The sequence below is a fragment of the Nocardia sp. NPDC051756 genome (assembly GCF_040681495.1).
Lineage (GTDB): Bacteria > Actinomycetota > Actinomycetes > Mycobacteriales > Mycobacteriaceae > Nocardia.
The window spans coordinates 427,407-485,077 of record NZ_JBFAYV010000005.1; the positions used below are offsets into that span (position 1 = coordinate 427,407).

Annotated in this window: 53 protein-coding genes and 1 pseudogene (2 of these 54 cut by a window edge); 28 read left to right on the forward strand and 26 right to left on the reverse strand. The window is 68.2% G+C overall.

Features of this window, described 5'->3' with window-relative positions; translation table 11 throughout:
- The 5 genes from AB0M22_RS23940 to AB0M22_RS23960 form a co-directional block, all read left to right on the forward strand.
- Nucleotides 1–386: the 3' portion of a GtrA family protein gene (locus tag AB0M22_RS23940; RefSeq protein WP_364730790.1), read on the forward strand. Its footprint begins 145 nt before the window's first position; the window shows 386 of its 531 coding nt (coding positions 146–531); the start codon falls outside the window, past its left edge; its stop codon occupies nt 384–386.
- Between the two features lie 5 nt (nt 387–391).
- On the forward strand, nt 392–1,027 hold the full coding sequence (locus AB0M22_RS23945; protein WP_364731948.1) for an SUMF1/EgtB/PvdO family nonheme iron enzyme: 636 nt from the start codon (nt 392–394) through the stop codon (nt 1,025–1,027).
- A 145-nt stretch (nt 1,028–1,172) separates the two neighbouring features.
- Complete coding sequence (locus AB0M22_RS23950; protein ID WP_364730792.1) at nt 1,173–2,147, forward strand: hypothetical protein; 975 nt, start codon at nt 1,173–1,175, stop codon at nt 2,145–2,147.
- Between the two features lie 146 nt (nt 2,148–2,293).
- Entirely contained in the window at nt 2,294–2,572 is a 279-nt protein-coding gene (locus AB0M22_RS23955) for a hypothetical protein (protein WP_150404621.1), read from the forward strand.
- Nucleotides 2,573–2,638: 66 nt separating this feature from the next.
- Nucleotides 2,639–3,607 (forward strand): YafY family protein, encoded by a 969-nt coding sequence (locus AB0M22_RS23960; RefSeq protein WP_364730795.1) that lies wholly within the window; start codon nt 2,639–2,641, stop codon nt 3,605–3,607.
- A 77-nt stretch (nt 3,608–3,684) separates the two neighbouring features.
- Here the strand turns inward: AB0M22_RS23960 and AB0M22_RS23965 are convergent, their stop codons facing one another.
- The 3 genes from AB0M22_RS23965 to AB0M22_RS23975 all read right to left on the reverse strand — a co-directional run bounded on the left by AB0M22_RS23965 (nt 3,685) and on the right by AB0M22_RS23975 (nt 8,796).
- Complete coding sequence (locus tag AB0M22_RS23965; RefSeq protein WP_364730798.1) at nt 3,685–4,215, reverse strand: hypothetical protein; 531 nt, start codon at nt 4,213–4,215, stop codon at nt 3,685–3,687.
- A 175-nt stretch (nt 4,216–4,390) separates the two neighbouring features.
- On the reverse strand, nt 4,391–8,002 hold the full coding sequence (gene cobN, locus AB0M22_RS23970; RefSeq protein ID WP_364730800.1) for a cobaltochelatase subunit CobN: 3,612 nt from the start codon (nt 8,000–8,002) through the stop codon (nt 4,391–4,393).
- A gap of 200 nt (nt 8,003–8,202) precedes the next feature.
- Nucleotides 8,203–8,796 (reverse strand): TetR/AcrR family transcriptional regulator, encoded by a 594-nt coding sequence (locus AB0M22_RS23975; protein WP_364730802.1) that lies wholly within the window; start codon nt 8,794–8,796, stop codon nt 8,203–8,205.
- A gap of 105 nt (nt 8,797–8,901) precedes the next feature.
- Between AB0M22_RS23975 and AB0M22_RS23980 the strand changes: the two genes are divergently transcribed.
- Entirely contained in the window at nt 8,902–10,458 is a 1,557-nt protein-coding gene (locus AB0M22_RS23980; RefSeq protein WP_364730804.1) for an MFS transporter, read from the forward strand.
- A 148-nt stretch (nt 10,459–10,606) separates the two neighbouring features.
- On the opposite strand, the gene AB0M22_RS23985 is transcribed toward AB0M22_RS23980, so the two are convergent.
- A complete protein-coding gene (locus AB0M22_RS23985; protein ID WP_364730806.1) occupies nt 10,607–11,047 on the reverse strand; it encodes a nuclear transport factor 2 family protein in 441 nt (146 codons plus the stop codon).
- 408 nt (nt 11,048–11,455) lie between these two features.
- Here AB0M22_RS23985 and cobG point away from each other — a divergent pair, with 408 nt between their 5' ends.
- Nucleotides 11,456–12,661, forward strand: a complete 1,206-nt coding sequence (gene cobG / locus AB0M22_RS23990) for a precorrin-3B synthase (protein WP_364730809.1) — start codon at nt 11,456–11,458, stop codon at nt 12,659–12,661.
- A gap of 766 nt (nt 12,662–13,427) precedes the next feature.
- Here the strand turns inward: cobG and ddaH are convergent.
- Nucleotides 13,428–14,270 (reverse strand): dimethylargininase, encoded by an 843-nt coding sequence (gene ddaH / locus AB0M22_RS23995; protein WP_364730812.1) that lies wholly within the window; start codon nt 14,268–14,270, stop codon nt 13,428–13,430.
- Between the two features lie 138 nt (nt 14,271–14,408).
- On the opposite strand from ddaH, the gene AB0M22_RS24000 reads away from it, so the two are divergent.
- The 5 genes from AB0M22_RS24000 (at nt 14,409) to AB0M22_RS24020 (ending at nt 18,241) form a co-directional block, all read left to right on the forward strand.
- Nucleotides 14,409–14,846, forward strand: a complete 438-nt coding sequence (locus AB0M22_RS24000; RefSeq protein ID WP_150404614.1) for an Lrp/AsnC family transcriptional regulator — start codon at nt 14,409–14,411, stop codon at nt 14,844–14,846.
- Between the two features lie 79 nt (nt 14,847–14,925).
- The gene (locus AB0M22_RS24005) at nt 14,926–15,561 is read left to right on the forward strand and encodes a precorrin-8X methylmutase (protein WP_364730814.1); all 636 of its coding nucleotides are present in this window, start codon (nt 14,926–14,928) and stop codon (nt 15,559–15,561) included.
- Nucleotides 15,558–17,339 (forward strand): precorrin-3B C(17)-methyltransferase, encoded by a 1,782-nt coding sequence (cobJ, locus tag AB0M22_RS24010; protein ID WP_364730817.1) that lies wholly within the window; start codon nt 15,558–15,560, stop codon nt 17,337–17,339. Before AB0M22_RS24005 ends, cobJ begins: the two co-directional genes overlap by 4 nt.
- A gap of 32 nt (nt 17,340–17,371) precedes the next feature.
- On the forward strand, nt 17,372–17,638 hold the full coding sequence (locus AB0M22_RS24015) for a hypothetical protein (protein WP_364730819.1): 267 nt from the start codon (nt 17,372–17,374) through the stop codon (nt 17,636–17,638).
- A gap of 72 nt (nt 17,639–17,710) precedes the next feature.
- Nucleotides 17,711–18,241: a PadR family transcriptional regulator gene (locus AB0M22_RS24020; RefSeq protein WP_364730821.1), complete on the forward strand. Its 531-nt coding sequence runs from the start codon at nt 17,711–17,713 to the stop codon at nt 18,239–18,241.
- On the opposite strand, the gene AB0M22_RS24025 is transcribed toward AB0M22_RS24020, so the two are convergent.
- The 4 genes from AB0M22_RS24025 to AB0M22_RS24040 form a co-directional block, all read right to left on the reverse strand.
- Complete coding sequence (locus AB0M22_RS24025) at nt 18,227–18,967, reverse strand: cobalt-precorrin-6A reductase (protein ID WP_364731951.1); 741 nt, start codon at nt 18,965–18,967, stop codon at nt 18,227–18,229. The two genes, AB0M22_RS24020 and AB0M22_RS24025, sit on opposite strands and share 15 nt — an antisense overlap.
- Nucleotides 18,964–19,587 (reverse strand): hypothetical protein, encoded by a 624-nt coding sequence (locus AB0M22_RS24030; protein WP_364730824.1) that lies wholly within the window; start codon nt 19,585–19,587, stop codon nt 18,964–18,966. Before AB0M22_RS24030 ends, AB0M22_RS24025 begins: the two co-directional genes overlap by 4 nt.
- A 78-nt stretch (nt 19,588–19,665) precedes the next feature.
- Nucleotides 19,666–21,006 carry a precorrin-6y C5,15-methyltransferase (decarboxylating) subunit CbiE gene (gene cbiE, locus AB0M22_RS24035; RefSeq protein ID WP_364730827.1) on the reverse strand — a complete coding sequence of 447 codons (1,341 nt, stop codon included), beginning with the start codon at nt 21,004–21,006 and terminating at the stop codon, nt 19,666–19,668.
- Between the two features lie 159 nt (nt 21,007–21,165).
- Nucleotides 21,166–21,921 carry an SDR family NAD(P)-dependent oxidoreductase gene (locus tag AB0M22_RS24040; protein ID WP_364730829.1) on the reverse strand — a complete coding sequence of 252 codons (756 nt, stop codon included), beginning with the start codon at nt 21,919–21,921 and terminating at the stop codon, nt 21,166–21,168.
- A 62-nt stretch (nt 21,922–21,983) separates the two neighbouring features.
- Between AB0M22_RS24040 and AB0M22_RS24045 the strand changes: the two genes are divergently transcribed.
- The gene (locus tag AB0M22_RS24045) at nt 21,984–22,415 is read left to right on the forward strand and encodes a PPOX class F420-dependent oxidoreductase (protein ID WP_364730833.1); all 432 of its coding nucleotides are present in this window, start codon (nt 21,984–21,986) and stop codon (nt 22,413–22,415) included.
- Between the two features lie 47 nt (nt 22,416–22,462).
- On the opposite strand, the gene AB0M22_RS24050 is transcribed toward AB0M22_RS24045, so the two are convergent.
- Nucleotides 22,463–23,590: a Xaa-Pro peptidase family protein gene (locus AB0M22_RS24050; RefSeq protein ID WP_364730836.1), complete on the reverse strand. Its 1,128-nt coding sequence runs from the start codon at nt 23,588–23,590 to the stop codon at nt 22,463–22,465.
- Between the two features lie 136 nt (nt 23,591–23,726).
- Between AB0M22_RS24050 and AB0M22_RS24055 the strand changes: the two genes are divergently transcribed.
- Nucleotides 23,727–24,692 (forward strand): 5'-3' exonuclease, encoded by a 966-nt coding sequence (locus tag AB0M22_RS24055; RefSeq protein WP_364730839.1) that lies wholly within the window; start codon nt 23,727–23,729, stop codon nt 24,690–24,692.
- A gap of 73 nt (nt 24,693–24,765) precedes the next feature.
- Here the strand turns inward: AB0M22_RS24055 and AB0M22_RS24060 are convergent, their stop codons facing one another.
- The 7 genes from AB0M22_RS24060 to AB0M22_RS24090 form a co-directional block, all read right to left on the reverse strand.
- A complete protein-coding gene (locus AB0M22_RS24060; RefSeq protein ID WP_364730841.1) occupies nt 24,766–25,458 on the reverse strand; it encodes a DUF4333 domain-containing protein in 693 nt (230 codons plus the stop codon).
- A 119-nt stretch (nt 25,459–25,577) separates the two neighbouring features.
- A complete protein-coding gene (locus AB0M22_RS24065; protein WP_364730843.1) occupies nt 25,578–28,280 on the reverse strand; it encodes an RNA helicase in 2,703 nt (900 codons plus the stop codon).
- A 2-nt stretch (nt 28,281–28,282) separates the two neighbouring features.
- Nucleotides 28,283–29,236, reverse strand: a complete 954-nt coding sequence (gene tatC, locus AB0M22_RS24070; protein ID WP_364730845.1) for a twin-arginine translocase subunit TatC — start codon at nt 29,234–29,236, stop codon at nt 28,283–28,285.
- Nucleotides 29,237–29,350: 114 nt separating this feature from the next.
- Entirely contained in the window at nt 29,351–29,626 is a 276-nt protein-coding gene (gene tatA / locus AB0M22_RS24075) for a Sec-independent protein translocase subunit TatA (RefSeq protein WP_364730848.1), read from the reverse strand.
- 113 nt (nt 29,627–29,739) lie between these two features.
- Nucleotides 29,740–30,765 carry a 2-dehydropantoate 2-reductase gene (locus AB0M22_RS24080; protein ID WP_364730850.1) on the reverse strand — a complete coding sequence of 342 codons (1,026 nt, stop codon included), beginning with the start codon at nt 30,763–30,765 and terminating at the stop codon, nt 29,740–29,742.
- On the reverse strand, nt 30,762–31,736 hold the full coding sequence (locus AB0M22_RS24085) for a YafY family protein (protein ID WP_364730853.1): 975 nt from the start codon (nt 31,734–31,736) through the stop codon (nt 30,762–30,764). Before AB0M22_RS24085 ends, AB0M22_RS24080 begins: the two co-directional genes overlap by 4 nt.
- A complete protein-coding gene (locus AB0M22_RS24090; RefSeq protein WP_364730856.1) occupies nt 31,733–32,728 on the reverse strand; it encodes a YafY family protein in 996 nt (331 codons plus the stop codon). Before AB0M22_RS24090 ends, AB0M22_RS24085 begins: the two co-directional genes overlap by 4 nt.
- A gap of 113 nt (nt 32,729–32,841) precedes the next feature.
- Between AB0M22_RS24090 and AB0M22_RS24095 the strand changes: the two genes are divergently transcribed.
- Entirely contained in the window at nt 32,842–33,138 is a 297-nt protein-coding gene (locus AB0M22_RS24095) for an MTH1187 family thiamine-binding protein (protein ID WP_364730859.1), read from the forward strand.
- A 102-nt stretch (nt 33,139–33,240) separates the two neighbouring features.
- Here AB0M22_RS24095 and AB0M22_RS24100 read toward each other — a convergent pair.
- From AB0M22_RS24100 to dop, 7 genes and pseudogenes are all read right to left on the reverse strand, one after another.
- Nucleotides 33,241–33,528: pseudogene (locus AB0M22_RS24100) on the reverse strand (nuclear transport factor 2 family protein); the annotation flags it as partial.
- A gap of 203 nt (nt 33,529–33,731) precedes the next feature.
- Nucleotides 33,732–33,872, reverse strand: coding sequence for a hypothetical protein (locus AB0M22_RS24105; protein WP_364730862.1), 141 nt, complete (start codon nt 33,870–33,872; stop codon nt 33,732–33,734).
- A gap of 39 nt (nt 33,873–33,911) precedes the next feature.
- A complete protein-coding gene (gene pafA, locus AB0M22_RS24110; RefSeq protein WP_186818252.1) occupies nt 33,912–35,270 on the reverse strand; it encodes a Pup--protein ligase in 1,359 nt (452 codons plus the stop codon).
- A 199-nt stretch (nt 35,271–35,469) separates the two neighbouring features.
- Nucleotides 35,470–36,243 carry a proteasome subunit alpha gene (gene prcA, locus AB0M22_RS24115; RefSeq protein WP_364730866.1) on the reverse strand — a complete coding sequence of 258 codons (774 nt, stop codon included), beginning with the start codon at nt 36,241–36,243 and terminating at the stop codon, nt 35,470–35,472.
- Nucleotides 36,240–37,100: a proteasome subunit beta gene (gene prcB / locus AB0M22_RS24120; RefSeq protein WP_364730868.1), complete on the reverse strand. Its 861-nt coding sequence runs from the start codon at nt 37,098–37,100 to the stop codon at nt 36,240–36,242. The genes prcA and prcB overlap by 4 nt, the downstream gene beginning before the upstream one ends.
- Entirely contained in the window at nt 37,097–37,291 is a 195-nt protein-coding gene (locus tag AB0M22_RS24125; protein WP_150404595.1) for a ubiquitin-like protein Pup, read from the reverse strand. Before AB0M22_RS24125 ends, prcB begins: the two co-directional genes overlap by 4 nt.
- A 160-nt stretch (nt 37,292–37,451) precedes the next feature.
- On the reverse strand, nt 37,452–38,951 hold the full coding sequence (dop, locus tag AB0M22_RS24130) for a depupylase/deamidase Dop (protein ID WP_364730872.1): 1,500 nt from the start codon (nt 38,949–38,951) through the stop codon (nt 37,452–37,454).
- A gap of 155 nt (nt 38,952–39,106) precedes the next feature.
- On the opposite strand from dop, the gene AB0M22_RS24135 reads away from it, so the two are divergent.
- The gene (locus tag AB0M22_RS24135; RefSeq protein ID WP_364730874.1) at nt 39,107–40,324 is read left to right on the forward strand and encodes a DUF418 domain-containing protein; all 1,218 of its coding nucleotides are present in this window, start codon (nt 39,107–39,109) and stop codon (nt 40,322–40,324) included.
- Between the two features lie 50 nt (nt 40,325–40,374).
- Here AB0M22_RS24135 and AB0M22_RS24140 read toward each other — a convergent pair whose 3' ends face one another.
- Nucleotides 40,375–41,124 (reverse strand): DUF6882 domain-containing protein, encoded by a 750-nt coding sequence (locus AB0M22_RS24140; protein ID WP_364730877.1) that lies wholly within the window; start codon nt 41,122–41,124, stop codon nt 40,375–40,377.
- A gap of 64 nt (nt 41,125–41,188) precedes the next feature.
- On the opposite strand from AB0M22_RS24140, the gene AB0M22_RS24145 reads away from it, so the two are divergent.
- Nucleotides 41,189–41,752, forward strand: a complete 564-nt coding sequence (locus AB0M22_RS24145; RefSeq protein ID WP_364730880.1) for an NUDIX domain-containing protein — start codon at nt 41,189–41,191, stop codon at nt 41,750–41,752.
- Here AB0M22_RS24145 and AB0M22_RS24150 read toward each other — a convergent pair.
- Complete coding sequence (locus tag AB0M22_RS24150; RefSeq protein WP_364730882.1) at nt 41,721–42,431, reverse strand: TetR/AcrR family transcriptional regulator; 711 nt, start codon at nt 42,429–42,431, stop codon at nt 41,721–41,723. The genes AB0M22_RS24145 and AB0M22_RS24150 overlap by 32 nt on opposite strands.
- A gap of 100 nt (nt 42,432–42,531) precedes the next feature.
- On the opposite strand from AB0M22_RS24150, the gene AB0M22_RS24155 reads away from it, so the two are divergent.
- The 11 genes from AB0M22_RS24155 to AB0M22_RS24205 form a co-directional block, all read left to right on the forward strand.
- Nucleotides 42,532–43,431: a diiron oxygenase gene (locus tag AB0M22_RS24155; protein WP_150404590.1), complete on the forward strand. Its 900-nt coding sequence runs from the start codon at nt 42,532–42,534 to the stop codon at nt 43,429–43,431.
- Nucleotides 43,428–45,185 (forward strand): DUF4873 domain-containing protein, encoded by a 1,758-nt coding sequence (locus AB0M22_RS24160; RefSeq protein ID WP_364730886.1) that lies wholly within the window; start codon nt 43,428–43,430, stop codon nt 45,183–45,185. Before AB0M22_RS24155 ends, AB0M22_RS24160 begins: the two co-directional genes overlap by 4 nt.
- Nucleotides 45,186–45,224: 39 nt before the next feature.
- A complete protein-coding gene (locus tag AB0M22_RS24165; protein WP_364730888.1) occupies nt 45,225–45,506 on the forward strand; it encodes a DUF427 domain-containing protein in 282 nt (93 codons plus the stop codon).
- 138 nt (nt 45,507–45,644) lie between these two features.
- Nucleotides 45,645–47,267, forward strand: coding sequence for a hypothetical protein (locus tag AB0M22_RS24170; protein WP_364730890.1), 1,623 nt, complete (start codon nt 45,645–45,647; stop codon nt 47,265–47,267).
- 157 nt (nt 47,268–47,424) lie between these two features.
- Nucleotides 47,425–49,230, forward strand: coding sequence for a long-chain fatty acid--CoA ligase (locus tag AB0M22_RS24175; RefSeq protein ID WP_364730893.1), 1,806 nt, complete (start codon nt 47,425–47,427; stop codon nt 49,228–49,230).
- A 19-nt stretch (nt 49,231–49,249) separates the two neighbouring features.
- Nucleotides 49,250–50,422 (forward strand): helix-turn-helix domain-containing protein, encoded by a 1,173-nt coding sequence (locus AB0M22_RS24180; RefSeq protein WP_364730895.1) that lies wholly within the window; start codon nt 49,250–49,252, stop codon nt 50,420–50,422.
- A gap of 253 nt (nt 50,423–50,675) precedes the next feature.
- A complete protein-coding gene (locus tag AB0M22_RS24185) occupies nt 50,676–52,733 on the forward strand; it encodes a CocE/NonD family hydrolase (RefSeq protein ID WP_364730898.1) in 2,058 nt (685 codons plus the stop codon).
- Nucleotides 52,734–53,317: 584 nt separating this feature from the next.
- Entirely contained in the window at nt 53,318–54,619 is a 1,302-nt protein-coding gene (locus AB0M22_RS24190) for a condensation domain-containing protein (RefSeq protein WP_364730901.1), read from the forward strand.
- Nucleotides 54,613–56,067: a condensation domain-containing protein gene (locus AB0M22_RS24195; protein WP_364730903.1), complete on the forward strand. Its 1,455-nt coding sequence runs from the start codon at nt 54,613–54,615 to the stop codon at nt 56,065–56,067. Before AB0M22_RS24190 ends, AB0M22_RS24195 begins: the two co-directional genes overlap by 7 nt.
- The gene (locus AB0M22_RS24200; protein WP_364730906.1) at nt 56,064–57,446 is read left to right on the forward strand and encodes a condensation domain-containing protein; all 1,383 of its coding nucleotides are present in this window, start codon (nt 56,064–56,066) and stop codon (nt 57,444–57,446) included. The genes AB0M22_RS24195 and AB0M22_RS24200 overlap by 4 nt, the downstream gene beginning before the upstream one ends.
- A gap of 197 nt (nt 57,447–57,643) precedes the next feature.
- Nucleotides 57,644–57,671: the 5' end (the start) of a helix-turn-helix transcriptional regulator gene (locus AB0M22_RS24205; protein WP_364730909.1), read on the forward strand. It continues 764 nt past the right edge of the window; 28 of the gene's 792 nt are visible here — the first part of the coding sequence; the start codon lies at nt 57,644–57,646; its stop codon lies beyond the right edge, outside the window.

The window sequence follows — 57,671 nt, forward strand, 5'->3', positions numbered from 1 at the left end:
CTGTCCTGGAAGGCAAGCCGGTTACCGCGAATGTGGTCGCGGTATTGATCGCCACCGTGGTCTCCTATGTGCTGAACCGCGAGTGGGCGTTCACCGCGCGCGGCGGACGTGAGCGCCGTCACGAAGCGGCGCTGTTCTTCCTGGTGGCGAGCATCGGCATGGTGATCAACCAGCTGCCGCTGGCCGTGTCGAGCTACCTGTTCCAGCTGCGCACCCCGCACGTCTCGGTGGTGGTGGAGAACATCGCCGACTTCGTCAGCGCGACCATCATCGGCACGCTGCTGGCCACGGTCTTCCGCTGGTGGGCGATGCGCAAGTTCGTGTTTCCCGATCCGGTCCAGCCCGCCATGGAACACGACGAGCCGGTCTCCGAGACGCGAGCCTGATCATGCTGGTCACCATCCCGGCGGGAACGGTGACGCTCGCGGATCGGCGCACCCAGCGCAGTTGGACGGTCGACGTCGCGCCCTTCCGGATGGCGGCGGTACCGGTCACGCAGGAGCTGTACGAGCAGGTCACCGGGCAGCAGCCCAGCAGCAGCCGAGGCGACCGGCTGCCGGTCGACAGCGTCTCGTGGTGGGACACGCTGCGGTTCTGCAATGCGCTGTCCGCCCGAGAGGGCCTGACCCCCGCGTATCGCCTCGACGACGAGAACGCCGAGTGGGACGACACCGCCGACGGCTACCGGCTCCCCACCGAGGCCGAATGGGAGCACGGGTGCCGTGCGGGCAGCACCGGACCGCGCTACGGCGAACTCGACGAAATCGCCTGGTACCGAGGTAATTCGGACGAGCACATGCACGAGGTCGGCGGCAAGCGGCCCAATGCCTGGGGCCTCTACGACATGCTCGGCAACACCTGGGACTGGTGCTGGGACATCTACGACGCCGAAATCTACGGCTCCTACCGGGTATTGCGCGGTGGCGGCTGGTTCGACGAGCACTGGAGCTGCCGCGCCTCGGTGCGCCGGCGCAGTCACCCGACGCTGCGACTCGATGACGTCGGATTCCGGGTCGCGCGTTCCTGATTCGCCGCGAAACCCGGACTTCGGTTGCAGCCGAATAGCTTTCACCGACGTGGAGGTCCAGGTAGGGTGACCCCCAGGCCGCACCGTCGCGGCGAGACACTGTCTCGATAGTGGATCAGCCTCTGCCGTAGGACGGTTCCGCACGATGAGCAATACCAGCGACGTCGTTGTCCTGACCGATCACAGTTCCACCGAAGGCAGTGCGGGTCAGCTGGCCCGTGCTGTCGAAGTGGTCACCGGCGCCACACCGCTGATGCTGGACGCGAGACATTTCTACGACGGCGGCGATGGCGCATTGCGACTCGGTAGTCGGCCGACGCTGGTGATTCCCGCCCAAGACCTCGAGGTGGAACCGTCCGCCCTCGTCGTCTACGAAATACCACCCGACGATCGGCACCGATTCACCCGCTTCCAAGCGGCTGTCGCCCGCAGCGGCATTCCCTGCCTCGGCACCGACGCGCAGGCTTGGCGAAATGCCACCGACAAACGGCACACGATCGATCGCTTCCGCGCCGTCGGCCTTCCCCAGGCGGAGTCGATCGTCCTCGATCGCCCGACCCTGGCCACCGCCCTGACCGCCTTCGACCGGCTCGGCCGCAATGTGTGGACCCGCCCGGCCGTCGGCTTCGGCGGACGCGACGTCTTCCACGTCACCACCGCGGCACAACTGCACGCCGCGTGCGAGCACTACCGGCGGACCGGCAGCGGTTGGCTGCTCACCCGCGACGCGCACAACTTCGACGAACACGGCCGACGCCATCAGTACCGCGTCGTCGTGCTCGGCGAACGGGTCTTGCGGGTGTGTGAACACGTCCAGCCCGACCCGGACGCCCCCTGCAACGAATCGCGCGGCGCGATCTCGACCGTGCTCGCACCCGACGCCCTCCCGCAGCACCTCCGCGAACTCGCCGTGCGCGCGACAGCATCGGTCGGGCTACCGTTCGGCGGCGTCGATCTGGTGCCTGAACGCGGCGGCGCGGTGTTCGAGGTGAATGTGCATCCCGTGCTCGACGTTCCGCAGGGCTTCGAAACGGTGGCCGTTCCGTTCGTGCTCGCGCACCTCACCGAGGCCGCTGCCGGAATTCCACCGCGGCTCGAATCCCTGCGCCCACACCGCTGATCGGACATTCCCGACAGGTTCTTCCGTACGCTCCACGAAATCGCCGACGCCGCACATACTGTCCGGTACAAGCATGGCTATCACCCAGACAACGCGCCAGGGCCGGCTCGAGCAGCCGCCACATCAACCCCGAAGCGAGCGTATTCATGGTCATCTTCGCTGTGCACGACGCCCTCCTCGCCCAGATCGGCAATCCGACCCCGGAAGCCCCGCCGGTCTCGGACAAGATCTTGCAGATGGTTCGCTACCTCACCTGGCTGGTGCTGCTGTCCGGGGTCTGCGGAATCACCTACGCCGGTGGACGATTCGCGTGGGAGAAGTGGCAGGGCGGCCCGCTGGACTCGCCGAAGATGATCGCCGGGGCAATGATCGGCGGGGTGGTCGCCACGAGCGCGGGCACGATCATGAACGCGGTCGTCGGCTGAGCGAGCGCTGCCGGGGCGGATCGATCGCGGAAGGATTCCTTCCGCGATTACTGCGATGATCGACGCATGTTGGAGACTTCCGCGCGGCTGCTTCGACTGTTGTCGCTGCTGCAACTGCGTCGCGATTGGACCGGGCCGGTTCTCGCCGAGCGCCTCGGGGTGTCCACCCGCACCGTCCGCACCGACATAGAGCGATTGCGGACCCTCGGTTACCCGGTGCACGCCACTCCCGGTGTCGCGGGCGGCTATCGGCTCGGCGCGGGCTCCGCGCTGCCGCCGCTGCTGCTCGACGACGACGAGGCCGTCGCGGTCGCGGTCGGCCTGGCCACCGCGGCCAACGGTGCGGTCACCGGGATCGAGGAGACCTCGGTGCGGGCGCTGGTGAAGCTTCAGCAGGTGCTGCCGTCGCGACTGCGTAATCGGGTGCAGGCGTTGACTTCCGCGACCGTGCACGTGCCCGGCGTGGGCAAGCCGACGGTCGACGCCGCGGTGCTCACCGCCGTCGCCGGCGCGATCCGCGCGAGCGAGCGATTGCGGTTCGACTACGAATCCCATTCCGGCACACCGTCACGTCGCGATGTGGAGCCACATCGGTTGGTGCACTGGCGCGGTCACTGGTATCTGGCCGCGTGGGATCCCGGACGCGGCGACTGGCGCACCTTCCGGGTGGATCGGATCACGCCGAAGACGCCGAACGGTCCGCGGTTCACGCCGCGCGAGGTGCCGGAGGCGGAGATCGCCGAGCGGGTGCAGCGCGGGGTGGGCGCGGCGACCTGGCGTTATCGCGCGGCGGTGCGCATGGCCGCGCCGGCCGACGAGATCCGGGTGAGGCTGCCGGCTGCGGTGACGGTGGAGCCGGACGGGCCGGAACACTGTGTGGTGCAGGTGGGTTCGGACTCGCCGCAACTGCTCACGTACTACCTCGCCCTGGCCGATGTCGAGTTCGAGGTGCTGGACGCCCCCGAACTGGCCGAACAGCTGCTGGCGACCGCCGAGCGATTCCGCCGGGCGGCCGGAAAACCCGGCACACCATAATGCGCCGATAAAGTGAAACCCGGCCGGACCGGCGGAATACGCCGATCACGGCCGGGCCGGCACTTTCGCAATTCCCGCTAGGGCTGGTTGGCACCCGCGATGCCGCCGATGATTCCGCCGATGATGCAGCCGGGGATCGCCCCGACAATGGCGAAGATCAGGCCGATCAAGAACCCGATCGCGCAGCCGATCAACACCCCGGCCACGGTGGTGCCCGCGTCACCGATGAACTGCGGCGCGCCCGGCTCCGGGCTCGCCGCGCCGACCGGCGTCAGCGTCAAAGTGGTTGCGGCGGCGTTCACTTCCGGCGCGACCCGCACCTGCTGTCCGGACACCGACTGCATCGTGGTCGGCACACTGGCGACCACCGACCCGTCCGGCGCCAGCACGGAGACGCCCTGATCAGGCGTCAGCACGAACTTCCCGGAGGCCAGCGTGAGCGTCGCGCTCGAGTGGTCGGGCGCGACCGCCGCCGTGTAGGCGACGCCGTGATCGACCCCGTTGAACGCGGCGTCGGCCACTTCGGCCTGACCGTGCGCGGTGGCGGCCGCGACACCCGTGGCGGCAATGGTGAGTACCGCGGTTGCTACGAATTTCCTGATATTCATAAGGCTTTCCAATCATCTAACCGATTCGATTGGCGTTTCCCCGAAAACGACCAAGGAACACCATCGATCATGCTCCCCGGACAAGAGAGTTGTCGAGAGAATTAGGCAGATCGAATTGCCTTGCAAGGTCAGGTAATTCGTAACTCCCCCGATAATTGGGGGGTTGATTTTCCGGCTATTCCAATTCCCCTTCCGTCTCCAGGTAGACCTGACGCAACCGGTCCAGCGTCGCCTGCTCCGGATGCTCCCAGAGGTCTCGCTCGGCGGCCTCCAGCAGCCGCTCGGCAATGCCGTGCAGCGCCCACGGGTTGGACTGCTCCATGAACTTGCGGTTCACCTCGTCGAAAACGTAGCTCTCCGCGAGCTTCTCGTACATCCAGTCGGCGACCACGTTGGTGGTGGCGTCGTAGCCGAAGAGATAGTCGACCGTCGCCGCCATCTCGAACGCGCCCTTGTAGCCGTGCCTGCGCATGGCCTCGAGCCAGCGCGGGTTCACCACGCGGGCGCGGAAGACCCGGGAGGTCTCCTCGGACAGCGTGCGGGTGCGCACCGCGTCCGGGCGGGTGCTGTCGCCGATGTAGGCCTCGGGGTTCTTGCCGGTGAGCGCGCGCACGGTGGCGACCATGCCGCCGTGGAACTGGAAGTAGTCGTCGGAGTCGGCGATGTCGTGTTCGCGGGTGTCGGTGTTCTTGGCCGCCACCGCGATTCGGCGATAGGCGGTGCGCATGTCGTCGGCGGCGGGTGCGCCGTCCAGGTCGCGGCCGTAGGCGTAGCCGCCCCAGGTGGTGTAGACCTGCGCGAGGTCGTCGTCGGTGCGCCAGCTCTTGGAATCGATGAGCTGCAACAGGCCCGCGCCGTAGGTGCCGGGCTTGGAACCGAAGATGCGGGTGGTCGCGCGGCGGGCGTCACCGTGCTCGGCCAAGTCCGCATCGGCGTGCGCGCGAACGTAATTCGACTCGGCGGGCTCGTCGAGTTCGGCGACCATCCGCACCGCGTCGTCGAGCAGGGCGAGCACGTGTGGGAAGGCGTCGCGGAAGAAGCCGCTGATCCGGACCGTGACATCGACACGCGGACGGGTCAATTCGTCCAGCGAGATCACCTCGAGCGTGGTGACCCGGCGGCTCGCCTCGTCCCACACCGGCCGAACACCCAGCAGCGCAAGCACTTCGGCGATGTCGTCGCCGGAGGTGCGCATCGCCGAGGTGCCCCACACCGACAGGCCCACCGAGCGCGGGTACTCGCCGTGATCGGCCAGGTAGCGCTCCAGCAGCGAATCCGCCATGGCCTGACCGGTTTCCCAGGCCAGGCGCGAGGGGACGGCCTTCGGATCGACGGAGTAGAAGTTGCGGCCGGTCGGCAGGACGTTGATCAGGCCGCGCAGCGGTGAACCGCTGGGGCCCGCGGGGATGAAGCCGCCGTTGAGCGCGTGCAGGACGCGGTCGATCTCGACCGTGGTCTGGCGCAGGCGCGGGACGACTTCGGTTGCGGCGAAACGGAGTACGGCGCGCACGTCCGGCAGGGTGGAGTCGGCGTCGATCGACGCGGCGAACTCGTCGACGAGGCGGTCGACCGAGTCCGCGGACCAGTCGGTGGCCTGCAATGCGGCGACCAGGCCGCGGGCCTGCTCCTCGACGACGTCGACTCGGTTACGCACCTCGGTGCCGGACTCGTCCAGCCCCAATGCTTCGCGCAGGCCGGGCACGTTCCGCTCGCCGCCCCACAGCTGGCGCGCGCGCAGCATGGCGAGCACCAGGTCGACCTCGCTCTCCCCGGCCGGCGCCTGGCCGAGGATGTGCAGGCCGTCGCGGATCTGCACGTCCTTGATCTCGCACAGCCAGCCGTCGACGTGCAGCAGCATGTCGTCGAAGACGTCCTCGTCCGGGCGTTCGGCGAGGCCGAGGTCGTGGTCCATCTTGGCCGCGCGCATCAGCGTCCAGATCTGCTGGCGGATGGCGGGCAGCTTGGCCGGGTCGAGGGTGGAGATGTTGGCGTGCTCGTCGAGCAGCTGCTCCAAACGCGAGATGTCGCCGTAGCTTTCGGCGCGGGCCATCGGCGGGATCAGGTGATCGACCAGGGTGGCGTGGGCGCGGCGCTTGGCCTGGGTGCCCTCGCCCGGGTCGTTGACCAGGAACGGGTAGATCAGCGGCAGGTCGCCGAGCGCGGCGTCGGTGCCGCAGGAGGCGGACATGCCGAGCGTCTTGCCGGGCAGCCACTCCAGGTTGCCGTGCTTGCCGAGGTGCACCATAGCGTCCGCGCCGAAACCCTCGGGAGCGCTGAGCCATCGATAGGCGGCCAGGTAGTGGTGGCTGGGCGGCAGGTCCGGATCGTGGTAGATCGCGACCGGGTTCTCGCCGAATCCGCGGGGCGGCTGCACCATCAGCACGACATTGCCGAAACGCAGTGCGGCGATGACGATCTCGCCCTTCGGGTCCGCGGAACGGTCCACGTAGAGCTCGCCGGGCGGCGGGCCCCAGGATTCGACGATGGCCTCGCGCAGGTCGTCGGGCAGCGTGTCGAACCACGCGGTGTAGGCCGCCGCGCTGATCCGAATCGGGTTGCCCTCCAGCTGTTCCGCGGTCAGCCAGTCCGGATCCTGGCCGCCCGCGGCGATGAGCGCGTGGATGAGGGCGTCGCCGTCCTGCTCGTCCAGGCCGGGGATCTCGCCGGGCGCGCCGAGGTCGTAACCGGCGGTGCGCATTTCGGTGAGCAGGCGGATCGCGCTGGCCGGGGTGTCCAGGCCGACGGCGTTGCCGATGCGGGCGTGCTTGGTCGGGTAGGCCGACAGCATCAGCGCGACCCGCTTGCGCTCGGCGGGGATGTGCCGCAGCCGGGCGTAGCGCGTCGCGATGCCGGCCACCCTGGCCGCGCGCTCGGCGTCCGGCACGTAGGTGGACAGGCCGTCGGCGTCGAACTCCTTGAACGAGAACGGGACCGTGATGATCCGGCCGTCGAACTCGGGGACGGCGACCTGGGTGGCGACGTCGAGCGGGGACAGGCCGTCGTCGTTGGCCGCCCACTGGGCGCGGCCGCTGGTCAGGCAGAGGCCTTGCAGGATGGGCACATCCAGGTCGGCCAGCGCGCCGACGTCCCAGGCCTCGTCCTCGCCGCCGGCCGACGCGGTGGCGGGCTTGGTGCCGCCCGCGGCGAGCACGGTGACCACCAGGGTGTCGGCTTGGCGCAGTGTCGCAAGCAGTTCCGGCTCGGCGGTGCGCAGCGAGGCGCAGTACAGCGGCAGGGCGCGCGCACCCGCGGCCTCGATCGCGTGGCAGAGGGCGTCGATGTAGCCGGTGTTCCCGGCGAGATGCTGTGCGCGGTAGTAGATCACCGCCACGGTGGGCTGATCGGCGATCGGCTCGGCCGAATCCCGTTCCAGCACACCCCAGCTCGGCAGCTGCACCGGCGGCTCGAAGCCGTGGCCGGTGAGCAGGACCGTGTCGGAGAGGAAGTTGTGCAGCTGCCGCAGGTTCTCCGAACCGCCGGCGGCCAGGTAGTTGTGCGCGTCGGCGGCGACGCCGCCGGGCACGGTCGAGCACTCCATCAGCTCCGCGTCCGGCGCGATCTCGCCGCCGAGCGCGACCATCGGGATGCCGCTGGCCCGGATCGCGTCCAGCCCGTCCTCCCAGGCGCGCTTGCCGCCGAGGATGCGCACGATCACCAGATCGGCGCCGTCGAGCAGCGCGGGCAGGTCGTCCACGAGCAGTCGAGCGGGGTTGCCCCACCGGTACTCGGCGCCGCTCGCACGGGCGCTCAGCAGATCGGTGTCGGACGTGGACAGCAGCAGAATCACAGGTGACGGCCTTCCTCGGGTTACGCGCCCATCGGGGGTTGCTGCTCAGCTACCGGGGTCGGCAGCCAGCGGAGCTGGCGGGGTGGGTAAAACCCAGAGGGTCTGGCTTTTCACAGTGGCGCGACCGCACCGGATTTCCACCGGTTTCCTCGTCGCCCGCCGAGCATGCAGATGCTACCTGCCGCGCCGAGGGGTCCGGTTCAGGCGGTCGCCGCGCGGGCCGCGAGGAAGTCGTCGACGATGCGGGCGCAGTCGGCGGGGGTGGCGTGCTCGATGCCGATCAGTTTGGCGAACACGATCGGGCCGACGAGTTGGGTGAGCGCGAGTTCGAGGTCGAATTCGCCGAGCTGAGCGCGGACTTCGGGGGTGTCGAGCAGTTCGTCGAAGGGTTCGCGGTACTGCTGGAGCAGCCGGTGCCGCAGCGACGAGAGGGCGGGACCGGTGTCGCCGTGCTCGGTGCCGGTGGCCAGCCAGGCGAGGGTGGACAGTTGCAGCGGCGCCTCGTTCACGACTTCGGCTTGCCTGCTGAGCAATTCGATCAGGCGGTCGCGCAGCGGCCCGGCCGGCGGCGCCTCGATGACCGGCGGCAGCAAGCGTTCCAGGGTGGCGGCGCGCAGGTGCATGGCGTTGTCGAAGTGCCGGTACAGCGTGGTCTTGGCGACCTTGGACGCGCGGGTCACCGCCTCGATGGTGACCGCCTCGACGCCACCGGATTTCAGCAACGCGGCCGCGGCGTCGAGCAGTCGGGCGCGCGAGCGCACCTTGCGCGGGTCGACGTCCTCTGTCGGGGTCATGGGTCGAAGCATTCCTTTTCCGCCGGGGCTATCGCCACTCACCAGACTTATGCTACTGATAGTAGCGTAGCGATACTGGTAGTTCTGTTACGACTGGAGGGCTCGATGGATTCCACGCGATTGTCCGCGGCCCAGCGGTGGATGTTGGGGCTCTCCTGTTCTGCGGTGGCGTTGGTCGTTGCGTCGATGGCGGCGCTGTATACGGCGTTGCCGGAGATCGCGACGGCTACCGGTGCGTCGCAGCAGCAGCTGACCTGGATCGTCGACGGGTACACGTTGGCGTTGGCCTGCCTGGTGTTGCCGGCCGGCGCGCTCGGGGATCGGTACGGACGGCGGGTGGTGCTGGTCGTCGGGTTGTTCGTATTCGCGGTGGCTTCGGCGACGCCGCTGGTTTTCGACAGTCCGACCTGGCTGATCGGCTCGCGGGCGGTTGCCGGGGTGGGTGCGGCGCTGGTGATGCCGTCGACGTTGTCGCTGCTGACCGCCGGTTTTCCGGAGTCGCGGCGGGGCAATGCGGTCGGGTTGTGGGCCGGGGTCGCGGGGGCGGGCGCGGTGCTCGGGATCGTCGGTTCGGGACTGTTGCTCGAGCGGTGGTCGTGGGTGTCGATCTTCCTTGCCATGGCGGTGGCCGGGGTGGTGCTGATGATCGCGGGGTGCACGATTCCCGAATCGGTCGATCAGGAGCGGCCCGCGATGGATCTGTGGGGTGCGGTCACGTCGGCGGCGGCGGTCGGGTCGATCGTGGTGGCGGCGATCGAGGCGCCCGCGCGGGGGTGGCTGGATCCGCTGGTGATCGTGATATTCGTCGGCGGGGTGCTGGCTGCGGTGGTCTTCACCGTGATCGAATTGCGGGTCGCGCAGCCACTTTTGGATGTTCGGCTGTTCGGCAGGCGCGGATTCGCGGCGGGGACGATGTCGGTGACCGTCCAATTCCTGGTCACCTTCGGGGTTTTCATGCTGCTGGTGCAGTTCTTGCAGCTGATTCTCGGGTATCGGCCGTTGATCTCGGCGTTGGCGATGGCGCCGATGGTTGTTCCGCTGGTGGCGATTTCGGCCGTCGCGCCGTGGGTGGCCGAGCGGGTCGGGTTGCGGTTGCCGACGTTCGCCGGGCTGGTTGTGCTCGGGGTCGGGTTGATCGCGGTGTCCCGGTTGACCGTCGACAGTAGTTATCTCGATCTGCTGTGGCCGCTGCTGGTGATGAGCACCGGGCTCGGATTGTGTACTGCCCCAGCGACTGCCGCCATCATTGCGGGGACGCCGGTCGAAAAGCATGGTGTCGCAGCGGCGGTCAACGATGCTGCTCGGGAGATCGGGGCCGCGATCGGGATCGCGGTGGCGGGCAGCATTCTTGCCGCGGGGTACACCGATCGGATCGGGCCCGCGCTCCCCCGGCTGCCCGAGGCGGCGCGTGGGCCGGTGTCCGATTCATTGGCTGCGGCACTGCAAGTCGCCGATCGGGTGGGGCCGCAGGCTCAGCCGCTGGTCGAGTTCGCCAAAGCGGCGTTCATTCACGGCGCGCAGCAGTCCTGCCTGGCGCTCGGGTATCTGGCGTTCGGTGCGGCTGTCCTCGTTGGCATTTGGGCGCCGGGGCGACCGCGGTCCAGCGCGGACCCTGATCCGACGCCGGAGCGAGCGTCGACACGCCTCACTACCAAGCGCTGATCGCAGGACCGATCGGCCACGACTCGCGGAAGAATCCGATTCGGGTGAGCCTGCGCGACAGTCGGAGTCGAATCAGCAGCAACCCTGGAGCGGACGGAAGCGGAGTCACGTCGCCCCTCGGAGCGGGGTCGACGCGACTGCGACCGAATCAGGTCAGGTCGGCGTTTCCGTCGATGACCTTGAGGTGGTAGTGGAACTTGTTGACCCGCCAGCCATTCGGGGTCCGCTCGGTGGCGATGTCGTAGCTGCCGACGAACGTGCGGGTCTTGCCGTTGGTGGCGGAGTTCTTCACGTGCACAGCGATTGCGTCCGCGTGCACCGTGGCGGTGTCCTCGGCCAGATCGATCAGGTGGTTTCCGGACTGATGGTGGACCTCGTCCAGGTCGCTCAGACCGACTCGCCAGTCCTCGACGATGTCGGTGGCGTCGCGCTCGCCGGTCGGGCCGCCGAATCCACCGTCGAAGTCGACCTTCGGGGTGAAGACAACGTCGACCAGGTCCTGCCAGCGGGCTTGATCGGTGTAGACGAACATCCGGGTGACCACGTCGATGATCGCGAGCCGGTCGGCCAGGGTGGAGATTTCAGACATATGTCTCACACTAGCGATCCGCCCGAACCCGCACACCTGCTTATTTCCCGCACACCGAATCGCCGCACCGACACGCGCGCGGATGTCACAAGGTATGCGGGAGTTCCGCACACCCTTCGAGATGGTCGCTGCGGCGCGCAGGGTCCGCCGCGCGACCCGACGCAAGTGGTCAGCTCACATCAGCACAACTCGACAACACCACCCGCGACCTCACACTTCGTCACCCGACGACTTGACGTACCGAGCGCGCTCTTGACGAATGTTGCAGCCTGCGTCAAGAACATGCTCGGTACGTCAGGTCGGCATCCGCTGTGCAGGTGAGGAGCGGGCGGTGGGATGGGTTTGTCTGTGGGGTGGGCGAATGCTCGCTGGGTGGGTGGTCGGTGGGGTACGTACCCTGGGTGGACTATGACTCGACGTGTTCCGGATTCCTGTCCCGGTGTGCTGCGGCTGCACGAGGCGGCCGATGGGCCGCTGGCGCGGATAAGGGTGCCTGGCGGGCGGGTGGAGCCGGGGCAGTTGGTGGCGCTGGCGGAGGCGGCGCGGGAGCTCGGGGACGGGAATATCGAGCTGACGTCACGCGGGAACATTCAGTTGCGGCAGGTGCGGGATGCGGGTGAGTTGACGGGGCGGCTCGAGGCGGCGGGGTTGTTGCCGAGTCACAGCCATGAGCGGGTGCGCAATATTGTCGCGTCGCCGTTGTCCGGGCGGATCGGTGGTTCGGCGGATGTGCACGGGTTCGTTCCGGTCCTCGATGCCGGGTTGCTGGCCGCGCCGCGGCTGGCCGAATTACCTGGACGGGTGCTGTTCACGCTGGACGACGGGCGCGGGGATGTCAGCGGTCTCGGCGGCGATATCGGCGTACATGCCACGGGGACAGACGAATTCGCGTTGATCCTGGCCGGGCGTGATTCCGGGATTCGGATCTCGGCGGCCGATGCGGTGGATGTCATGCTCGCCGCAGCGCACGGATTCCTCGACCTGCGTGGTGACGAGGCGGGCCGATGGCGGCTGCACGAGATCGCGGACGGGGCCGATCGGGTTGCCGAATTGCTCGGCCTCAACCGTGGCGCCGACCGGGTGGAACTCTGTGCGGCCCAAGATATTCCGATCGGCTGGCTGGATCAGGACAACGGCTTGGTCAGCCTGGGCGCCGGCGTGCGCCTCGGCTCCCTCCCCGCCCGCACCGCTGAATTCATCGCCGCCGTCGAACGTCCCGTCTTCATCACCCCGTGGCGCAGCCTCGTCCTCCCCGACCTGGACGAATGGACCGCCGAACAGGTCGTCCGCGTACTCGCCCCCATGGACCTCATCTTCGACGCCAACTCCCCCTGGCTCCAGGTCAGCGCCTGCGCCGGCCGCCCAGGTTGCGCGAAGTCCCACACCGACGTCCGCGCCGACGCAACCGCCGCCGTCGAATCCGGCCGCGTCCTCCCCCCCAACCCGAATCCCTCTACCCAGCAAGACCTCCCACTACTCCCCGCAACCGAGGTAACCGTCGCCGGCCGCCAACACTGGTCCGGCTGCGACCGCCGCTGCGGCCGCCCCCGCGGCACCGTCACCGACATCGTCGCCACCGAATCCGGCTACCACCAGTCTTCGACACAGCCCTGACCAGGCCGAATCGGCGACTTCGCAATCATCGCGCACCCCCTCACGCCCTGACGATCCCCTGCCCTGCGCACATTCCGGCCGACCACCGCACCCGGGTCGCACGGCCGGGAGCGAGTTGCACTGCCCAGGTACAGGTCGCACCGCCCGCGTGCGGGTTGCACTGGCGTCGCCGCGGGCCGCACTGCCAGGCGCGGGTTGCACCGCCGGGTACGAGTTGCACTGCCCAGGCACAGGTCGCACCACCCACGTGCGGGTTGCACTGGCATGGCCCTACCGGGCGCGGGTCGCACTGCCCGGGCGCGGGCCGCACTAGCGGGCGCGGGGCTGCTGCCGAGATAACCACCGCCGCATACCTTCTGATTTCCCGCATACGGAATCGCATGCAATTCGATGTGCGGGAAATCAGGAGGTATGCGGCGTCGACGGTGGCACCGCGTTGGTTGCCGCTCGGCGCGAGTCGTGGGCCCACAGCCCCTCGGCCGCCCGTGGACGCTCGCTACCCGGTCCGGATATCAACTGTCGTCACGACAACGGGCACATGGGGCGGCGCGGTGGACAACTGCATCGGGGTGTGCCGAGACTCGGGGCGGCGGAAGACTGAATTCACCACGGCACATGATGGCGGCGTCGCCCGGCAGCGGGCCGCCACCATGTGCCGTTGGCCGGAAACGCTGCGCACCACCGGGCGTTTCCGTGATCAACGGGATGTGGTGGTGGAGTCGGCCTAGTGACGCCGCCAACCGTGTCCCGTTGGAGAACGGTAGTGCTACTCGTGGATTTCCAGGGTGCAGCACTTGACGCTGCCGCCGGCCTTGAGCAGCTCGGACATGTCGATGCCGATGGGGTTGTAGTCGCGGGCGCGCAGTTCTTCGGTGAGGGCGGTGGCCTTGTTGCTGAGGAAGACGTTCAGGCCGTCGGAGACGCCGTTCAGGCCGAGGACCTCGGCGTCGGCGTCGGTGGCGACGATGGCGTCGGGGTAGAGCTCGGTGAGCACCGCCTGGCTGGCGGGGCTGAAGGCGGGCGGGAAGTAGGCGATGGTGGTCGGGTCCAGGGGCAGCAGGACGGTGTCGAGGTGGTAGAAGCGCGGGTCGACCAGCTCCAGTGACACCACCTCGCGGGAAAAGTGTTGCGCCACTTCCTGATGCGCGGCGGGCGAGCTGCGGAAGCCCATGCCGGCCAGCATCCGGTCGCCGACCAGGAGGAAGTCGCCTTCGCCCTCGTTGATCTCCTGGGCGTCGACCAGTCCGGCCAGGCCGTGCTGGGCGAACCAGTTGTGATAGGCCGGGCCCTCGGCGGCCCGCTCGACGTGGGTGAACCTGGCCGACATCGCGCGGTCGCCGACGATGAGGCCGCCGTTGGCCGCGAACACCATGTCGGGCAGGCCGGGGACGCCGGGCACCACGTCGACCTTGTGCCCGTACTCCTCGTAGGTCGCGCGCAGCGTTTCCCACTGCAACAGGGCGAGGGCGGGGTCGACCGGCGCATCCGGATCCATCCACGGATTGATGCAGTAGGTGACGTCGAAGTAGTCCGGACGGCACATGACGAACCGTCGCGGCGACGGCTTACGGGTGGTGGACTCGGCGCGGAGGGTGGCTACGGACGTCAACGTGTCTCCCGGTGGGTCGGCGCGAACTTGCTGCTCACACGACCGTAATTCGCCTACTATTGCGCCAGGAACAACGAATCGTTGCGCATTTGGCCCCCGGAACATCGAATCGTTGTGGAGCGAGGAAGCAGGTGTGACGTGGACGACATCGACCGGCGGATTCTGGAGCACCTGCTCAGACAGGCACGGGCCTCGTTCCAGGAAATCGGCAGCGCGGTCGGCCTCACCGCGCCCGCGGTGAAACGGCGCGTCGACAAGATGGTCGCGAGCAAACAGATCACCGGATTCACCGCGCTGGTGAACCCGGCGGCCATGGGTTGGAAGACCGAGGCGTACGTCGAGGTGTACTACCGCGACAACATCTCCCCCGCCGAACTGCGCCGCACCCTGGAACCGATCCCGCAGATCGTGGGCGTGTGGACCATCGCAGGCGAGGCCGACGCCCTGGTGCACGTCATGGCCACCGACATGGCCGAGATCGAGGTCACCGTCGAACGCATCCGGGAGAACGCCCGGGTCGGCCGCACCCGCAGCTCGATCGTCATGTCCCGCATCCTCGAACGCCCCCGCACCTGATCGCCGCCGCAAACGCGAACCGGATACTCCGGCGACCCGCGCCGACCTGGCCGGGAACCCACCTCTTAGGGTGGAGCGCATGTCCGACGTGCGTGCCAGCTACCTCACCGACGGGGCCGAGATCTATCGGCGCTCGTTCGCGATGATCCGCGCCGAGGCGGACCTCAGCGGGTTTCCGCCGGACGTGGCGCAGGTGGTGGTGCGGATGATCCACGGGTGCGGTCAGGTGGATCTGGCCGAGGACGTGGCGTTTTCGCCGGGGGTGGTGGCTTCGGCGCGGGCGGCGTTGCGGGCGGGGGCGCCGATTCTGTGTGATGCGAACATGGTCGCGTCGGGGGTGACGCGCAAGCGGTTGCCTGCGGACAATCCGGTGCTCTGCACGCTCACCGATCCACGGGTGCCGGAACTTGCTGCGACGCTGGGCAATACGCGTTCCGCGGCGGCGCTCGAACTGTGGCGGGAGCACCTCGGCGGTGCCGTCGTCGCGATCGGGAACGCGCCGACCGCGCTGTTCCATCTGCTCGACATGATCGACGCGGGCGCTCCTCGGCCCGCAGCCATCCTCGGTATCCCGGTCGGCTTCATCGGTGCCGCGGAATCCAAGGATGCGCTGATCGATTTCGGTGGCATCGAGTACCTGACCGTCCGCGGCCGACGGGGTGGCAGCGCGATCACCGCCTCGGCGCTGAATGCGATTGCGAGCGAACAGGAATGACGGACGGTACGCAGGCGTTCTCCGAATCAACAACGCCGCCGGGGAAATTGTGGGGTGTCGGGCTCGGACCCGGCGATCCCGAGCTGGTTACGGTGAAGGCGGCACGGGTTATCGGCCAGGCCGATGTGATCGCGTTCCACAGCGCTCGGCACGGGCGGAGTATCTCCAAAGGGATTGCGGCGCCGTACATGCGAGCGGGGCAGCTGGAGGAGCACCTCGTTTATCCGGTGACCACCGAGACCACCGACCATCCCGGTGGCTATCAGGGTGCGATCGATGAGTTCTACGAGCAGGCCGCGGAGCGGCTGGCCGGGCATCTGGCGGCCGGGCGTTCGGTGGCGCTGCTCGCGGCGGGTGATCCGTTGTTCTACAGCTCCTACATGCACATGCACCGCCGGCTGGCCGACCGGTTCGAGGCGGAGATCATTCCGGGCATCACCTCGGTGAGCGCGGCGTCGGCGGCGCTCGGCACCCCGCTGGTCGAGGGCGAGCAGGTGCTGACCATCCTGCCGGGCACCATGCCCGTCGACGAGCTCACCCGCCGGCTCCGGGACACCGAGGCCGCCGCCATCATGAAGCTCGGCCGCACCTACCCCGGTGTGCGCCAGGCGCTTTCGGATTCCGGCCGGCTCGACGACGCCTACTACGTCGAACGCGCCAGCAGCACCCGGCAGCGCGTTCTGCGCGCCGCCGACGTGGACGACGCGGACGTCCCGTACTTCTCCATCACCCTCGTCCCCGGCCCGACGCCGACCACCCCGCTCCCCCGCGTCGAAGCAGAACCCGCTGCGGCACACCAGGACTCCGAGACCAGAGAATCCGGCTCAGCAACAAAGCATCTCGCCACACGGCCCGAAAGCGGCGCTGTCGAACGGCCAGTTCGAGTCCTCGCCGCCGACGCCCGAGGTGGCACTGGCGACCGTCCAGGCCGAGCGCTCGCCGCTGCCCAAGGCAGCACTGACGACCGGCCTCGCCGAGCGCCCGCCGAAGCCGCACCGGACAACCCTCCCGGCCAGGTCGTCGTCGTCGGCCTCGGCCCCGGCGCGGCCGAGTGGACGACCACCGAGGTGCACGAAGCACTAGCCGACGCAACAGATCTCGTCGGTTACACCACATACCTGAACCGCGTGCCCGAGCGCCCCGGCCAGCGCAGGCACGCCAGCGACAACCGCGTCGAGTCGGAGCGCGCCGCCATGGCCCTGGACTTGGCCAGCCGCGGCGCACGAGTCGTGGTGGTCTCGTCTGGCGATCCCGGCGTCTTCGCGATGGCGGCGGCAGTGCTCGAGGAGGCCGCCGATCCCCAGTGGCATGGCGTACCGGTGCGGGTACTGCCGGGCATGACCGCGGCCAACGCGGTGGCCAGCCGGGTCGGTGCGCCGCTGGGACACGACTACGCGATGATCTCCCTCTCCGACCGCCTGAAACCGTGGGAGGTTGTCGCCCAACGCCTTTCCGCCGTGGCCGCCGCGGACATGGCGATCGCCATCTACAACCCCGCCTCCTCGCAGCGCACCTGGCAGGTCGGCGCCATGCGCGACCTGCTGCTCGAGCATCGCAAGCCGGACACGCCCGTGGTGCTCGGCCGCGATGTGGGCGGTCCGACGGAGTCCGTGCGGGTGGTGCAGCTCGGCGAACTCGACCCGGCCGAGGTCGACATGCGCACCCTGCTGATCATCGGCGCGTCCACCACCGCAACCCAGGAAACCGACCGGGGGGTCCGCGTTTACACCTCGCGACGCTACGCCCGCACAGGCGACGCACCCTCGCCGGACGCGTAAGATCTCCTGACGCACTGACGATTGGAGGGATCTTGGCCGCGACACTGTCGGAGCTGACGCTGCGCGCCCGAGCCCTGGAGGCCCGAGCCACCGCCGGCGAACAAGCCCTCGACGAGCAGGGTGACGTCCTCAGCGAACTCGCGGCACTCACGAGGAAAGCGCTCGACGGCATCGACCGGATCGAGGAGCGGACCGGGAAGATCGAGGAAGACCTCGTCGAACTGCGCCTGGGTCAGGCGCGATTGGAAGAGGGCATGGCGCTGGTGCTGGCCCGTCTCGATCAGCTGGCCGGAAAGTAGGCCGGCCGCCGATCCGGCGCACGTTCGTATAACATTCCATTATGGAAGGTTGAAGGCGAAGGGAGCAGTCGGTTGACGAAAACCGCGACCAGCCGCAAGCCGTTGAACTCCACGGCCGCGTCGCTGCTCGGATTTCTGCACGAAGGACCGATGTCCGGCTGGGACCTGGTAGCCAAGGCCCAGGAGCGCATCGGCGACTTCTGGACGATCACGCAAAGCCAGGTCTACCGCGAACTCGCCACGATGGACGCGGCCGGCCTGGTCGAAAAGGGCGCACCGGGCGCCCGGGAGCGCACGCCCTACCTGATCACCGATGCCGGCCGAGAAGTGTTCCTGGAGTGGATCGCTCGCGACCCCGGCGGCGAGAACATCCGCTTCCCCCTGCTGTTGACCCTCTCCTTCGGCGACCACCTCGATCGCCCTCATCTCGATCGAATCATCGCCGCCAACCGGGAGATTCACCAGACGCGACTGAGCAAGTACCTCGACGAGGACCCGACCGACCTGCCCGCCTACGCCCGCGCCACCCTGGATTTCGGCATCGGGTACGAACGCGCGGTGCTCGATTGGTTCGATCGCCTGCCCGAGCTACTCGGCAGCTGACCTCAGCCAATCCCATACCTGCGCAACGTTTTCCAGGATCGCCGCACCCTCAGGAAGCGGGGGGCGGTCGATCATGACAACGGGCAGTCCCGCCGAACGAGCGGCGGCCAGCTTGGCGTCGGTTTGATCGCCGCCGCTGTCCTTGGTGACGAGTACATCGATGCGCCGGTCCGCCAACAGCCGAGTTTCGTCTTCGAGCGCGAAAGGCCCACGGGCAAGCAGTAATTCGTGCCGCGGCGGGAGCAAGCCCGCCGGTGGATCGATGGCACGGATCAGAAACCACGGCCGGGTCAGCTCAGCGAAAGCGCCGACACCCTGACGACCGATGGTCAGGAAGATCCGATCCCCCAGTTCCCCAACGGTCTTCGCCGCGGCGGCGAGATCGGGCACCCGAATCCACCGATCGCCGGATTGCGCCGACCAGCCGGGTCGCCGCAGATGCGCGAGCGGCAAGCGCAGATCCGCGGCGGCCGCAGCGGCATTCGCGCTGATACTGCCCGCGAACGGATGGGTAGCGTCGACCACGGCTTCGATCCCGTTGTCCACCAACCATTTCCGCAGGCCTTCGACCCCGCCGAAGCCGCCGACGCGCACCGCGCCGACCGGCAACAAGGGGTCACGAACGCGACCGGCGAGCGAGGAGACGATGTCGAATCCTTGCTCGCCGGAAGCGATGGCGGCCAGTTCCCGGGCTTCCCGGGTACCGCCCAGAATCAGGGTTTTCAGGGCTGGCCGCTGAAGTAGGCGATGCCCGCGTTCAGCAGCGACGGTCCGCCCGCGACGGCCAGGCCGATGATCGCGCCGAGCACGGCACCGGGCAGGATCCCGACACCGAAGAACAGGATGCCGATTGCGGCGCCGATCAATCCGCCGACGAGCGCGCCGAGCGAGGCCCGCTGCAACTCGGCGAAGAACCAGTCCTGCGCGCCGATGAACTCGGCGGCGACCGGCGCGTTCGCGTTCGGCGCGACCTTCGGGGTCAGGGTCAGCTGCTTGGCGTCGTCGGCGACGGTGGCGGCGATCTCCACCTGCTCGCCCTTGACCGACTGGGTCAGCGGAATGCTGGTGACGGTCTGGCCCGCGGCGTTGGTCAGGGTGACCGACTGCTGGTCGGCGGCCAGGCTGAACGCACCGCCGGTGACGCTGGTGACGACGGACTTGCCCGCGTCGGCCAGCTGCAACGCGTAGCTGACGCCCTGGTCCTCGCCCTTGACGGACGGGACGGCGGCGGTCTGATCCTGCACGGCGGGCGGCGCGGGTGCGGGCGCGGCATACGCTGTGCCCGCGCTGACTCCGGTGGCGGCGATGGCCAAAAGTGCGGTGGCGGCGAACTTCTTGTATTTCATCTATCTCCCCATCAGGAACCGGATCTCCGATCATGACCGGAACTCGGCCCCGACCCTACCCGCTGGGGTGAACCCGTTTCATTCGTGGACCTCATTTTGCGGGTCCGCACTGTGCAGTTTCACAACTGAAAATTGCGTGACGGGCAGTTGCGGGCGCCAGGTCGTGAAGGATCCCAACGGCTCCGCGCGATATATTTGGAATTTCCGCAATGTGCCGCCGTGCGTGGCCGCCCAGCTGAGCAGCAGCGATTCGGATTCCGCGGTCACAGCATTCACCACGAGCCTGCCGCCTTGTCGCAGCTGCGACCAACATGTCTCCAATAGGCCAGGCTGAGTGAGTCCGCCGCCGATGAAAATGGCGTCGGGAGCGGGTAATTCGGTGGGCCGGCCCAGTTCCGTGCCCGGGCGCGGCGCAGCGACCCGGCCCGACTCAAACGCCCGACCCAACTCGGCGGCCTGACGCAATTCGGCGGAAACCTCGCCACGTACCTCCACCTGCGGGACGCCGAGTGCGGTCGCGTTATCGGCGATCTGGCGGCGTCGGTGTTCGAGTCGTTCGAAAGTGATTGCGCGGCAGGTGGGGTGGATGCGGCACCATTCGATGGCGATACTGCCGGAGCCGCCGCCGATGTCCCACAGCAGTTCTCCGGGGGCGGGTGCCAGCGCGGCCAGGGTCAAGGCGCGCACCTCGTTCTTGGTGAGTTGACCGTCGCCGGCGAACAGTTCGTCCGGTAGGCCGGGCAGTCGCGTCGCTCGGATGCGGTCCGGGTCGGCGACACATTCGAGCGCCACGATGTTCAGCGGATCGCCGGCCGGGCGCTGCCATTGCTTGGCGATCCCCGCCTCGACTCGCTCCGCCGGACCGCCGAGCTGCTCCAGCACGGTCAGCGCCGAATCACCGAACCCATTGCGCCCCAACAACTCGGCAAGCCGGCCCGGTGTCTGTTCATCGGCACTGAGCACCAGCACCCGCCGACCATCGACCAGTTCCGGGATCACCGACTCCAACGCGCGCCCCACAACACTGACCACCGGCGTCTCAGCGACTCCCCACCCTAATCTGGCGCACGCCAACGAGACCGACGACGGCTGTGGCAGTATCCGAAGCGACCCCGCGCCCAGTAACCGCGCCAACGTCACCCCGATCCCATAGAACATCGGATCCCCGCTCGCCAGCACGCACACCCGCGCCCCGGCAAACCGCTCGAACAACCCGGGCAGCGCAGGCACCAGCGGCGACGGCCACGCCACTCGCTGCCCGTCCGAATCATGTTCCGGCACAAGCGAAATCTGCCGCGTAGACCCTAAAAGCACCTCCGCAGTGGCGATAGCTTCTCGCGCCTGCCGCCCGAGCCCGTCCCATCCGTCAGCCCCGATCCCGACTACCGCCACTGGCGGACCGGACCACAAGCCCGTCATCGCGGCCCACCGCGGAGCGCGTCCAGCGTCCACCCAACCGCTACCAGTCGACCGGACCACGGCACCGTCATGAGCGTCCACCGCACAGCACGCTCAGCGTCCCACCGTTCATCGGCGCTGACTCGTGCCCTGCCCGGCCCGCACCTCCCTGCCGGGCACTCACCGGGGCATCCGACGCCAGATCGCTTGGGGCAGTAGGCGCATCCCGAAGAACACCGGGCGGAGGATGCGGGGCGTCCAGACGACTCCCGCGCGCTGGTGCAGCCCCTTGACCACGGCGGCGGCCACCTGATCCGGGGTGCTGGAGAACGGGGCCGGGTCCATGCCCGCGGTCATCCGGCCGATGACGAAGCCGGTGCGCACCAGCAGGAGGTGAACACCGGTGCCGTACAACGCATCCGCGAGTCCGCTGGCGAAACCGTCGAGGCCGGCCTTCGCCGAGCCGTACACGTAGTTGGCCCGGCGGACGCGCACACCCGCGACCGAGCTGAACACGACGATCTGCCCTTCCCCTTGCGCGCGAAGCAGATTCGCGAGCGTGGTGAGCACACTGACCTGGGCGACGTAGTCGGTCTGCACCACGGCGATCGCGTGCGCCGGATCCTGCTCGGCCCGCGCCTGATCGCCGAGCACGCCGAACGCGACCACCGCCACGCCGATCTGCCCGTACTCGGCGGCGATCTTCTCCAGGAAGGCCGGATGGCTCGCCAGGTCGTCGGCATCGAACTCGACGCAGTGCACGGCCGCCGCGCCGCCGTCGGTCAACGCCGTGACCTGCTCGCTCAGGTCCCCGCTACGCCGCGCGGCGAGAATGACCACCTGCCCCGGCGCCAGCCGCCGCGCCACCTCGAGCCCGATCTCGCTGCGCCCGCCGAGCAGCAGCACCGTCCCCTCCGCAATCCCTCGCAATCCCATGCGCTAAGTCTGACATTGCGCCCGTGCAGAGCTTGCCGAAGGGCGGCCGCTACGGTCGGGGGATGGCGACCCAGATCGTGGAGCTTTCCCCCACAGCGCTCGAGTTCGTGACCGAACGGCACCTTGCGACGTTGACTACGTTGCGCGCCAACGGAACCCCGCATGTTGTCGCGGTGGGGTTCACCTGGGATCCGGAAGCGGGCATCGCCCGGGTGATCACCGACGGCGGGTCGACGAAGGTGCGCAACGTGCGCCGGGGCAGTTACGCCGCGGTCAGCCAGGTCGAGGGTCGTCGGTGGCTGACGCTCGAGGGCCCGGCGACGGTGCTCGATGATCCGGAATCCGTCGGCGAGGCCGTCCAGCGCTACGCAGGCCGCTACCGGGTCCCCCGCGAAAACCCCACCCGAGTGGTCATCGCCATCCAGGTCCAGCGCATCCTGTCCAGCTCCACCCTGAATGCGCCATCGGCCGACAGCTCAGCCCAACCGCAGTAGACAGAAACGCGCCCGCTCGGACTCGAGCGGGCGCGTTCCAGGTTCGATTACAGAACCGTCAGCCCGTGCGGCCGCTGGTTCATGGATTCACACCCGTCCGCGGTGACCACGACGATGTCCTCGATGCGCGCGCCCCAGTCGCCGCGGAAGTAGATGCCGGGCTCGATGCTGAACGCCATGCCCTGTTGCAGGACGAGGTCGTTGCCCTCGACGATGTAGGGCTCCTCGTGCACCGACAGGCCGATGCCGTGGCCGGTGCGGTGCACGAAGGCATCGCCTAAACCGGCCTCCTTCAACACATTTCGGGCAGCGGCGTCGACCGACTCGGCGGTGACGCCGGGGCGGACGGCGGCCACCGAAGCGGCCTGGGCCTGTTCCAGCACCGCGAAGCGGGCCGCCCGCTTCGGGTCGGGCTCGCCGAGGGCGTAGGTGCGGGTCGAGTCCGAGTAGTAGCCGGGGTCGACCGGGCCGCCGATGTCGATGACGACGATGTCGCCGGATTCGATCCGTCGCTCGGAGTCGTGGTGGTGCGGGTCGGCGCCGTGCGGACCACTGCCGACGATGACGAACGCGGCCGCGGTGTGGCCCTCCTCGACGATGGCGGCGGCGATGTCCGCGCCGACCTCGGCCTCGGTGCGGCCGACCTGGAGGAACTCACTCATCCGCGCGTGCACCCGGTCGATGGCGGCGCCCGCCCGGCGCAGCGCGTCGATCTCGGCGGCGTCCTTGATCATGCGCAGCTCGCGCAGCACGGGGGTGGCGGAGGCGGGCAGGCCGGTGAACGACTCGGCCAGCGGGATCAGGTGCAGTGCGGGCATCGCGTCGGCCACGGCCACGCGCGAGCCGACGTGCAGCGCGGACTTCACCACGCCGTACGGATCGACCCCGTCGACCCAGTCCAGGACCTGCAAGCCGAGTTCACCGGCCGCGGAGGCCTCGAGCGAGGCGAGTTCCAGCTTCGGGATGACGACCGACGGTGTCGCGCCGTCGGCAGGAATAACCAGGCAGGTCAGCCGCTCGAAGGACTCGGCGGCGGACCCGATCAGATAGCGCAGATCCGGGCCCGGAGTGATCAACAGGGCGTCCAGATGGGCGGCCCGCATCAGCTGCACCGCCCGTTCCAACCGCTCCCCGTAAATGTCCGCCGCGAACCTGGAATCCGTATGCGAGCTCATTCATCCGACGTTACCTGTCCGAGCCGCTCGGACGTACCCGAGTACCCCCACTTCACTTCGCAGATCCGCACCGTCTTCGCATGCACCGCCGCCGGATCGGCCGGGGTTTGTCGGGGGCGGGAGGTAGCCTCAGCGCGTGACTTCTGCTGCGACTTCAGGTGGACCGCTGTTGCTCCTCGACGGGGCGAGCCTGTGGTTCCGTGCCTTCCACGCGATCCCCGAGAAGATCACCGCGCCGGACGGGCGGTCGGTCAACGCGCTGCGCGGGTTCACCGACATGGTCGCCTCGCTGATCACCAAGCATTCGCCGAGCCGGCTGGTGGTGTGCCTCGATCTGAACTGGCGGCCGGACTTCCGGGTCGAACTGGTGCCGTCGTACAAGGCACACCGGCTCGATACCTCCGCGGATGCCGGGCCGGGCGCCGAGACGGTGCCGGACACGCTGACCCCGCAGGTCGACATGATCCTCGAGGTGCTGGAGGCGGCCGGGATCGCCACCGGCGGCGCCGACGGGCTGGAGGCCGACGACGTGCTCGGCACGCTCGCCACCCGCGAGACCAAAGACGAGGTGGTGGTCGTCAGCGGCGACCGCGATCTGCTGCAACTCGTCCGCGATACCCCCGCGCCGCCGGTGCGGGTGCTCTACGCGGGACGCGGCCTGGCCAAGGCCGAGCTGTTCGGCCCGGCCGAGGTCTCTGCCAAATATGGTGTGCCGCTGGAGAATGCGGGCCGCGCCTACGCCGACCTCGCCACCCTGCGCGGCGACGCGTCGGACGGACTGCCCGGGGTCGCGGGCATCGGCGAGAAGTCCGCGTCGCTGCTCATCACCCGATTCGGTTCCCTGGAAGCACTGGTCGCCGCCGTCGAAGACCCCGACGCCGACCTCGCCCAAGGCATCCGCGCCAAACTCCGTGCGGCAGAAGACTATTTGAAGGCGGCGGCCCCGGTCGTCCGCGTGGTCTGCGATGCCGACGTGGACCTCTCCCGCCCCGACACCCTCCCCACCACCCCCGCCGACGAGGATCGCCTCCGCGAACTGGCCACCGCCTACAACGCGGAAAGCCCCGTCACCCGCCTCATCAAGGCCCTCGCCACCCGCTAGGCAGGGGTTCGGCGATAAAACAACGGTCGGCCCACCGAAGTGGGCCGACCGGAGAGTCGAGCGAGGCCTGGGGCTAGTTCGGGCGGCCTACCTCGTAGGTGCCGTCATCCCGGGTGATCTTGATGGTCACCTTCTTGGCTTCGCCGCTGACCTTGAGGTTGCAGTCGAAGGTCGCGTCGACCTTGACTTCCTGGCCGGACGGGCAGGAGACGTCGCTGACGTCCTGGATGCCATAGGAGTCGGTGAGGACCTTCTTGACGCCGTCCTGGACGGCGGACTGGTCCAGCTTGTCCTTGGAGGTCAGCAGGAGCACGAGGGCGAGGACCGCGCCGATGACCACGACACCGAGCACGACCAGGCCGATGATCAGGCCTTTTCCTTTGCCGCCACCCGGCTGCGGTGGCTGCTGCTGCGCGCCCCACTGCGGCTGCTGACCCCACTGCGGCTGCTGGCCCTGCTGCCAATCCTGCGGCTGCTGGGCCTGGCCCCACTGCGGCTGGCTCGGCTGACTCGGCTGCTGGCCCCACTGCGGCGTGGGCTGCTGCCCCCACTGCGGCTGGGCCGGCTGCTGCGGCTGACCACCCCACGGCTGCTGCGGCGGCTGCTGGTCACCGCCACCCCACTGCTGGGTCGGCTGCGCCGACGCCGGGGTCTGCGGCTGACCACCCCACTGAGGTGTCCCGCCGGGTGCCTGCTGTCCACCCCACTGCTGGGTGGGATCGTTGCGTCCCTCCCCGGGTTCGCTGGGTCCAAACGGGCCGCTCATCTGGTTGCCTCCACTCGCATCGTTGTACACACGGTAGCCCCCCGCGTGGGAACGGTCGGATAACTCGAGTCCTCTGCCACGGTCGGTACGCGAAAGAAATCAAATCACAATCGAATCCGCTACGCGGCGTCCACCGCGACGACACCCCGCCGGATCGCGCGCACCGCCTTCGCGGCGGTCGATGCGACCTCCGGATCGTCAGCACTGCCGTGGATCTGATCGAGCAGATCGATCACCTGCCTGCACCAGCGCACGAAATCGCCCGCGGACAGCGGCGCGGCCTGGTCGCCGCTGGCGAGCAACGACTCGGCCAACCCGTCGCCGCGCGCCCACTTGTGCACGCCGGTGACGAAGCCGAGGTCCGGTTCCCTGGTCGGCGGCAGCTTGTGCCGCGACTCGTCGGCCCGCAGTTCGGTCCAGGCCCGGATGGTCTCGCCGATGGCCCGCCGGATCGGTTCGGTCGGGCCCGAGACGCCGAGATAGCCACCGTCCTGGCGGGATTCGAACACGAGAATCGAGACGACACCGGCCAATTCGGCCGGGCCGAGCCCGCGCCACAGCCCCTGGCGCAGGCATTCGGCGACCAGCAGGTCGCTCTCGGAGTAGATCCGGGCGAGCCTGCGCCCGTCGGCGGTCACCTCGGACTCGTGCACGAACCCGCGCTCTTCCAGCAGACCGACGATCCGATCAAAGGTGCGGGCCAACGAGTTCGTGGTGGCGGCAACCTTCTGGCGCATGGTCTCGGTTTCACGCTCCAGCCGGTTGTAGCGCTCGCCGATGCGCGACATCTGCTCCCGATCCGCGCGGGTGTGCGCCGGATGCGAGCGCAGACTGCGGCGCAATGTCGACAATTCCCGATCGTCGGCGGCGGCAGCCCGCTTGCCGCGGCGCGGGCGGCCGGGCGCGGAAATTCCGGTGCTGCGCAACGCCGAAGCCAGATCGCGACGGGTCTGCGCGGTCCGGTGATCGACCCGGCGCGGCAACCGCATGTGCCCCAATGTCTCCGCGGGCACCGGGAAGTCCGCCACCGAAACCCGGCCGGCCCACTTGTCCTCGGTGAGCACCAGCGGCCGCGGATCACCCGGCGTCGCATCGGGTTCCAGGATGACCGCGAGCCCGGCGCGCCGGCCGGACGGGATGGCCACCACGTCGCCGCGGCGCAACGCGGTCAGCGCGGCGACCGCGACCCCGCGCCGATCCGAGCGGCCCTGCTGTTCGATCTGCCGTTCCCGCTGCTTGATCCGCTCGCGCAGCGAAATGTATTCCAGGAAGCCACCTTCGGCGCCGCCGAGCTGGCTGCGCAGCTTGCGCAGCTGGGCCTCGTTGCGTTCGATGCCGCGCACCAGCCCGACCACCGAGCGATCGGCCTGGAACTGCGCGAACGACCGCTCCAGCAGCGCCCGCGATTCGTCCGAGCCCATCCGGTCGATCAGGTTGATCGACATGTTGTAGCCCGGCTTGAACGAACTGCGCAGCGGATAGGTCCGGGTAGAGGCCAGACCGGCGACCGCACTGGTGTCGACCTCGGGCTGCCACAGCACCACCGCGTGGCCCTCGACGTCGATGCCGCGACGTCCGGCCCGGCCGGTCAGCTGCGTGTATTCACCCGGGGTGAGTTCGGCGTGCGACTCGCCGTTGTACTTGACCAACCGCTCCAGCACGACGGTCCGCGCGGGCATGTTGATGCCGAGAGCCAGTGTCTCCGTAGCGAATACGGCCCGCACCAGACCCTTGACGAACAGCTCCTCGACGGTGTGCCGGAACGCGGGCAGCATCCCCGCGTGGTGCGCGGCCAGTCCCCGATGCACCGCCTCGCGCCACTCCCAGAAGCCGAGCACCTCCAGATCCGCCTTCGGCAGGTCACCGGTGTGCTTCTCGATGATCGCGTCGACCTCTTCGCGGTCCTCCGGCCGGCTCAGATCCAGCCGCGCGCGCAGGCACTGGGCCAGCGCGCCATCGCAACCCGCGCGACTGAAGATGAACGTGATCGCGGGCAGCAGGCCCTCGTCGTCCAGCTTGGCCAGCACCTCGGGTCGGGGCAGCGGCCGGAAGTCGCGCCGCGGTCCCCCGCGCCCGTGCCTCGGCCGATCCCAGCTGTTCGCCCGGTCGGCCGCTTCCCGCTGCCGGATGAACCGCACCAGATCCTCGTCGACCAGCACCTTCTGGTCGGTGGAATCGGAGTCGAACAGGTCGAACATCCGCCGCCCGACCATCACGTGCTGCCACAGCGGCACCGGCCGGGTCTCGTCCACCACCACGGCGGTGTCGCCGCGCACGGTTTCCATCCAGGCACCGAATTCCTCGGCGTTGCTGACCGTCGCCGACAGGCTGACCAGCTTCACGTCCGGCGGCAGGTGCAGGATGACTTCCTCCCACACCGCGCCGCGGAACCGGTCGGCGAGGTAGTGCACCTCGTCCATCACCACGAACGACAGCCCGCGCAACGCGTCCGAGGACGCGTACAGCATGTTGCGCAGCACCTCGGTGGTCATCACGACGACCGGCGCGCCGGGGTTGATCGACTGGTCGCCGGTGAGCAGGCCGACGCTGTCGCGCCCGTAGCGCTCGGTCAGGTCGGCGAACTTCTGGTTCGACAGCGCCTTGATCGGCGTGGTGTAGAAGCATTTTCCGCCCGCGGCCAGCGCCAGGTGCACGGCGAACTCGCCGACGACGGTTTTACCGGCTCCGGTCGGCGCGCATACCAGGACGCTGTGTCCGTCTTCGAGTGCCGTACAGGCGGTGCGCTGGAAGGGATCCAGGCTGAACTTCAGCTCGGTGGAAAACTTCGCAAGCTCGCCCGTATGCGACCGGTGATGTGTCACCGTCAGAGGGTATCGGAGTAGTCCGACATCGAGCGCCCGGTTTTATCCGGGGGTGTCACCAGCGAGTCGGCGGGGTCGATCGGGTCGGGCCCGGTCAGTGAGGACGCCTCTTCGTCGGACAGGGCGGCCAGGTTTTCGGCTTCCTTACGCGCCCGGCGGATGTCGTTGATCCGGGAGAACTGGATCGCGACCTCGAACAGCACGGTCAGCGCGAGCGCCAGCGCCAGCATGGAGAACGGGTCCTGCGGGGTGACGATGGCCGCGAAGACGAACAGGCCGAAGGTGATTCCGCGCCGCCATGCCTTGAGCCGCGCGTAGGTGAGCACCCCGATGAGGTTCAATCCGATGATCAGCAACGGGGTTTCGAAGCTGACGCCGAAGATGACCAGCAGCTGGATGATGAAGCTGAAATACTGTGAACCGCTGAGTGCGGTGATCTGGACGTTGTTGCCGATCGAGAGCAGGAAGCTCAAGGCATGCGCGACAACGATGTACGCCAACGCGGCGCCGGTCGCGAACAACACGGTGCCGGTCGACACGAAACCCACCGCGTACTTGCGCTCTTTCGCGTACAGGCCGGGGGTGATGAACGCCCACAGCTGGTAGAGCCAGATCGGCGCGGCGAGCACGATGCCCGCGGTCATGCCGACCTTCAATCGCAGGGTGAACTGCTCGAACGGCGCGGTGGCCAGCAGCTTGCAGGACCCGTCCGGGCTGATCGCGGCGCGCGCAGAGTCCGGCAGCGAGCAGTAGGGGCCGCGCAGGATGTCGCCGAGGCTCTCGATGCCGAGGAACCCGTACTCGTACCAGATGAACCCCAGCACGGTGGTGGCGATGACCGCCGCGATCGAGACCAGCAACCGGTAGCGCAGTTCCTGGAGATGCTCGACCAACGACATGGTGCCGTCGGGGTTGGTCCGGCGCTTGCTCTGCCGGGGATCGAACGGGATTCGCATGGCTGGTGATTGCCCCTGGGTCGGAAGCTCGGCAACTGAACGCGCTGGCGGACACCGAGGCGACCGCACAATTACCGGAGTGAGTAGCTACTCACCCCGGGACGAGCATCGCGCTCAGAGCGTCTTCGGCTCGGCCTGCGGCTGGGGCTGCTGGGTGACCGACGGGGTCACCGGCTGCGCGGCAGGCAGCTGCTGCGCGGGCTGCGGTACCGGAGCGGCCGACGCATGGTCGGACTCCTTGCCCTCATTCTGCATCTGACTGACTTCGCTCTTGAAGATGCGCAGCGACCGACCCAGGCTGCGGGCCGCGTCGGGCATCCGCTTGGCACCGAAGAACATCACGAAAACGACCGCAATGATCAGCCAGTGCCAGATGCTCAGACTGCCCATGATTATTACCTCCCAAGACTGGTGATGGTTCTGATGCTACCGGAGGGTGACGTGCGCGAACGCACCGTCCGGCCCGGGTCGGCCCGGCGTTCAGCCGAGTGGTGACCACTCTCTCAACGGACGCTCGCGTGCGCGGCCCGCAGTTGTTCGTACAGTTCGGCTCCGGTCCAGGTCCGGCGGTCGCCCTGCTCGGCAGCGACGATCAGTTCGATCAGCCGCTGATTCACCGGTGTGGGCAACCCGACCATCGTCCCCAGACCGATGATTTCCCCACAGAGCCAAGAGATTTCGGTTTTGCGGCCGAGTTCGAGATCATCGGCCATGGACGAGCGGGCCATCGGGTCGACGGCCAGCACCCGACCGAAGACACGCCGGAAAACGCCGTCCGGGACGGTCAGCAGCCTGGCCATCGCGGCGGGCGGCAGCGGGGTCAGGCGGGCGGGGGTAATTCGCGCTTTGTTCATCACCGCGAGCGCCTCCCGCTGGGCCAGCGCCAGGCAGCGGCGATAGTTGCGGTCGGCGAGTTCCTCGCGCAGCGGCCGCCCGGACAACGCGTTGATCGGGTTGTTCAGGTTCAGCAACAGCTTGGCCCACTGCACGGGCCGCAGGTCAGGGTAGCGACGCAACGCCAGGCCGGCCTGCTCGAAGACGCCGGCGAACGGGCGCAGCCCCGGATCGTCCTGCACGGCGAGCACGCCCTGGGTGCCGCGGTGGAATCGGCCGCCCGGGTGGTGCACCACGTTGAACATGACCATGCCGGCCAGCACCACGCAGTTGGGCAGGATCTCCCGGACGACGGTGTCGTTGCCGATGCCGTTCTGCAAGCTCAGCACGACCGTGCCCGGCCGGATCTTGCCGGTGAGCTCGCGCACCGCGTCGGCGGTCGCCGCCGATTTCACCGCGACCAGGACCAGATCCGCCGAACCCACGTCGTCCGGTTCGGTGGCGGTGTGGAAGCGGCCGACGGGCAGCGAGTCGTCGCCGCCGTCGAGGTCGGTCAGCCGCAGGCCGGAGGCGGAGATCTCGTCGAGCATCCGCGGCCGGCCGACGAAGGTCACGTCGGCGCCCGCCACGGCCAGCTTGCCGCCGACGAACAGGCCGATGCTGCCCGCGCCGACCACCATCACCCGACTGCTCACCCGGCCTCCTCGAATCCGGCCGCGGCGTATGCGGCCAGTGCGGCGTTGGAGCGTTCGCGCACGGCGGCCACCAGTTCCGCCGGGCCGAGCACGGTGACGCCGGCGCCGAAACCGAGCAGCAGCCGCGCCATCCAGTCCAGGGTGGCGAACCGCATGGTCGCCTCCAGGCTGCCGTCGGCGTTCACCGCGACCCGGTGCATCGGGTACTGATCGAGCACCCAGGCGTAGTCGCCGTGAATGCGCAAGCGCGCCAAGGGAACCGCGGGATCGTCCTGGAACAGGTCGAGCGCGGCGGACTCCTCGGTGGCGTGGCTCGGCGGCCGGGCCGGCTCGTCGAGTTCGGTGGCCGCCTCGATCCGGTCGAACCGGAACAGGCGCACGCCCTCGGCCTGCCTGCACCAGGCTTGCAGGTAACTCATGTTGTCCACCAACACGATTCGGATCGGATCGACCACGCGTTCGGTGACGACGTCGCGGCTGGCCGAGTAGTAGACCAGGCGCAACGCGCGCTGCCTGGCCAGCGCCGAACGCACGGTGGCGACGGCCGGGGCCTCGGGCGGCGGGACGCGGCTGTGGTCGGGTTCGGCGGCGGAACCGCCGACGATGGCCGATTCGATCTTCGCGATGGCGGCGTGCGCGGCGGTCGGGTCGACCATGCCCGGCATGTCCACGATCGAGCGCAACGCCACCAGCAGCGCGGTCGCCTCGGTGGAGGTCAGGCGCAGCGGACGGTCGATGCCCGCGGAGAAGGTGACCTCGATGCTCTCCTCGGAGAACGACAGGTCGATCAGGTCGCCGGGGCCGTAGCCGGGCAGGCCGCACATCCACAGCTGATTGAGATCGCTCATCAGCTGCTTGCTGGTCACGCCGAGATCGGCGGCGGCCTCGGCGGCGCTGATGCCCGGGTGCGCGATGAAGTACGGGATCATGTTCAGCAGGCGCGAAAGTCGAACGGAGAGCCGGGAGTTCACGCAGTGACCTCCGTGCGATCGAAGACCGAGCGGAGCCGGGCGACGACATCGGTGCGCAGCTCTTCCGGGGCGAGCACGACGGCGTCCGGGCCGAGGCCGGTGATCAGGCGGGCGATCCAGTCGCGCGAGCGCACCGGCAGTTCGACCACCGCGCCGACCCGGCCGCCGATCGTGCGTTCGCCGGTGACCTGGCCGATGCGGCGCAGTTCGCGGCCGCGGCCGTCGGCCACCCAGACCGTGGCGGTGCCGCTGACCGGAGCCGAGCTGGTGACCTGGTCGACGATCTTGCGCAGGTCGATACCGTCCGGTTTGCTGACCGCGTTCTCCGGGCCGTAGGCGGTCACGTCGTCGCCGATCCGGGACAGGCGGAAGCTGCGCACCGCGTCGCGGGCGCGGTCGTGTCCGACCAGGTACCAGCGGCCGTGCCGGGTGACCACGCCCCACGGCTCGACATCGCGCATCAGATACGGGGCGTTGATCGCGCCGCGATGCTCGAATCGCACGGCCTGGCCGGCGTCGATCGCGGCGAGCAGCTTGCCGAGCACCGGTTCCGAGCCGCGGGTCCGCGCCGGAACCGCGGGCACCGAGGCGACGGCGGCATCGGTCTCCACATGAATCCCGGCGGCACGCAGTTTGAGCAAGGCGCCGTCCGCGGCGGCGGCGAGTTCCGGCGATTCCCACATCTGCACGGCGACCGCGACCGCGGCGGCTTCCTCGTCGCTCAGGTCGATCTCGGGCAGCTCGTAGGCGTCCCGGTTGATCCGGTAACCCTCCACCGACGTGTACCGGCCGACCGGCCCGATCTCCAGGGGTATGCCCAGGTCACGCAGCTCGTTCTTGTCTCGTTCGAACATTCGGCTGAACGCCTCGTCGCTGGCCGAATCCTCGTATCCCGCGACGCTGTCCCGGATCCGCTCCGCGGTCAGGAACTGCCGGGTCGACAGCAGCGCGATGACCAGATTCATCAGCCGCTCGACCTTGGATATCGCCACCCGATAGAGGGTAATCGGCCCGGCTCCGCGCGTGCGCGTCGGCGCGCGATTCACTCGATCACATGTGCTGTCGTACGCCATAACCACAGCTCCGGGCGGGCAGTATTGATCTCATGATCATCGCCTTCTCCGTGACCCCACTCGGCACCGGCGTCGACGTCGGCCGCGCCGTCGCCGAGGCCGTCCGCGTCGTGCGCGCCAGCGGCCTGCCCAACCACACCGATGCCATGTTCACTACCATCGAGGGCGAATGGGACGAGGTGATGGCCGTCGTCAAACAGGCCACCGACGCCGTCCTCGCCGCCGCCCCCCGTTGCAGCCTGGTCCTCAAAGCCGACATCCGCCCCGGCGTCACCAACGGCATGACCTCGAAGGTCGAAACCGTAGAGCGCTACCTCGCCGAGGGTTAAGGCCCTGTCGACGGCAGCCGCACACCATCTGACTTCCCGCACACCGACTCGCCGCACTGACACGCGCGCATTTGTCAAAAGGTGTGCGGCTGCGGCGGGAAGCTAATCCGGGATCGGCGTCTGCTCGAAGAGCACGAGCTTCCACTCGCCGCCCGCGCGCAGATAGACGCTCGACATGATGCCGCGGAACGCCGGCGCCCCCGCATCGCCGTAGCCGACGCCGGTGTAGACGAGAATCTTGATGTCCACATCGGCGTCGACCACCCGCGGTTCGAGAATCTCGTAGGTCCGCCACGGCGGTGAATCCTGGAGCGCGGCAACAACTTCGGCGCGCCCCAGCACCATCCCATTCGCCAGCACCAGCACCGCGTCCCCGGTCATCAAAGACCCGTAGAAATCGGCCCCGGACCCGTCACATTACGAGTCCCGGCCCCTAAACTCGACCTAGACCAGCTCGTTCAAATGCTCCGCATCCGCCATAGCCCCGCGGTAGGCAAGATCGCGGCCGCCGACATCCATGCTGAGCCGACCCGCGCAGTGATCCGCCAGGACGTCGCCGAACGCGCAGGACCCTCTGGGCACTCACCAAGCCGTCATCCCTTGGTAGGCCGCCTTGCGAACTCGATCATGTGCTGTCGCAGGTACGCATCCAGCGACCTGCCCGCGGCGACAGCGCACCGACGCAGCACTTCTACGTCGTCGTCCGGCACGTCCTCGATCTCGATGGTCACCATAGCTAAACTCTATGATGCGATCAGCGTCGGAGTCGTGCTTTACATGGACGCGATCAAGCGGTCTACGCGTTCGTCCACCGAGCGGAACGGGTCCTTGCACAGGACCGTGCGCTGGGCCTGGTCGTTGAGCTTGAGGTGGACCCAGTCGACGGTGAAGTCGCGGCCTGCCTCCTGGGCGGCGGTGATGAAGTCGCCGCGGAGTTTGGCCCTGGTGGTCTGGGGCGGGGTGTCGACGGCGGCGTCGACGGCCTCGTCCTCGGTGATGCGCTTGGCCAGGCCCTTGCGCTGGAGCAGATCGAAGACGCCGCGGCCACGCTTGATGTCGTGGTAGGCGAGGTCGAGCTGGGCGATCTTCGGGTCGGACAGCTCCATGCTGTAGCGATCCTGGTAGCGCTGGAACAGCTTGCGCTTGATCACCCAGTCGATCTCGGTGTCGACCTTGGCGAAGTCCTGCGCCTCGACGGCGTCCAGGGTGCGGCCCCACAGATCGACGACCTGGTCGATCTGCGGATCGCGATCGCGGTTGCGCAGGTGCTCGACCGCGCGGGCGTAGTACTCGCGCTGGATGTCCAGGGCACTGGCCTGCCGACCGCCGGCCAACCGCACCGGGCGGCGACCGGTCAGATCGTGACTTACCTCGCGAATGGCGCGAATCGGGTTGTCCAGGGCGAAGTCCCGGAACGAGACGCCCGCCTCGATCATCTCCAGCACCAGCGCCGCGGTGCCGACCTTGAGCATGGTGGTCGGCTCGGCCATGTTCGAGTCGCCGACGATCACGTGCAGGCGGCGGTACTTCTCCGCGTCCGCGTGCGGCTCGTCGCGGGTGTTGATGATCGGCCGCGAGCGCGTGGTCGCGGACGAGACACCCTCCCAGATGTGCTCGGCACGCTGCGACAGGCAGAACGTGGCCGCCTTCGGCGTCTGCAGGATCTTGCCCGCGCCGCAGATCAGCTGGCGGGTGACCAGGAACGGCAACAGCACATCGGAGATCCGGGAGAACTCGCCTGCGCGCACCACGAGGAAGTTCTCGTGGCAGCCGTAGGAGTTGCCCGCGGAGTCGGTGTTGTTCTTGAACAGGTAGATATCGCCGCCGATGCCTTCTTCGGCGAGCCGCTGCTCGGCGTCGATCAGCAACTCTTCGAGGACCCGCTCGCCCGCTCGGTCGTGGGTCACCAGTTGGTGCAGGCTGTCGCACTCGGCGGTCGCGTACTCCGGGTGGGACCCGACATCGAGATAGAGCCGAGCACCGTTGCGGAGGAACACGTTCGAGCTGCGGCCCCAGGACACCACCCGGCGGAAAAGGTACCGGGCTACCTCGTCGGGGGACAGCCGACGGTGACCGTGGAAGGTGCATGTCACACCGAACTCGGTCTCGATCCCCATGATTCGTCGCTGCACACTATCGACATTACAGCCATGTCATGCGGTCGCGTGGGGCTGCGGACAACACGAACGCATACGTCTTCACAACGATTCGGCTCGGCTCACCGGCGCGAGTGGGACTTATCACCCTCGATCCGGCCCTGCGGCGGACACAGTTCGGGCCCGTGCACTGGTGCGGCGCACCCGTGCACGGGCCCTGAATTCTGCTCGGTGGTTACTCCGCCTCGGGAGTCTCCTCCGCCGCCGGTTCGGCAGCCTTGGCCTTGGTGGCCTTCTTGGCCGGACTCAGCAACTGCTCCAGCGCGGAGTTGGTGACCCGGCGGAACGCCCGCCGCGGCCGCGCCTGCTCCAGCGCCGCGACCTCGAGCGAGTTCACGTCGAGCACCCGCTTTTCCTTCTCCGCGCCCTCGGGCACGCCCGCCTGCAGCGCCCCGACCGCGACCTTGATCGCGCCGGCCAGGTCCAGACCGGGCTTGTAGGACGCCTTCAACGCGGTCAGGATCGGCTCGGTCGTGCCGCCCATCACCACGTATTCGCGTTCGTCCACGATCGACCCGTCGAAGGTGATCCGGTACAGCACCGAGGTCGGCTGCTGCTCCGGATAACCCACCTCCGCCACACAGATCTCCACCTCGTAGGGCTTGAGCTGATCGGTGAAGATCGAGCCGAGCACCTGGGCGTAGGCGTTGGCCAGTGCGCGGCCGGTCACGTCGCGGCGGTCGTACTGGTAACCGCGAATGTCGGCCTGCAGGATTCCGCTGCGGCGCAGATTCTCGAACTCGTTGTACTTGCCGACCGCGGCGAAACCGACCCGGTCGTAGAGCTCACTCACCTTGTGCAGCGTCGCGGACGGGTTCTCCGCGACGAACAGCACACCCTTGTCGTACACCAGGACCACGACGCTGCGACCCCGACCGATGCCCTTGCGCGCGAGCTCGGTCTTGTCCCGCATGATCTGCTCGGCGGACGCGTAATAAGGCAGTGTCATGCGCGGGCACTCCCCTCTTCAGCGGCCTCACGATCGGCGACGATGCCGCGCGCGATCACCTCGAGGCGGTCCTCGGTCACCTCGACCGCACCTTCCTCGTCGATCACGATCGCCGTCGGATAGATCCCGCGCATCAGATCGGGACCACCCGTCGCGGTGTCGTCGTCGGCCGCGTCGAACAGCGCCTCCACGGCGATGCGCAGCGCGCGCTCCTGATCAATTCCCTTGGCGTACAGCTTCTTCAGCGACCCCTTGGCGAAGACCGAACCCGATCCCACCGCGGCGTAACCGAACCGCTCCTCGCTGCGTCCACCCACCACGTCGTAGGACACGATGCGACCGACCTTGTCCGGATCGGTGGCATTCACGTCGTAACCGACCAACATCGGAACCACCGCCAGCCCCTGCAGGGCGGCGGGCAAGTTCTCGCGCACCATCTTCGACAGCTTGTTGGACTTGCCGTCGAAGGTCAGGGATACGCCCTCGAGCTTCTCGTAGTGCTCCAGCTCCACCGCGAAGATCCGCACCATCTCGACGGCCATGCCCGCGGTGCCGGCGATGCCGGCCGCGGAGTAGCTGTCGGTGATGTAGACCTTCTCGATGTCCCTGCTGGCCAACAGGTTTCCCTGGGTGGCCCGCCGGTCACCGGCGATGAGCACGCCACCGCGGTAGCTGATCGCGACGATGGTGGTGCCATGCGGCGCGATGTCCTTCGCACTGGTGGCGCTCAGTGCCGCGCCATCGATCGGTCCGAACTTGTTGCCGGGCAACATTTCCGGAGCGTGCATGCGAAGGTATTCGGAGAAGGACGAGAGGGCGTACCCCAGGTGGAGACGCGAGGGGTCACCTACTGTCACTGGCCGCCTTTCTGAACGTACGCACGGACGAAGTCTTCGGCGTTCTCCTCGAGCACATCATCGATCTCGTCGAGCAGGTCGTCGGTGTCCTCCGCCAGCTTTTCGCGGCGCTCCTGACCGGCGGCGTCCGCACCCTCCGGACCATCATCCTCGTCGCCGCCCCCGGCGCGCTTGGTCTGCTCTTGTGCCATGGCAGCCGACCTCCTCTGTCCTCATCATGACCGGAGCTCAATTCTGAGCACGGCCCCGGTCATGAGCAATGTCCGTGCTCGTTCTTCAACACTACCCAGCCCGACCGACGCAGTGTCGTATTCCGTGCCGATGCAGGCCGAGTCGGTAGCCCTCTTGTGATCAGGCTGTGAGCTGTTCCACAAGATCAGCGGCCGAGGTCACGCCGTCCAGCAGCTTGCCTACGTGCGCCTTTGTCCCGCGGCGCGGTTCCAGGGTGGGGATGCGGACCAGCGAATCGCCGCCCAGGTCGAAGATCACCGAATCCCAGCTCGCCGCGGCGATGTCGGCGCCGAAGCGGCGCAGGCATTCGCCGCGGAAGTAGGCCCGAGTGTCGGTGGGCGGGTTGGTCATCGCGTCCAGCACCTGCTGCTCGGTGACGAGCCGTTTCATCGACCCACGGGCCACCAGGCGGTTGTACAGGCCCTTGTCCAGGCGCACGTCGGAGTACTGCAGGTCCATCAGGTGCAGCTTCGGCGCGGCCCAGCCGAGGCCCTCGCGCTGGCGCATGCCCTCGAGCAGGCGCAGCTTGGCCGGCCAGTCGAGCAGGCTCGCGCACTCCATCGGGTCGCGCTCGAGCAGGTCGAGCACCATGGCCCAGTTCTCGATGATGTCCTGTACGCGCTTGTCGTCGTTGCCGGTGCGATCGACGAACTTGATCACCCGGTCCAGGTACATCCGCTGCAGCGCAAGGCCGGTCAGCTCGCGGCCGTCGGTGAGCGCGACGGTGGCGCGCAGCGTCGGGTCGTGGCTGATCGTGTGCACCGCGGTGACCGGGCGGGCCAGCTGGAATTCGGACAGGTCCTCGCCGGCCTCGATCAGGTCGAGCACCAGCGCGGTGGTGCCGACCTTGAGGTAGGTGGACATCTCGGCCAGGTTGGCGTCGCCGATGATGACGTGCAGCCTGCGGTACTTGTCCGCGTCGGCGTGTGGCTCGTCGCGGGTGTTGATGATGCCGCGCTTGAGCGTGGTCTCCAGGCCGACCTCGACCTCGATGTAGTCGGCGCGCTGGGACAACTGGAAGCCGGCGTGATCGCCGGACTGGCCGATGCCGACCCGGCCGGAACCGGTGATCACCTGGCGCGAGACGAAGAACGGGGTGAGGCCGAGAATGATCTGGTTGAACGGGGTGTCGCGGCTCATCAGGTAGTTCTCGTGGGTGCCGTAGGAGGCGCCCTTGCCGTCGACGTTGTTCTTGTAGAGCTGCAAGCGCGGGGCGCCGGGCACGCTGGACGCGTGCCGCGCGGCGGCCTCCATCACGCGCTCGCCCGCTTTGTCCCAGATGACCGCGTCCAGTGGATCGGTCACCTCCGGCGCGGAATATTCGGGGTGGGCGTGGTCGACGTAGAGCCGGGCGCCGTTGGTGAGGATCATGTTCGCCGCGCCGACCTCGTCGGCGTCGATCACCGGCGCGGGCCCGTTCATCCGGCTCAGGTCGAAGCCGCGCGCGTCGCGCAGCGGCGACTCCACCTCGTAGTCCCAGCGGGTGCGTTTCGCCCGCGGCACACCCTCGGCGGCGGCGTAGGCGAGCACGGCCTGCGTGGAGGTGAGGATCGGGTTGGCCGACGGCTCGGTTGGGGTCGAAATGCCGTACTCGACCTCGATTCCGATGATGCGCTGCATGGGTCGAGCCTAACGGGCATCGCCGGGCGAAGTCCGTGGGCTGCCCGCGCCGGGCCGGGTGTCGGCGGCGTAGGCACTGGTGGAGCCCAATCTCATACCGCGGGTAGTACTTCCGGAGGACCCGCGCGAGCGCCGGTCGGCGGGACAGTCTTGGTATGACCGAATCTCTCGCCGATCCGCAGGTCGGCACCGCAGCGCGACACCGTGCGCCGGACGCCCCCGCCGAGGCCGGGCACTCGCGACTGGTCGCGCTGGACGTGCTGCGCGGAATCGCGATCCTCGGCACCCTCGGCACCAACATCTGGATCATGACCAACCGCGAGGGGCTGGTCGGCTATATCGACGAGTTGAAGGACCCAGCGACCGGCTGGCTGTGGGCCGAGCGGGTGTTGCAGCAACTGGCGCAGGGCAAGTTCCTCGGGCTGCTGACCATCATGTTCGGCATCGGGCTGGCCATCCAGCAGGGCTCGGCGCAGCGGGGCGGGCGGCGCTGGCCGGGCAAGTATCCGATCCGGGCCGGGCTGTTGCTGTTGGACGGGCTACTGAACTTCGTCTTCGTCGCGGAGTTCGACGTGCTGATGGGGTACGCGGTGACCGGGTTGCTGGTCGCCTTCGTGCTCGCGACAAGCGAACGCGCGCAACGACGTTGGCTGATCGTGTCGGCCGGCATCCATGTCGCGATGCTCACCGCGATCGGGTTGGCCATGGCGTTCGCACCGCGCGAAGATCCGGCGCCCCGCACACCGCTGGACCCGAATCCTTATGCGGACGGGTCGTTCTGGGATCTCGTGGTGTTCCGGCTGCACAACGCGGGCGAGTTCCGTGGGGAGACGGTGTTCGTGTTCGCCATGTCGGTGGCGTTGTTCCTGCTCGGCGCGCGACTGTTCCGGGCCGGGGTGTTCCGGCCGGAGGGCGCGCCGATGCGCAAGTGGCTGATGATCGCCGGGTTCGGCGTCGCCGCGCCGATCGACCTGATCGCCGGCATCGCAGGCAACGGCGACTACTTCATTTTCACCCGCTACGGCACCGCACCCGTTGTCGCGCTGGGCATTCTGGCCCTGGTCGCGCACTTCTACCTGCGGCGAGCCGAGGTCGGTTTCCTCGGCCGGCGCATGACCGAGGTCGGGCGCACCGCGCTGAGCTGCTACATCTTGCAGAACTTCGTGGCGTCGATCCTGTGCTACGGCTGGGGTTTCGGGCTCGCGGCTCGCGTCTCCCCCGATGCGCGGGTGCCGTTCACCGTGGGCATCTACCTGCTGGTGTCGCTGATCATCGTGACCGGAGCGCACTTCTGGCTGCGGCGCTTCGAGCGCGGGCCGGTCGAATGGGCGTGGAACCGCAGCTTCCAGGCGTTGACCGGCGGGAAAGCCTGATCGAAACCGGAGGGCGTCCGAGCGGGCGTCCTCCGTTCGGCGGCCTGCCGCTACAACGAGTTGGCCGAGTGCGCTTTCGACGGCAGCTCGATGCGATCGATGACCACCCCGACGTCGAGGTTCGCGACGAGCCCGTCGCGGTCGAATTCGATGCTCCCCGCCATGCCCGACCCACTGAATTCCAGCAAACGCTGGCCCTCGACGAACTCGGTCACCAATCCCCGTCTGCTCAGATAACTCTGGGTCGCCCGCCGATAGTCGACCAGCGGCAGCGCGCCTATTCCGTGCGCCAATACCCGCGCGATCCCGGACGCGCTCGGCGGCGGCAGTTCGAACGCCGGATGCTCGACCAGAAACGCCACACAGGTACCGTCGGTGACCCCGCAGTACGAACTCCAATGCCCGGAAATCACTTTCGCGGCGTCCGCGAGCAGCTCGGCCACCTGGTGCGGCTGCGGCGCCGCCCGGCCGAGCGCGACCGGCATTTCCGCGGCACACAATTCGGCGACGCCATAGCGGAAACCGAACTCGCGCACCATCCGCGCCACCGCGATCAGCGACTTCGGGAAGCCCCACGGATTCGCCCAGGCCCACAGCCAGGTCTCCGCGTCGGCGGTGCCGAGCAGGTGAAAGTCGGTGCATTCGAATGTCTGCTCGTCGCCGACGAATTCGAGCCTGCGCCCCTCCATATCGGCCTGCCAGCGGTGCGGACCCAGCAGTTCCTCGACGTGTAGCCGGTGTTCGAGCGACAGCAACCCCGCGTCATCGAGCAGCCTCGTCAAGGGCACAGGTTCGGACACCGGCATGAGCGTAGTCAACGCACTCCCCCTCGTATGTAACGCCCGATCCCACTAGTTTCATGAGGTGACCTTGGCCGACCGTTATCCGTTGTTGCACACCCCGACCCACTGGGCCTGGGGTGATATGGATGTCCAGTTCGCCACCGAAGCACCGCCCGACGAACTGGTCACCAACATCCACCTCGTCTGCTTCGTCGGCGAGGATATCGTGCTGTGCCGCGACGACCGCGACATTTGGCTGCTCCCCGGCGGCACCCGCGAACGCGGCGAATCCATCGACGAATGCCTCCGCCGTGAACTCCGCGAAGAAGCAGGCGCCCACCCTACCGGCCCGGTCCGCTGGATCGGCGCGCACTATGCCACCAGCAATCAGGCTGCGCCCTTTCGCGATTGGCAGCCGCATCCGCACAAGGCATGGCTCTGGTGTGCCGCCGATGTCGTGCTGGATTCCGCGCCGACCAATCCGGACGACGCCGAGCAAATCCTCGAGGTCCGTACTTTCCCGGTCGCCGAGGCCATGCGGCTGGCCCGCACCGACGGCGAGCATTTGGCCGAATTGATTGCGCTGGCAGTCGAATTGCACCGCCCTGACGGGACTACCGGGCGCGCAACGCTTCCGGCCGGATGAGCAGATCGCCGACGACCACGTCGCGTTCCAGCGGAACACCGAGACTGCGCGCGTTACCCTCGAACAGGGCCAGCACCGACTCGGTGAGAATGCCCTCGACCTGATCGGAGGACAGGTTGGTGGCCGGGTCGGCGCGCCAGCTGTTCACCACGCCGTCGACGAAGCCGATGATGCCGAACGCCATCGGCCGGGCCCGGCCGGGATCGATCCCGAAGCGGGACAGCCAGATCGCGAACAGGTCGGCCAGCCGTCCGCCGATCCGGTCGCGCGCGCCGGCCAGCGACGAATCGCCCTGGGGCGCCGCGCCACCGATGAAACGGTGCAGGTTGGGGTGCCGTTCGACCCAGCGGACATAGGTGCCGACCGCGCCGCGCACGGCGTCGCGCACCGTGCCCTCGGGGTCGAGCTTCGGCATGATCTGTGCCAGTAGCGATTCCAGGATCTGCCGGCGGATCTGCTCGTCCAGGTCGGTGCGGCCGTCGAAATGTCGGTAGACCACCGGGCGCGGCAGCTTGAGCCGGTCGGCGATCTGCTGCACCGACACCTCGACGCCGTGCTCCTCGATGACCGTGATCGCGGCGTCGATCACGTCCGCCCGGCGCTGCGCTTTGTGCCCGTTCCAGCGGGTAGCGCGGCCGTCGGTGACGGGAGGCTCGAGGTTTCCGCTGGTCGTGGTCACAGAGTCACGATACCCGCAAGTAGGTTGACTGCGACAGGCCGTCTCACTAATCTAAATGTGACAGCTTGTATCGGTTAGTCGACAATGTTGGAGAGCAGTCATGGGCAACGAGGCCGCACTGATCCCGCAAGAGTCCTTCGCGCAGCGCCTACTGACCGGATCGGTCAAGAAGTCCTACGACCCGGTGGTCGACATGGACTGGGACGCGCCGCTGGATCCGGACAAACTCTTCCTCCCCGCGGAGGTCGTGTCGCTCTACGGCACCGAGCTGTGGGAGTCGATGACGCCACAGCAGCAGCGCGAACTGTCCCGGCAGGAATTGGCGAACGTGCTCTCGGTCGGCATCTGGTTCGAGAACCTGCTGAACCGACTCCTGTTGCGCGAGTTGCTCGCTGACGATCCGACCACCCGGCACTCGCACTACACGCTGGTCGAGATGGGCGACGAGTGCCGGCACATGATGATGTTCGGCAAGCTGATCGACCGCATCGAGGCCCGGCCGTATTGGCCGCGGCGCGCGGGCAGGCTGGCCATCGGCGTGCTGCCGATCTTCTTGCGCGGCTCCATGACCTGGGTCGGCGCACTGGTCGGCGAGGAGATCTTCGACGCGATCCAGCGGCGCACCCTGGACGATCCGGAGTTGCAGCCCTTGGTCTCTCGCGCAATGCGCATCCACGTCACGGAGGAGGCGCGGCACATCGGGTTCGCCCGGGACGCGCTGGCCAGGATGGTGCCGACCATGTCGCGGGCCGAACTCGCCTACACCCGACTGTGTGTCGCGGTCGCGGCCCCGCTGTTCGTCTATCTGCTGACCAACCGGCACATGTACACCCGCGCCGGCCTGGACGGGCGCGCCGCCCGGCGGATCGCGGCCGGCAACCCGGATGCCAAGAAGGCGCTGGGCATCGGCGCCGCGAATCTCGGTGTGTTCCTGCAGAAGCAGGGTCTCATCGGGCCGGTCGGCGAGTGGATCTGGCGGCGACGGGGGCTGCTCGCATGAGCAAAGACCCCGAAATCGTCATTGTCGGTGCCGGTTTCGGCGGTCTCGGCATGGCCATCGAGTTGCGCAAGGCGGGCATCGACGACTTCGTCGTGCTGGAGAAGGCCGGCGAGATCGGCGGCACCTGGCGGGAGAATACCTATCCCGGCGCGGGCTGCGACGTGATGTCGCTGATGTATTCGTACTCGTTCGAGCCGAACAAGCGCTGGTCGCGGATGTTCGCCCGGCAGCCGGAAATCCTGGACTACCTGCGCCGCACCGTCGACAAATACGACCTGCGCAGGCACATCCGGCTGAACTCCGAGGTGGTGACCCTCGACTTCGACGACGCCGCCGACCGCTGGGACATCGGTCTCGCGGACGGGCGGACCGTCAGCCCGCGCCTGGTCGTGATGGCACCCGGACCATTGCACGAACCGTCGGTGCCGGAGTTCCCGGGCCGGGACACGTTCCGCGGCAAGAGTTTCCATTCGGCGCAGTGGGACCACGAGTTCGACGTGCGCGGCAAGCGGATCGCGGTGATCGGAACCGGGGCCAGCGCGGTGCAATTCGTGCCGCAGATCGCCAAAGAGGCGGCGCAGGTGACGGTTTTCCAGCGCACGCCGCACTGGATCATTCCGAAGCCGGACCGTCCGTTGTCCTCGGTGGAGCACGGGATATTCCGGTATCTGCCCGGCGCGCAACGGCTTTACCGGTGGGCCATCTACTGGGGCTACGAGTCGATGATCCCGGCGTTCATGAATCCGGAACTGATGCGTCAGGTGGAGAAGGTCGCCCGCGGCCACCTGCGCCGCCAGGTGCACGACCCCGAGCTGCGCGACCGGCTGACCCCGGACTACCGGCTCGGGTGCAAGCGAATCCTGGTGTCCAACAACTTCTATCCCGCGTTGCAACGCGACAACGTGCACCTGGAGACCATCCCCATCGCGGGTCTCACCGAGACCGGCGTCGCCACCGTCGACGGTACCGAGACCGACTTCGACGCGATCGTCTACGGCACCGGTTTCAAGATCTCCGACCGGTTCGCCGATCAGCATATCGTCGGCGCCGACGGCCTTGCGCTGCAAGCGGCTTGGCGCGACGGGGTGGAGGGGTTCCTCGGCGTCGCGGTGCACGGGTTCCCCAACATGTTCCTCATCGTCGGCCCGAACTCCGGCGGCGGGCATCAGTCGATCGTCTTCATGATCGAAGCGCAGGCCCGCTACATCCGCCAGTGCGTCGAGCTGTTGCGCAAGACGTCGAGCACCCGGATGGAGGTGCGCGCGGCGACCCAGCACGAGTTCAATCGCCGCACCCAGCAGAAACTGGCGGGCACCGTGTGGAATGCGGGCGGCTGCGACAGCTGGTACCTGGACGAGCACGGCGTCAACCGCGCCGCCTGGCCTGGTTCGAGCGTCTCCTACTGGCGCACCATGCGCCACCCCGACTCTGGCCACTACGACCTGACCGTGGCGGCCGATCGTGAACCGGCACACGAGTATTCGGGTCCGGCCACGCTCGACTCCCCCGGCTCGCTGCTCTCGGTGACGGTCTCGCTCAGCGGTCACGCAGACCCGATCGACGGCCAGTACCACTGGTACGGCCGGATCACCGGCGACGACCTGCCCGACCCCGGCCGCGCCGAGGTCTTCCTCACCCTCCCCGGTCGCTTCCCCACCGCGGGCCGCCTCCAGGAGCGTGACCCGTGGGGCAACGTGCGCATCGTCGGCATCGGCGACCCGCCATATCCACTGGAGCCCGCCGAGGTCCATTGATCAGTGGGCCACCCTCGAACCTCAGGCAGTATCGATGTCATGGCAAAGGCAACCTGGCAGGGCCGCGTTCTCGCGAGCAGCGACGACACGGTCATCGTCGAAGGCAACCACTACTTCCCACCCGACTCCGTGTACACCGAGTTCTTCCAGCCGTCCGAGACCAACACGTTCTGCCCGTGGAAGGGCACCGCGAGCTACTACACCGTCGTAGTCGACGGCGAAACCAATCCCGACGCGGCCTGGTACTACCCCGATCCCAAACCCGAAGCCGCCCAGATCAAGGACTACGTGGCGTTCTGGCGGGGTGTGGACGTCGCCTGACGGTCGCCGGGCGTAGACATCGGCACAAAGAATCGGCGGCAGGTTCGGCAATCTGTCAATACCATGCGGTCGGGTCATGGGGTGGGCTGGAGTTCACGGCGGTGCGCGGCATCGTCGAGAACTCTCCGGAAGGCCCCCATGACACTGTCGTCACTGCGGATCGCCGCGGCCGGCGCGCTTTGCTGCGCGCTCGCCGTCGGCACCGCCGCGCTGCCCGCGAACGCCGATCCTGGCCAGACCTGGTACGTGAGCGCGATCGCCGCGCCCGGCGGAAACGGCACGGAAGCAACGCCTTTCAATTCCTTGCCGGCGGTCCAGCAGGCCTCGGGTGACGGTGACACGATCGTCGTGCTGCCCGCGCCGCTCGGCACTGCCCCGCTCGACGGCGGTCTCGCGCTCAAACCCGGCCAGCACCTGCTCGGCCGCACAGCGCCCGGAAGCGTTGCGGCCGTGGCCAATACGACCGCCGCCAACGACGGTGACGCGGTCCGCCTGGCCCCGAACACGGAGGTCCGCGACCTCACCGTCACCAGCGCCCAGCGCGGCGGCATCTACGGCCGCAATGTCGGCAGCACGGTCCTGGCGGGCAATACGGTCGCCGCCACCAACCGCGGCTGCCACGACGGATTCCTGGTGCAGCCCTTCCCGCCGATGATCGGTGTCCCGTTCGGCATGTCGCTCCCGGCCACCCCGAACCTGGTCGCCCTGAACAACGGCTGGGCGGGCATCATGATCGACGCCGACGCCGGCGCGAGCACCCTCGTCCTCGAACGAAACACCGTGCACGACACCGCCTGTGGCGACGGCATCGACGTGCGCAGTACTGGTTCGGCTCAGGTCGACGCCACCATCACCGACAACCTGACGCAGAACATCAACGAGGGCATCGCCAAACTCTCGGTCCTGGCCATGGGCTTGCAGAGCACCGGAACCTCCTCGCTCACCGCCGCATTGCGCGGCAACACCCAGCGCGGCATCGCGCTGCCCGCGAACGATCCGCTCAACGCGGCCGCGGACAGCGAAGGCATCTTCGTCAACGCCGCCGACCGCGCCCGCATGCGAATCACCATCGACCGCAACAGCTATCGGCACGGCGGCGGCCACCTCTCGGCCAACGGCATCGAATTCGTCACCAGCAACGGCACCCCGGACAGCGAGGTGACCCTCACCGACAGCGAATTCCTCGACGTCCCCGGCGATATCGTGCAGAACCTGAATCTCAGCACGGAGGGCGCCCGGCACGTCATGGCCATCGACGGCCTCACCGCCTCTGGCTCCAATTTCCCTGGCGCCGTGCTCAACCCGCTGGTGCCGGGCAATCTGGGCAGTTGCCTGTTCTCCGCCAGTTTCGGCCGGGACAACACCACCGCCCTCACCCTGCGCAACGCGCAGCTGAGCCGATGCAGCGCCGACGGCATCGGCGTCTACGCCTACTCCCCCGCCGGCCCGGCCCCGGCCACGGCGACCATGCGTTTCGACATCGCCGACACGACGGTCGCCGACAGTACGGTGGCCGACCTGCACGTCCGCGCGGTCGGCGACCTGGCCCAGCTGACCGGCAAGATCGAACGCTCCCGCTTCGCCGGCCCGGTCACCCTCGGCCGGAGCGACAGCACGCTCGGCCCGGGCTCGGTGCTCGACTTCGGCGGCGGCCGCCTCGGCAGCGCCGGAAACAACTGCTTCGCGCCCGCTACCGCGGCCGCCATGGCCGCGCCGGGCCTGCCGCTGGATCAGCCCGGTTCCTGGCCGGTTTGCGGCTGAATTTGGTCAAATGCACAATGCCGCGCGCCACACTCTGCGCGTTTGCCGCTAGCGCACACACTCTCTCATGCGTTCTGCTGATAGATGACGATGAGGTCATCCCCGTCCCCACACGACCGGGCATGACCTCAGCCCTTCGCTAGCAGAGGTTAGGTTCTTGGTTTCATCGACAGTCCCGGCGGCCGCCCGCCCGGACACGCTATGTGCGGCGTTCCAGTCAAACGTCGCGAAGTACCCGGACGCGGTCGCGCTGCGCACGCTCGGCGGGGCCGTCTCGATCACCTGGCGTGAGTACGGCGAACGGGTGCAGGCCATCGCGACGGGTCTGGCCGCGCTCGGCATCGAGTCCGGCGACACGGTCGCGATCATGCTGACCAACCGCCCGGAGTTCCACCTCTGCGACACCGCGATCCTGCACGCCGGCGCGACGCCGTTCTCGGTGTACAACACCAACCCGGTCGACCTGCTGGTCTACCAGTTCGGCAACGCGGGCAACAAGGCGGTCATCTGCGAGAAGCAGTTCGCGCCGAAGATCCTGGAGGCGGTCGCCAAGGCCGCCGAGCAGGGCATCAACGTCGAGCACGTGATCTGTGTGGACGAGGCCCCGGAGGGCGCGATCGCGCTCGCCGACGTCGAGCGGGCCACCGCGGGCAGCTTCGATTTCGACGCCACCTGGCGCAAGGTGCAGCCCGACGATCTGCTCACCATCGTCTACACCTCCGGCACCACCGGCCCGCCGAAGGGCGTGGAGCTCACCCACACCAACTTCATCGAAAATGCCAGGGTCCTGGACACTTTCGGCGGCGGCGGACCGGACGACCGGGTGATCTCCTACCTGCCCGACGCGCACGCCGCCAACCGCTGGTTCGCGCACTACCTGACCATCCTCGAGGGCTGCCAGATCACCACGGTGCCCGACTTCAAGCAGGTCGCAACGGCTTTGGCCGAGGTGCACCCGAGCGTGTTCCTCGGCGTTCCCCGGGTCTGGGTGAAAGTCAAAGGCGCACTGGAGGAACGCTTCGCCACCGAGTCGCCGGTCAAGCGCCGCCTGATCGACTGGGCGATCGGCGTGGGCCGCCGGAAGGCCCGCGCCACCTCCGACGGCCGCCCGCTCGGCGCGCTCGACCGGCTCCAGTACGGCCTCGCCGATCGGCTCGTCCTCGCGTCCATCCGCAACGGCCTCGGCCTCGACCGGGTCCGCGTCGCGGTCACCGGCTCGAACGCGATCCCGCCGGAGGTGCACGAGTTCTTCCTCGGCCTCGGCATCCCGCTGTGCGAGGGCTACGGCATGAGCGAGTGCACGGCGGGCGCCACGCTCAACCCGCCGGAGCGGGTCAAGATCGGCACGGTCGGCACCCCGATCGCGGGCGCCGAGGTCAAGCTCGCCGACGACGGCGAGGTCCTGATCCGCGGCAAGATGGTGATGCGCGGCTATCGCGGCGATCCGGCCAAGACCGCAGAGGCGATCGACGCCGACGGCTGGCTGCACTCCGGCGATATCGGCAGCATCGACAGCGACGGCTACCTCTCGATCGTCGATCGCAAGAAAGAGCTGATCATCAACGCGTCGGGCAAGAACATGTCGCCGGCCAACATCGAGAACACGGTCACCGACAACTGCTCGCTGATCGGCACGGTGGTGGTCATCGGCGAGCAGCGCCCGTTCAACACGGCGCTGCTGGTGCTCGACCCCGACCTGGCCGCCGCCTACGCGCAGCGGCACAACCTGCCCGGCAAGACGGTCGCCGAGCTGGCCAAGGACCCGGACATCCTGACCGCCATCGAGCAGGGCATCGCCGCGGCGAACAGCAAACTGTCCAGGGTCGAGCAGATCAGGAAGTACATCGTGCTCCCCGAGGTCTGGGAGAACGGCAGCGACTACCTGACCGCTACTGGCAAACTCAAGCGAAAGCCCATCTCCAGCGGTTACACAGATACCATCGAAGCCTTGTACTCGACTTAAGTCCGGGAAGAAGAACAGCATGATGCCATCGCGGACTCGGGTGTTCGACGATCTCCATCGGCGGACCGCGTCGATGCTCGAAGCGTTCTACGCCGCGCTGCCGCCGTACCAGCGGCTGCCGCAATCGATGGTGGAGACCGACTTCGCCCGGGGCACCAAGCTCAACGTCGACCTGTTCTTCGACTACCTCGTCCGGGGTGAGGAGCCCGCGGAAGAGGACACCAGGGAACTCGTCGAGCTGGCGATGGACCGGTTGCGCGACGGCACCCCGCTGCCGGAAGTGCTGGAGCGCTACCGGTTCGGCGCGGCGTTCATCTGGGAGCGGCTGCGCGCCTCGGCCACCCCGGCCGAGCGCGAACTGCTCTTCGACGCGTCGCTCATGCTGCTCAAGTACGTCACGCTGATCACCTCGCGGATCGCCACCGCGGCCACCCAGCGCGTGCACGACCCGCGCTGGGAACTGCTCGAGCGTCGGCGCGGCATCGCCGACGCGCTGCTCACCGGCCGCGACCCGGTCGAGTGGGCGAACGATCCGGTGATCCCGGTGGCCGACGCCTTCCTGGTCGCGGTGTTCCGCCTGTGCGGCACCCGCGGCGGCCCGGCGTCGGCGCTGCGGCATCGGGTGGAGGCGATTCCCGGGGTGTTCCTGCGGCTCGACGCCGGCGGCTGGACCGCGCTGATCCCGCTGCAGGCCGGCGACGACGGATCGGCCACGCTGTCCGCGCTCACCTCCCGGCTGCCCGCCCAGGAACCGGCCGAACCGCCGCCGTACTGGGTCGGTGTCGGCGCGGCCCGCAGCAAAGACGCGATCCCGGTCATGTACGCCGAGGCGCGCGTGCTCGCCGAACTGGGCCGCTGCCTCACCCGGCGGGAAATCCTGTGCCGCCGAAAGGATTTGCAGTTCGAATACACGGTCGCGGTGAGCGACGCGGCCCGGCCGGGACTCGCGTCGGTACTCGCGCCGCTGGACGCGCAGCCGATGCTGGCGGAGACGCTGGAGGTGTTCGTCGACAGCGGGTTCAATCAGCTGGCGACGGCACGGCAGCTCAACGTGCACCGAAATACGGTGACCTACCGGCTTTCCCGGGTACACGAGCTGACCGGACTCGACCCGCACCGGCCCGCCGACGCGATGACGCTGTCCGCCGCTCGATTGGCCAGGCGGCTCGAATCCGCCGCGTTCGCGCCGTAATCCGCTGCGGCGGCACAACTTTTAGGCACTTTTCCAAAGACACGGCGAATCCCCTTGGGAATTGCCGGTGTTGCGGCACCCCGCTTATGCGTTGTGCTGTGTAGCGACGATGAAGTCAGGTGTGGCTGTCGGACATCCGGACACAATCCGGGATCCAGCGCCCCCGGTTTCGGCACTCGATCCGCGGCATCGATCGGCGGACGGGTAGCCCCCGCCCGGCTTCAACCCCACAGCCCAGCAAAGGTTCAGGTAGTTGAGAAATGCATTCGGGGCGCGGGCCTTCCGCCGCTCCATGCCGGTTGCCGCGGCCGTCACCGCCGTCGGTCTGATCCTTCAGCTCGCCCCTGCGGCAAACGCGGTGCCCACCTCAGGCCCAGTTCCCAACGCACCGGCCAACTTCGGCCTGCCCGCCGACTATCAGCCGACCCCGGAGCGCTACGGCATCGCTTACGAACTGGGACATATCGTTCCGCTGTCCGACGGCACCCAGTTGCAGACCGAGGTGCGCTACCCGACCGACCCCGCCACCGGCCAGCGCGCCGCGGGTGACTTTCCGGTGGTCGTCAACTTCACCACCTATGGCGCGGTGTCCAGCGCGCTCGCCGCCGCGGTGACCAGCGTGGTCGACACGCTGCACATCCCGCTGCCCGATCAGCTCAAGGACGCGCGCCGAATCATCAACCAGGCCACCAGCGCTCAGGACATGCTGGTGCGGCGCGGCTACATCGAGGTGATCGCGGACGTGCGCGGCACCGGCGGGTCGACCGGCGCGTGGAACCCCGCGTCTCAGCAGGACGGCCTGGACGGCGCGCAACTGGTCGACTGGGCCGCGAAACTGCCCGGCTCCAACGGCAAGGTCGGCATGTACGGGTACTCGTTCCCGGCGCTGTCCGCGTTGCGCACGGCCGAATCCGTCTCGCCCGGTTCGCCGTTGAAGGCGATCGTGCCGATGGCCATGCCGAACAACATCTTCAACGAGGTGCTCGGCCACGACGGCATGATGAGCCCGATCCTGCTCACCGCCATCTCGGTGCTGGTGCCGTACCTGAGCCTGATCGGTCCGTTCCTCACCGCGGTGGTCTCGCCGCAGATGTTCCTCGAGACTCTGGTCGATCATCTCCAGGCGGCAGTCTCCTCAGACAGCACGATCAAGTTGCTGATCGAGGCGTACGGCGGCGGCCCGCTGGCCTACGACGGCCAGTTCTGGCAGGACCGCCGGTTCGAGACCGACCTGAACAAGGTCGTCGACAACGGCATCGCCATGTACCAGGTCGGCGGCCTGTGGGATCTGTATCAGGAAGGCCCGTGGCGCAACTACTCCCAGTTGCAGAACCTGGCGGCGGGCAAGGACCAGTTCGCGCCGATGGCGCCGGGGCAGGCCACCGACGGACGGTTCCAGCTGCTGATGGGCCCGTGGTATCACGTCGGGCTCGGCTTCGGGCCCGGGTCGCGGATGGACACCGACCTGATCACGCTGGCCTGGTTCGACCGCTGGCTCAAGGACATTCCGAACGGCATCGACCAGACCGAGACCCCGCTGCACGTCATCGACCCGAACAACATGGCGGTCGCCACCGCGCGCTACCCGTTCGAGCAGGCCGGCGTGCAGCAGCGGTACTTCGACGGCGACCGGCTGGTCGCACAGCCGCCGACGGTCGCGGACGCGTCGGATCGCTTGGATTACACCGGCATCGACACCATCTGTAACCGGCAGAGCCTCGGCCAGTACAGCGCCGGGCTGTTCGATTTCCTGTTCCGCCTGTTCAACGCGTACAACCCGTGTACCGAGTGGGTGCAGGAACCGGTCGCAGGCCGTCGGTACACGATGGACCCGGTGACCGAGCCGACCGTGCTGGCCGGGCCGAGCAGCGTCACCCTGTACGCGTCCTCGACCAGCAACGATGCCGCCTTCCAGGTGTGGCTCGACGATGTCGCGCCGGACGGTTCGGCGGTAAACATCACCGGCGGGTCGCAGTTGGCCAGCCAGCGCACGTTGAACGACGAAAAGACTTGGCGCACAACGGATGGCACCATCTACGCGCCGGAGCACGTGATCCGCAAGGACGCCGAGCAGCTACTCACCCCCGGCGAGGTGACCAAGCTGGAGGTCAAGATCCGCCCGACGTTCTATCGCCTGGAGCCCGGACACGCGCTGCGCCTGCGGATCACCAGCGGCACCTTCCCGTCCACTATGCCCATTCCGACGGATTTGCCGCGTTTGCTCGGTTCGTCCCAACAGCTGCACCGGGACGCGGCCCGGCCGTCCAGCCTGATCGTTCCGCTCGCGCCGGCCTCGGCATTCGGCGGCTGAGACACCGGACGCACCCCGAGTCGGCTTCGTCCGATCCGGGTGCGTCCCAGGTCACGTTTAGCCGGTCTTCAAGTGCGGGAGCTGTAAAGATCATGCAAACCTGGGATGAATTCCAGGTGCATTGAGACACATTGTCCGGCAATCTCTCAGCTACCTGAACATTAAGCGTTTCACATCCTCGCTGGCAGCGGCGTTGCACCCGGCTATTGCGCCGCCCGCAACGCCGTTGTCCGCGATTGTGGGGCAAATACCGGTGATCAGGCTCACCGTCACATTCACCGAGAATTTCTTCTACAGTTTGTCTCGTTCCGGTCCGACGATGACGTCCCGGGACCGTTCGGACAAAGTTCTCGGATGCAGGCCGAAATTCTTGTCACTATTCGGATCGGCAATTCCCTTACCGCGCATGGGGATCGCCGATGGGCAGCTGAAGGTGTGTCATGGAATTCATCGAACTGGCCGATTATCCGTTGCCGAGCGGCCGTGTGATCGAGTGGCTCCCGACTGCCACTTCGCACTGGGCCGACTGGCCGCGAGATACTCGAGCCGTTTCCTATAATCACGAGCATCATCTTCGAGATGCGGTGGAACACAGTCGAATACGGGATCGGCGCCACTACTGGCTCGGTCACGCGTTCCGGATCGACGGACCGCTCGACCCGCAAGCCTGGCGTACCGCCTTGGACGCCTGGATCGACCGGCACGAGGGTCTGCGCTCGCACGTCGCCATCGAGGGCGGCCAGCCGGCCAGATACACGTTGCCGCCCGGTGAGATCCGGGTACAACCGGTCGACGCGGGCGCGCCGACCTCGACGATGGCGACATATCGCCTGGTCAACAGCCTGATCGACGACGGAACGTCACCGCTGCGGTGGCCGTCCTACGTCTGCGTGACCATCGCGGGTCGCACCGGCGTCACCGTCATCTTCGCCGCCGACCACTCGATCATGGACGGCTACTCCAGCGTCTCGACCAGCGGCGAATTGCTCGCGCTGTACAACGCCGCCCGCGCCGGTGAACCCGCCCAGCTGCGCGACACCGGCAGTTACGTCGACTTCAGCCAGGACGAACGCATCCGCGCCGCGGCGACCACCGCCGAGCATCCCGCGGTCGACACCTGGCGGACGTTCTTCCTGGAAGACACCTACAACGACAGTCCGGCCGGCACCCTCAGCCGGGTCGCGGCGGCGCCGATCGATCTCGTCGACACCGCTGAGACACCACGCCGGGGTGCGCAACGCACCCTGTCCGTCGAGCTGCTCGACGCCGATGCCGCCGATGCCGCCGCACGGATAGCGCGCGAGCACGGTCAGGGTCTGTTCGCCCTGTTACTCGCCGCGTTCGCGGTGACCACCACCGAGCTCGGTGCGGGCCGCGATTTCCGCACCGTGATCCCGCTGCACACCCGTTCCCACCCGCAGTGGGCCGAGACACTCGGCTGGTTCGTCGGGCTCGCCCCGTTCCAGCTCGATTGCGGAACGGCGCGCACGCTCGCCGAGCTGATCACCCCGGCAGGCGAGGAACTGCGGCGCACCAACGGCGCGGCGACGGTGCCGTTCGCCAGGGTGTGCGAACTGCTCGGCGCCCAGCCGAGCATCTCGTTCATGGTGTCCTACATGGATATCCGCTCCGCACCCTGCGCGGCGACCTGGACCGAGACCGGTGCCTGCATCCTGCGCAGCAGCAACGTGTCGAGCAACGAGTTCTACTTCTGGATCGCCCGCACCCCGCTGGGCGTGACGCTCAACATGCGTTATCCGGGCACCACCAAGGCAACCCGCGACGTCCACCGCCATGTGCTGCGCATGCGCGACCTCCTCGCCGAGCTCACCCGCTACGGCGATGCCCGAATCCGTCCGATCGAAGGAGCGCCGCTGTCATGGTAGAGATGACCCTCACCGAGCACTGGCAGCCGAAACCCGGCGTGCTACTCGAGTTCACCACCACCGCGACGAGCCAGGCGGCGACCGAAACCACCGCGCCCTCCGACATTCCCGCGACCTACCTGCAGGAATCGCACATTCGCCGCTGGTCGGCGCGCAGGCAGACCAACGACCCGCTCGCCTCCGAGCTCTCGTTCTGCTTCACCGTCGCGCGCCCGCTCGACGCCGAGGCGTTGCGCCGGACCTACATCGCGTTCCTGCAACGCCACGAGACCCTGCGCTCGTGGTTCCGGATCGACGAATCCGACGGCGGGTTCGGGCTGACCAGGTACCTGCTCGACCCGGCGGCGGTCGACCTGGAAACCCATACCCTGGCCACCTTCACCGACAGCGGCGAGCTGCGCGACACCCTGGTCGCGAAGTTCAAGGCCAACGCGAATCCGACGCGCTGGCCCGCGATCGTCTGCTGCGCGATCGACCACGGTGCGGACGGATTCACCATCGTCTACAGCGCCGACCACGCGTTCACCGACGGCATGTCGGTGCTCACGTCGACCTACGAATTCCACGCGCTCTACACCGCGTTCAGCACCGGCCAGGAGCCCGTGCTACCGCCGGTCGGCAGCTACGTCGAGTTCGCCAGGACCGAGCGTGCCGCGGTCGCCGCCCAGCCGCCGGAGCTGGAACAGCTGGCGGGCCTGCTCGCTGAGAAGGGGCACCAGGTTCGTTCGCTGCCGATCGAGCTGGGCCTCGCGCCCGGTGAAGTCGCCGACAGCTTCGGCACCAAGGTCGACATGCTCGACGCGGCCGAGATCGACGCGTTCGCCGCGGCCTGCAAGAACGCGGGCGGTTCGTTCTCCGCGGGGCTGTACGCCGCGGTCGCGCTCGCCGAGTTCGAATTCGCCGGCCGGACCAGCTACCTGGGCATGAACGTGGTCGGCACCCGCAGCGAGCCGCAGTATCAGCTCGCGCAGGGCTGGTTCATCAACCTGATGCCGATCGCGTTCGAGCTCGACGGCGCGCAGCGGTTCACCGAGCTGATCGGCCGCGCCGGGGTCGCGCTGGACTGGACCAAGCCGCTGTCGAACGTCCCGATCCATGCCGCGCTCGACCGGGCGGCCGCGCTCACCGGTTCGCCGCTGCCGGTCACCACGGACTGGCCGTGGGTGTCCTACCTGGACATGCGCGCGGTGTCCGGCCCTGCGCTGGAGGCCGCGATGCCCGGCGTCTCCGGGATCAACGGTCTCGGCTCACGCAGCAAGATCGGGCAGACCTCGCCCATCTGGTTCAACCGTGAGCTGGAGCGGCTGCACGTCACGATGATGTACCCGGACACGCCGGTCGCGCACAAGTCGGCCGCCGACTATCTCGGGCAGATCCGGACCATCTTGCGCGCCATCGCCGAAACCGGTGATTTCGCGGTCACCGCACCAGCTCTCGCGAGGTCATGATGCAGTTGCTTTTTCTCGACCAACTGAATGCACCACCGGGCACCCTGCTCGAATGGGCCGCGGTCGCCGAGCCCGGACCCACGCCCGACGCCACACCCCCGTCCTCCAACCAGGCGATCCACCTGTCCTCGGGCGGGCCGACGACCTGGCTCGCCGCGTCCTTCGACGTGGCAGGCCCGATCGACGAATCCGCATTGCAGACGGCGTTTTCGGTGTGGCTGCCGCGCCACGACGCGCTGCATTGCAGCTTCGAACCGCCGTCCGACGGCAAGCCGCCGTCGGTGCACGTGGTGGTGGACAGCGACATCCGGCTCGTCTCACAGCCTGCAGTCGAGACCGCGACCACCGAGGACCTGCGCACCGTCCTCGGCGACCGGCTCGATCAGGCGTGCTCACCGTTCACCTTCGCGCCGTACTTCCTCGGCGCGATCAGCCGGGCGGACACCTCCACGGTGGTCTGCGGATTCGATCACGCGGTGTGTGACGCCTGGTCGATCACCATCGCGGTGGCCGAACTGGACGAGCTCTACCGGGCGGCCTGCGAGGACGGCCACGACGCTGCCGTCGCGGCCGCCGACCGGCTCCCCGAGCCGGGCAGCTTCCTCACCTACTCGACCAGGGAGGCCGCGATTCCGGCGGCGGCCACCGGTCCGCTGATCCGGTCGTGGCGCGACTTCCTGCACGCCGCGGGCAACGACCTGCCGCACTTCCCGCTCGAGCTCGGCGTCCCCGCGGGGACGCTGGCACCGTTCGGCAGCGACGTCCGGCTGCTGCTCGGCTCGATGGCCACCGACGCGCTGCATCGCAAGTCGCGGGCCGACGGGTATTCGATGTTCGCGGCGCTGCTGGCCGCGGTCGCGATGGCCGCAGCCGAGCTCGGCGGGCGTACCGGGATCGACCTGGTGTTCCCGGTGCACACCCGGCGGGAACCGCGGCACCACAACACCTTCGGCTGGCTGGTGTCGAACGCGCCGGCCCATGTGCCGGTGGCGCACGACTTCTGCGCCACCGCGCAGTCGGCCGACGACGCGGTCCGGTCTGGGCAGCGGCTGGCGCAGGTCCCGGCCAGCCGCGTTCTCGCCGCGATGGGCTCTGACCTGCGCCGGAGCAGGCAGGATCTGTTCAGCGTCTCCTACACCGACTACCGGCGGCTACCGGGCGGATCGCGCAGCGACACGACCCGCACGGTCCCCCGCAATCCGGCCCAGCTCAGTCGCAGCGCACCACTGGACGACGTGCAGCTGTGGTTCACCCGCACCGACGACGGGCTCGCCCTGCGCACCCGTTTCCCGACCACCCCCACCTCCGGGCGGTTGATCGGTGAGTTCCTCGACAAGGTCGCCGCGACCCTGTCCGCAGCGATCTCGGTCCGGGTATGACGGGCCGGTACTCGCCCAGCGTCAACCCGTCTCGACCCGTTGGTCCGGTACCCACTACGACGTGGGTGCCGGGTCGCGGAACGAAGGACCCGTTCGAGCTCCGGCGATCGACAAACTACGACGGCCGGGGAGCCGAACCCGATAGTCTCAGCACAGGATCCAGCGAGGATTTCCCTCGTGAAAGCCGGGAGCGTCCGATGATGAAGGCTCTGGTCAGCAACGACT

Coding starts and splice junctions, on each gene's coding strand:
- AB0M22_RS23950 (WP_364730792.1), top strand. CDS start 1,173: ATGAGCAATACCAGCGACGTCGTTGTCCTGACCGATCACAGTTCCACC.
- AB0M22_RS23955 (WP_150404621.1), top strand. CDS start 2,294: ATGGTCATCTTCGCTGTGCACGACGCCCTCCTCGCCCAGATCGGCAAT.
- AB0M22_RS23960 (WP_364730795.1), top strand. CDS start 2,639: ATGTTGGAGACTTCCGCGCGGCTGCTTCGACTGTTGTCGCTGCTGCAA.
- AB0M22_RS23965 (WP_364730798.1), bottom strand. CDS start 4,215: ATGAATATCAGGAAATTCGTAGCAACCGCGGTACTCACCATTGCCGCC.
- AB0M22_RS23975 (WP_364730802.1), bottom strand. CDS start 8,796: ATGACCCCGACAGAGGACGTCGACCCGCGCAAGGTGCGCTCGCGCGCC.
- AB0M22_RS23980 (WP_364730804.1), top strand. CDS start 8,902: ATGGATTCCACGCGATTGTCCGCGGCCCAGCGGTGGATGTTGGGGCTC.
- AB0M22_RS23985 (WP_364730806.1), bottom strand. CDS start 11,047: ATGTCTGAAATCTCCACCCTGGCCGACCGGCTCGCGATCATCGACGTG.
- cobG (WP_364730809.1), top strand. CDS start 11,456: ATGACTCGACGTGTTCCGGATTCCTGTCCCGGTGTGCTGCGGCTGCAC.
- AB0M22_RS24005 (WP_364730814.1), top strand. CDS start 14,926: ATGTCCGACGTGCGTGCCAGCTACCTCACCGACGGGGCCGAGATCTAT.
- cobJ (WP_364730817.1), top strand. CDS start 15,558: ATGACGGACGGTACGCAGGCGTTCTCCGAATCAACAACGCCGCCGGGG.
- AB0M22_RS24030 (WP_364730824.1), bottom strand. CDS start 19,587: ATGAAATACAAGAAGTTCGCCGCCACCGCACTTTTGGCCATCGCCGCC.
- cbiE (WP_364730827.1), bottom strand. CDS start 21,006: ATGACGGGCTTGTGGTCCGGTCCGCCAGTGGCGGTAGTCGGGATCGGG.
- AB0M22_RS24040 (WP_364730829.1), bottom strand. CDS start 21,921: ATGGGATTGCGAGGGATTGCGGAGGGGACGGTGCTGCTGCTCGGCGGG.
- AB0M22_RS24045 (WP_364730833.1), top strand. CDS start 21,984: ATGGCGACCCAGATCGTGGAGCTTTCCCCCACAGCGCTCGAGTTCGTG.
- AB0M22_RS24050 (WP_364730836.1), bottom strand. CDS start 23,590: ATGAGCTCGCATACGGATTCCAGGTTCGCGGCGGACATTTACGGGGAG.
- AB0M22_RS24060 (WP_364730841.1), bottom strand. CDS start 25,458: ATGAGCGGCCCGTTTGGACCCAGCGAACCCGGGGAGGGACGCAACGAT.
- tatC (WP_364730845.1), bottom strand. CDS start 29,236: ATGCGAATCCCGTTCGATCCCCGGCAGAGCAAGCGCCGGACCAACCCC.
- tatA (WP_364730848.1), bottom strand. CDS start 29,626: ATGGGCAGTCTGAGCATCTGGCACTGGCTGATCATTGCGGTCGTTTTC.
- AB0M22_RS24095 (WP_364730859.1), top strand. CDS start 32,842: ATGATCATCGCCTTCTCCGTGACCCCACTCGGCACCGGCGTCGACGTC.
- AB0M22_RS24105 (WP_364730862.1), bottom strand. CDS start 33,872: ATGGTGACCATCGAGATCGAGGACGTGCCGGACGACGACGTAGAAGTG.
- prcA (WP_364730866.1), bottom strand. CDS start 36,243: ATGACACTGCCTTATTACGCGTCCGCCGAGCAGATCATGCGGGACAAG.
- AB0M22_RS24125 (WP_150404595.1), bottom strand. CDS start 37,291: ATGGCACAAGAGCAGACCAAGCGCGCCGGGGGCGGCGACGAGGATGAT.
- dop (WP_364730872.1), bottom strand. CDS start 38,951: ATGCAGCGCATCATCGGAATCGAGGTCGAGTACGGCATTTCGACCCCA.
- AB0M22_RS24135 (WP_364730874.1), top strand. CDS start 39,107: ATGACCGAATCTCTCGCCGATCCGCAGGTCGGCACCGCAGCGCGACAC.
- AB0M22_RS24155 (WP_150404590.1), top strand. CDS start 42,532: ATGGGCAACGAGGCCGCACTGATCCCGCAAGAGTCCTTCGCGCAGCGC.
- AB0M22_RS24160 (WP_364730886.1), top strand. CDS start 43,428: ATGAGCAAAGACCCCGAAATCGTCATTGTCGGTGCCGGTTTCGGCGGT.
- AB0M22_RS24165 (WP_364730888.1), top strand. CDS start 45,225: ATGGCAAAGGCAACCTGGCAGGGCCGCGTTCTCGCGAGCAGCGACGAC.
- AB0M22_RS24170 (WP_364730890.1), top strand. CDS start 45,645: ATGACACTGTCGTCACTGCGGATCGCCGCGGCCGGCGCGCTTTGCTGC.
- AB0M22_RS24180 (WP_364730895.1), top strand. CDS start 49,250: ATGATGCCATCGCGGACTCGGGTGTTCGACGATCTCCATCGGCGGACC.
- AB0M22_RS24195 (WP_364730903.1), top strand. CDS start 54,613: ATGGTAGAGATGACCCTCACCGAGCACTGGCAGCCGAAACCCGGCGTG.
- AB0M22_RS24200 (WP_364730906.1), top strand. CDS start 56,064: ATGATGCAGTTGCTTTTTCTCGACCAACTGAATGCACCACCGGGCACC.